Genomic DNA, 57,671 nt, shown 5'->3' with positions numbered 1-57,671 from the left:
CCCTACATTTATTCAATAAAATTTTAAAAAAGGTTTTTAAAAATAACAGAGTATATCTAAACCAAGATAATCCTAAAGACATGTATATTTATTTAGGACAACCAAAAACAAATGATTTAAATAAAAAAATAGAGATAATAACAAAGTTATTTTTGCCTATAAATATGAATGCATTTATATATTGGGATTACCATTTTGGTATTTTAGATGCTGAAAAAACTATGGTGCTTGATGAAATTGTTATGATGTAAGGCACATTTAAAAAAATAGCATTGTAACCTTAAGGAGGAAAAAATGAGTTCATATTCATATAAATTGCATAGAGACAATACGAAAGAACAAAAGTATAAAACAACATATAAAGAACAAGATCTTAAGCTTATGACAACATTTCAATTAAGAGAAATATGTATTAAAGAGAAAATAGTGAAAAGCTTAATTAATCCATTAGATAAAGAAGAGTTAGTAAGACTTATAATGAAATATCGTGGAGAAGAAGATAGCCTTCTTATAAATAAATTTAGGGACAATGGATTAGAAAGAGTAGAAAAATTTCTAAGAAGATCAGACAAGATAATAATGGATGATAAAAGTATAGAATATCCAGGAAAAATTATAATTTACCATGATTTAGATACAGAAATTTATGATGAATACATAATAGACAGCAAAAGCAATCTAGATGAAGTTAATATGCTTTTGGTTGATAATACTTTTAAAATTTGTAGCATTTTTAATTTGAAAAGAATAAAAGAAAATGGAAAAGATAAATATTTTCTTATAAACAAAGGCTGTATTCCATCAGAAGAATCAGATATTAAGCATTACAGTTTATTATATTTTGAGAAAAATGAATCTGAACTTATTTATGATATTTATGAAGGTAATAAAAATATTACAGAAGGTTCTATAAAATTTTACTCTTTACCAATTTTACAGTTTGAAGTAAAGAAATTAAAAGAGACAACAATGCCACTTGCTATAGATTTTGGAACATCAAATACTACAGCAGGTATTTATATAAATAAAGAAAAATTTTCATCAATAAATAGAAGTTTTGAGATGAATGAGGAATCTGATAAAAAAGAAATTAAGTTTGTACAAGTTGTTGATTCAACTAAAGAATACAAAAAATTAACACCATTAATTCCTAGTGTAGTGGGTGTAAGAAATATTACTGAAAACAACATAGAATATATTTTTGGATATGATGCCATTAAAGCATCTAAAAAGAGCTATATAGATGATGGATTAACTATATTTTATGATATTAAAAGATGGATAAGTGACTTTGAAAAGGTGGAAAAGGTAATTGATATTAATGAAAAAACCACCTTTATAATAAGAAAGGATATTATGAAAGCTTATTTAGAACACATAATATCTTTAGCAAATCAAAGATTTAAGTGTAAATTTAAGAACATATATATATCCTGTCCATCAAAACAAAAATATAAATTCAATATCTTGTTTAAGGAAATATTAAGTGACTATGTAGTTGAAAGTGAAAATATTCTAGATGAAAGTGCAGCAGTTCTTTATAATACCATATCTGAATTAATAGAGAGAAAAAAATACATTGAAGGGGAGAAATATAAGGCTCTAATTATAGATTGTGGAGGAGGAACTACAGATTTATCAGCTTGTAATTTTACCATATACAACAACAGAGTTTCTTATGAATTAAATATAGAAACATCTTATGAAAATGGAGATACGGACTTTGGTGGAAACAATCTTACATTTAGAATAATGCAATTTATAAAGATTTTAATGGCAAAAGAATTATGTAAAGAAGATGACTTTGTAAGTAAAAGAATAATAGAAGAGTTTGATATTGATATATTTAGGTTTATAGATAAATACGGCATAGAAAAATCATATGAATTGTTAAATGAAGAGTATGAAAAGGTAGAAAATATAATTCCTACAAAGTTTAAGCTTTATGAATATAGAAGCAAAGAGGAATATTACAAGGTTAAAAGTAATTACTATTTTTTATTTGAATTAGCAGAACAGGTAAAAAAACAGTTTTTTACTGACCCTAGTATATTAAAAATAGCTTTAACATCAAAGGATAATGAAAAACTAGATGAAGATACCATAAAATTTGATAAGTGGAAATTATCCTATATCTATAAAGATAAACTTCAAATGGTTAAAGACGCACCTAATATTTCTATAAATGCGTATGAAATAAATACACTTCTTAAGGGAGACATATACAACATAATAAAAAGGTTTTTAGAAGATCTTTATTATGAAGATGAGCTGGTTGATTATTCAATTATAAAGTTAACTGGACAATCCTGTAGAGTAGAAATTTTTAGGGATGCCTTAAAAGAATTTATACCAGGAAAGGTAATTCAATTTAAGAGAAATAAAAAAGAAGCAAAAGAGAATTTTGATTTAAAGTTAGCTTGTTTAAAAGGAGCGCTTAAATATTTACACGCTAAAAATTTTGGCTATGCTGATATAACAATAAATACTAATACTCCTGCTCTACCCTATGTTATTAGTGCTTATACCCACCAAGGGGAAGAAAAAACTTTAATTAAAGGAAGAGATAAAACTAAGGGATATATTTCTAGGTTTATGGAAAAGATTTTTTTGAAACTTTATTTGAAGGATACCCATGGAAATATAAGATACGAATATGAGTATGAGACTAAAGATGAAGAATTAAATCCTATACTACCAGAAGAAATAGAAAAATTGTATCCAAATACTATTAATCAGCATGATACAGATAATATTGTAAATAACGAAGTGAAATTCTTTGTTTGGGCTAAAGAAGAGTTATGGGGCTTTTACACAGTTGCCATACTAAGACAGGATGAGAAACTTTATATAGGGAAAGAGAAGTTTTATTCTTTTGAAAATGATCAATGGGAGAGAAATTTCTTTGATGGACTAAAATAAAGTGAAATAAAAACCAAGTAGGAGGAAAAGTTGTGTTTTCAAATACATATCCTTTATTTAAACCAGGAAGAATTTTAAAAATTCAAATGTTAGAAGCTCTTAGAGATTTTCCAAAAGAGTTTATAGATATAAATTTAGAAAAATACTCTAATGGAATACTGTCAGGGTGTGATATAGAAATAAATGATGATTATATGATAGTGACTAAAGGAGTAATAAAATACCAAAATACCATCTATGTATTAAAGGAAAATTACACAATTCCTTATGAGTCAAATAACAATACTCAAATATTAAAGATAAGATTTCTAGGAGAAACAATAAATAAGGATTTTATTAAATATGACACTGAAATATTTTTGGATGATAATTTAGACGTTAATAGGGATGAAATGGAGTTATGTAGATTTAAGCTTAAAAGAGGGGCTAGGCTAAGAGCTAATTATGTTGATTTTAGAGATATGTCAACAGAGTACGATACAGTAAATATTATTAATTGCCCATTTTCAGCACATGAAGTGAGTAGTTTATCACCTAAAATATTAAAAAACTTTGGCAAGGAAGTGTTTAAATATAATCCGACAAATCCACTTGATATATCTTTTGCAATGATATGTTTGCAAAGTAAGGATGTTATAGAGAGTGATTTATTAAAAGGTTATATAGAATCTAGACTTAAGATATCCTTCAGGGAATTTTCTAATGATTATATATATAATCAATTATTAAATATATTAGAGGAATTAATGGAGGGTAACAATGACTGCGAAAAGCAGAATAGATCACGATATAAAAGAATTTTAGTGGACTAATCAATAAATAACCAAATAAAAAAGAATTTGAATTAAAAATATATTAAATTGGAGGGAATTTAGGAATGAAAAATGTTGATGAAAAAATATTAGAAATTATAAATAAGGCAGAGAAAGAATCAGAAAAAAAAGATATTCGTGATGGAGTTATTAAAATTAATAATAAATATTATGAATTTGAAGAGCAAGAATTTTTTGATAATAAACTAAAGATATATATTCCAAAAGAATTTAAAGACATGCCTTTAAACGAAAGAAAAATAAAATATCCATCAGGAGATCGTCCAGATATAATAAAAAGCAATCTCGAGGGAGATATAGCTATAACATTAAAAAATATAGATAGTCCTTTATATGAAGAAAATGTGGAAGAACTAAAGGATGGTATGAAGGCAATTATAAAGAAAACAAATCCATCAAATGTCTTTTATGAAGATGGCGTAAAAAAAGTAGAAGAAAAAAATATTGGATATTTTGAATTCAAAGGCTCAGCAATAGATGATTTTATATATAATTTCATGTTTTTCTTTGAACTTGAAGAGAAAACTATTATGGGAACTTTCTCTTGTAGGTATAAGAGTTATAAAGAGTGGAGAGAAGTAGCTTTTCAAATTATTGAAACAATAAAAGTAATAAAAGAAAGTTAAGGGAGATGATAGATAATGAGCGAATATGCTTATACATATGGAGAAATTTCAATATCACCTTACAAATTTGAAAAAATAATAAATTTAAAAATAATACGAGAATTAAATGAACATGCGAAACTTTGTATTGAAGGAATAATATGTGAATCAGATATAGACAAATATGTTGAAATGACAGATGATAGCGAAATAGTAAATTTATCTGTAAAGAATGATGATAGTACAGAAGTTTTATTTGAGGGGATAGTTACCAATATAAGTATTGATGCTGATGCTAATGTCAGAACTATGAAATTTGAAGCATTAAGTTCTACAATTTTAATGGATATAACAAAAAACACGCAGTCGTTTCAAGATGAAGGCACAACATATAAAGGGATATTTTCAGATATTTCTGGCAAATACAATAATGCTTCTATTGTGGATGAAGTTTCTAAGGGTAATACTATACCAGGATTAATAGTTCAATATAATGAAACAGATTGGGAATTTTGCAAAAGATTAGCTTCACATTTTAATTCTTATCTCGTACCGGAATGTAGATTAGGTGATGTGAAATTTCATGTAGGAATACCTGATTCACCAAGTAGTTGTAATCTTGAGGAGTTCAATTATTCAATAAAAAAGGATTTAAAAGAATATAGAATCAAATCTAAAAATTATGGTGGAAATTTAAGCGAAGAAAATCTTATAAGTTATGAAATAACAAGTTATAAAATATTAAACTTATGTAGCAAAGTTACATTTAAGGAAAGAAAACTTTGTGTATCTAGAATAGAAACAGAGATAGTTCAAGGAGTTTTACAAAATAAATATATTTTGAAGGATATAAAAGGAATAAGCACACATAAGGTAATGAATAATGAAATAACAGGAGCATCACTTTCAGGCTCTATATTAGATATATCAAAAGATACGGTAAAAGTTAAGCTAGACATTGATAGTGGTGGATCATCTGGATCAAGATGGTTTCCATATTCCACAGTATATTCATCTCCAGATGGAAGTGGATGGTATTGTATGCCAGAGATGGGAGATGCAATACGTCTTTATTTTCCAGATAATGAAGAAAAAAATGCCTTTGTAACAAGTTCTGTAAATTTAGAATCAAGTAATTCTGGAAAACGTAGCGATCCATCAGTAAAAAGTATAGGTACAAAAGACGGAAAAGAAATTACATTTAATGATGGTGCTGTAGAAATCGCAGGTAATGGTAATATGCTTATGAGATTAACAGATGATGGCGGAATTGAAATAAAAAGTGATAAAAAAATAATACTATCAGCTACAGAAGATATAGAAATAAATGGAGGAGCTAAAGTAGTAATACAAGGGCAAGAAGGCGTGGATTTAAAACAAGCGGGTACTACACTAAAAATAGGTGATGATGTAGTTATAGGCGGATCAAAGGTGAATATAGAATGATTAATTGTTTAGAGAAGAAAGAGATTAAAGAGCAATTTTTTATAAAACATGTAGCCAAACGTTGGCAAGATGAAGTGTTTAATATAGATGAAAGATATAGCAAGAATATAGATGAAATTGATAATAGCATAGTCTTTAAATTTAATTCAGTATGTAAAAATGCTCTGTCTTTACAAAGAGACTCTTTAAAGGGAAATATTAAATATATTTATATATCATTTTTACGTACAAGTATTATGGGCAATAAAGCTTTTTATAGAATTGATTTATATGATGAAAATTGGTTTCTAGACAAAAAAGAGTGTTCTACAGAGATTGATTTAAACTTTATATTTAAATCTCTATTTGATCATATGTGTGAACTTGAAAATATAAAAAATGAATATGGAAGAACTATAACATCTATGGACATAGATAATATAAAGTTTTTAGAAGCAGGAAAATATCACGTTTTAGCTATTGAATTTTTAAGAAGCATAGTACTTAGGCTTATAGAATCTTCATATTACAAAGAAATGAGCAAGGACAAAGATATATGTATTATGGTAGGAGAATATATGGATAGAAGTGAGATTTTATACAAGGAAGAGGATATATAATTATGGATTACTTTTTATTAAAGCAAGATACAAGATATGTTAATGTTCCACAACTTATAGATGTGCATAAAAATATTAATATAAAAGATATCAATCTTTCAACATGTGACAATATTAGTGATACTGTGATTTTAAATGTAAAAGCGGATAAAGACAGTGCTTTTTTGGATATATTAGATAAACCTCTTTTTTTAATGTCAGATGATTTAAAAAATATTATAGAAAAGTATGATGCAAATATTTATTTTAAAACAATACCTTTAATTGATTTACAGCATGAAAGACAAAAAAATTATTGCCTTCCAATATTTGAAGAATTGGATGCTTTAAGTGAAGAAAGTGAATTTAATATGGATAGAAGTGTAATAAAAAAGATTGTTTTAGATAGTAAAAAGATAAAAGGTAAAAAAATATTTAAAATAAAAAATGAATTTAAAACTTTAATAGTAGTAAGACTTGATGTTGCTGAAAGTATATTAAGAAGAGGTTTTACCGGAATAAAACTTGAAAAGTTGTGTGTTTCATAAATAAAGGGAGGGATTATAAGTGGCAGAAGATGAGAAATATGTTGTAAGGGGAGCAAAAATGAAATGTAAGTTTGGAAGTCATAAAAGAAAAATAAATCTCCCAACAAGCCATGGTTCATATGTTAATGGACAACCAATGATGAATAAAGAAGATAGAGTAGAAGAAGATAATATTACTTATTTTGGGATATGCAGTGGCAATTGTCCATCAAGTGAAACAATTTTTTTAATAAAGGAAGAAGATGGGTCAACCGTAACAGGTAAAAAGTGTTGCCCTAAAATACTAGATGATTGGATAAAAACTAAGGATAAAACAAAAGTAGAGGGAAAATCTGCACTTACTACAAAGTCAGAATTGGTATGTGCCTATGGGGGATTAATAACATTTGATGATGATGGTCAAAAGGAAGAATAATGAAGCATAGGGGGTGATAAATTCATGGGAGGTTTTCATAATTTAAAGGTAGAATCACCATATAATATATTAAGTATAGAAAATATAAAGATCAAACATAAGCCAAATGAGCATGGCTATTTGTATATAAAGGGTATAGTTGATGATTCATATAATTTTGCGGCGTCAATAAGTGCTACTTCTAATGATTTTGTGGGTCTTTATGAAGAAAATGGACAAACTATATTTCAGGGATTAGTTGAAAATATTAAAACAACCAATAATAATGGAATATATTATATTGAGTTAGAATGTATATCTTCAAGTTTTTTATTGGATTTAGAAAAGAAAAGTAGATCGTTTCAGGATATAGATGCAAAATACCAAGATATCATAGAAGGAGTTATAACAAAATCCTCAGGAAGTATTTTTAGCAATAATATAGATGAAAATTATAAAACTGGTAAGACATTAGTTCAATATAATGAGACCGATTGGGAATTTATAAAAAGGATTGCAAGTGAGGTAAATTCGGTAATACTATGTGATATAATTGAGAAAAGACCTAAAATTAATTTTGGATTACCTAATGAGAACAAGTATACAATAGAGGAAAATATAAGGTATAAAGTTAATAAGAATTTACTAGCTTTCAAAAAAGCAGGTGGGGATGATGCTGGATTTCATGACACAGATTTCTTTAGTTATGAGATAGAAAGTATAAATAAATATATGATTGGTGACGAAATAACATTTAGAAATAAAAAAATGTATGTTAGCCAATTAGAAGCATATATGGATAAGGGAATATTAACATATAAATATAAGTTATGTAGAAAAAAAGGAATAAGACAACAAAAAATACATAACAATTTGTTAAAAGGTATATCTCTACAAGGTAAGGTAATAGAAACAAGTGGTGAGAAATTAAAACTTCACCTTGATATAGATAAAGAACAATCATCAAATGCAGCATGGTTTCCTTTTGCACCAGCTACAAGTAGCGCTATGTATTGTATGCCTAAGGTTGGAACTTTTGCTAGCTTATACTTTCCAAATTCAGCAGGAGAAAATCCAAGTGTCACAGGATGTGTAAGGAAAAATGGCGGAGGTTGTGATAAATTCCAAGATCCTAATAAAAGATGTTTTGGAACAGAGCATGGAAGTGAACTTGAACTTACACCATCAAGCATAAATATAAAAGGTGGATCTAAAGAACCATTAAATATAAAATTTGAGGATGGAGTAGGAGTAACATTAACAAGTCATAAAAAATTAAAATTAGATGCCAGTGAAGAAATATCTATAACAGGAAAAAACGTGCTAATAAAGGCAGAGAGTCAGTTACTTACAAAGAAAACAGGAGTAGAAAGTGGAATATCAATAGAAAATGAATACCACTTTTTATCTGACAATGTAATGGCAGAAGCAACAGACAGAACAACCTATGAGCCATTTGATGATGAACCACAAAAAGGAGAAGCACCAAAGCCTGTTGAACCAGAAAAGAAAGAAGAAAAGAAGGGATTTAGCTGGGGAAAACTACTTGTAGTGGCAGCGGCAGCAGTAGTAATAGTAGCATCAGTAGCAACTTTTGGTATAGGAGCAGCAGTACTTGCAGGGGCAGTAATAGGAGCAGCAATTGGAGTAGCAAGTACTGCAATGTCAGATAAGGCCAATAATACACAAAGTAGTCCCGGGACATATTTAGAGAATGCACTTAAAGGTGCATTAGTAGGTGCATTAGTAGGAGCAATAATGGGACCATTAGGAATTACTGGAGTAGGTGGGTCTATGCTTGAATGTGGATTGTTTGGTGGTTTAGATGAATATTTTGGTCAAGTACTTGGTGATAGACCATTTGATCCATTAGCTATAGCAAACCAATTTAGCCTAGGTGCAATAACAGCTGGAATATTCCATGGATTAGGTAAGGTTGGAGGTAAACTTGTAGGAAAAGCAAAATCATGGTTAGGTGATGGTTTCTCGAGAATTAATAATCTGATTGAGAGAGCTTCTTCTGAGGGGGCAGGAGAAGCTGGCTGGGATATGTTGAAAGGCGGAGGTTATATTAATGGACGAAGATATTCCCAACATGCTATGGAAAGAATGGCACCTGATACACCACAAGTTAGAGCAGAACTAGAGAAAATTGCAGCCGATTTAGCAAAGGGAAAGGGATTAGAACCACAAACAAAGGCATATTCAGATTTTGTAAAGAAATATGTTGACCCAAGAAATATACCCCCAAGTGTAATTGAAGATGCAATTAAGAATACTACTTCAGCACCAGGTAAGTATGCCGATACATTTATACATGAAACTGGGGATGTAACAGTTGTAGTAAATGGAGCTGGAGATGTAATAACTGTAATACCAAAATAAAGGAGTGATAACATGTATATTAAATATGATGAATTTGAATTATTAGAGTTGTTTTGTAATGAACCTGTTAGCATTGGAAAATTAGAAGCTGGTGAGCTTATTTATTCTTTAAATGATAATAAGGGATTTGAAATAGTTATGTCCATGGACGTATACAGAAAAATATGTGAAATAACAATAACCTATCAACAATTAACAGTTTTTACTTGTAAGATTGAAAATGTAGAAGGTATTAATAAAGTGAATGATGAAATGGTGATAAATAACAAAGAAAAAAGCATACTAAAGGTTAAATTTAAAAAGCAAATTGGGGTTGAGTTATTGTAGAAAAATTCAAAATAATCTCAATACAAAACATAGGAAAAACTAACTTAAAAAGTTTTTAGGTGGGTAATAACATTACAAATTGATTAAGCTCAATAACTATGTAAAACAAAAACACTGCATAATTCAAATTCTGTAGTAAGTTTGCAGATTACTATGTGAAAAATATACTCTAAAAACTGCAAACAGCCATCAAAAAGAGGTTCAAATGCCAGTTGCTGTAGAAACATAGGGCATTTAGTAAAAGCTTCTTTTGATGTCTGATTCAAGCTAATAGCAAAATTCCAATGGATGCTGTAAAGGTGTCGGTTGGAGTTTTTCTTTCTAAGGTCTAACTTGGATTGGATACAGTAGGACATAGCTTGGGCGTATTTTGGACGTAGGAAATCCAGTAAAATCAATGACTTGGTTGTATAGGTCTAAGTTTGAGGGTAATCAAGTTATAAAAAAAATACTAAATACTAGAATAAAGTTGGTTTCAACTACGCCCTTGCGACCAAGCTTAGTTGAATCAAGGGTTTACTATGACCTGAATGTAACCAATTTGTGACCTAGATACAACCTAAAAATAAAAAATCAAGACTAACATTGGATAACTATTTCCTTTGTTAGTCTTTTCTTTTGTCTAAAAATAACAATGAGAGGAAGAAAAAAGATGATAACAATAATAGAACAATTCACAATTAATTTAATTGAGGATGGTAAAAGCACTAATACAGTGCAAAGTTATGTTAGAGATATTACAGCATTTTTAAAATATCTTGGAACAATGGGAGTAGAATTTGATGGAACTTTAAAAAGATTCTATATAACCAGTTATAAAAACTATTTAGTTGATAACAGTTATGAGCCTGCTACTATCAATAAGAAAGTAAACAGTATTCAAGCTTTTAATAACTTTTTAGTAGCAAAAGGATACATGCAAGAAAATGTAATCGACTTGAAAAAAGATAGAGTAAAAATAGCTATTGGTTCAGAGCATCAATTGGAAGTATATATAGATAATCAGCTTGAAAGAATTCAATTCTATATTCAAGACTCAAAGAAAGTAAGTCTAAGAGATAAAATTATAATCCAAATTTTGATGTTTACAGGAGTAAGAGTTAGCGAACTTTGTGACATTAGGCTAAAGAATATTGATTTCCTATTGAGTCAAATTAAAATCATTGGCAAGGGAGGAAAGGTGCGAGAAGTTCCAGTAAAGTTTGAAGTAATGGACACCATACAGGAATACATTCCCGAAAGGAATAATAATCCATACAAAGATTCAGAGTACCTAATCTTAGGACAAAGGGGAGTAATTCAAAGAGATGCAGTAAACACACTTCTTGAAAAACATACATTGAAAGGCAATTTTGAAATTAAATTAAAGCCTCATACATTTAGACACACATTCTGCACAAGACTTATAACTAAAGGTATTCCTATAACAACAGTAAGTAAACTAGCAGGACATAGTAGCATTGAAACCACAGCTAAATTCTATATCAATAGTAGTAAGGAAGATAAAATGAGGGCTGTAAGCCTGCTATAAAGGAGGAATTTTCAATGATAATAATAAGCACTTTGAATGAAATTAATAATCTAAAACTTATTTCAAAACCATTGAAGGAAGAACTACTAGCATATTTTCAAGAAATTGCAGAAGGTATTGTAAGGGAAACATGGCAAGACTATAACCTTAGTGAAGTTGGTTCAATTGTAGCGATAGAAGATAAAGACACTATTGATGTTTTAGATGAATTTGGATTAATGCAAGGTAATAATATGCCTAAAGTTTTGCTAGAGTTTGCACTAAGGGTAATTGTAGGGGAAACAGAAATGTTAAAAATAATTTGGGTGTTTGGGGATTCTAATGGGCTTTCAATATATTCTTCTATAAAAATATTAATACTGATTTATTTTTCATCAATATTTTCATCAATATTTTCTAAATAATGTAATAAATTTAAAAGAATACAGTAGCAGTAAAAACTTAGAAGAAGATAAGTTTGAAAAAATAAAGAAATATAAATATGATACTAAAAATAGACTTACTCACTATATTAATGCTTCAGGAAATACAACAAGATTATTTTATGATAAAAATGATAGAATAATAAAACAAGTATTACCAGAGCAATATGATGAAAAAACTGATAATGGACTTGGTACAACTTATTCATATAACCTAAGAGGAAAAGTTGTAGAAATTAAAAATCCAATGGGACAGGTTGTAACACAAAACACTTATGATCCTAAAGGAAATATAAAAACATCCATTGATGGTGAAAATAATAAAGTAGAGTACACTCATAATCTACTAGGAAAAATTAAAGAAATTATAACTCCAAGTAGTAAAAAAGAAAATAAGGTAGCCCAAAGCTACAAATATGATGGAAGAGGAAACATTACAGGAATAATTGATGGTAATGGAAATGAAACAAGCTATGTTTTAGATGACTGGGGCAGAATAACAAAAATAGTAACACCAGAAGGTGGACAGGAAGCATATACCTATGACTATGCAGGCAATATAACAAGCACAACAGATGCTAATGGTGGAACAATAGAATATTTCTACAATAGCTTAGGACAGGTATGTGAAATAAAGGATCAAGAAGGTCATAGTGAATATTTTTATTATGATAATGAAGGAAACGTAACTAAGACAATAGATAGAAATGGTAATCAGGTTGAGAAAAGTTATAACTTAGATAGAAATATAGTTTCAACAAGAGCTTATAATAAAGATAAAGAAAATGCTATAACTGAGAGATTTACTTATAATGAAGATGGAACTTTAAAAAGTGCATATTCAAAAAATATGCAGTATGAGTATAGCTATACCAAAGAAGGAATGCTAGAAAGTAAAAGTGCATGTGGAAAGCAGCTACTTAGCTATACCTATGATAAAAACAATAATATAAGATCTATAAAAGACATTACAGGTAAAAGCAGTATATATAGCTATGATGATGAAAATAGAGTAAAAGTAATAAAAGATAACAATGAAAATACTCTTGCAACCTATGATTATTATAACAATGATAATATAAAATCAATAACTGTAGGAAATGGTTTAAAGACTGATTATACCTATGATGGGGATGGAAATGTTAAGAGTCTAGTTACAGTATCATCTAATGGTGAAGTTCTTGTAGACTACAACTATGCCTATGATTTAAATGGAAATAGACTTGAAAAATTAAGTAGTAAGCATAAAACTTATTACACCTACGATTCTATGAATAGGCTAAAAGAATCAAGTTATGATGGAAGACAAGAATCTTTCACCTATGACAAGGTTGGAAATAGATTAAGCAAAACAACAAATAATATAACAGAAAAATATGTTTATAATGTAAAGAACCAATTAAAAGAACTTCAAGGAAAAGAAAACACAACCTACTTTACATATGATAAACAAGGAAATACAATAAAAGAAGAAAGTAATCTAGGAAATAATATCTTTGAATACAACACTTTAAATCAGCAAGTAAAAGCTATAACAAAAGAAGGAAACACTTTAGTTAATAGATATGATGCTGAAGGATTAAGGTATGAGATAGAGGAAAATGAAAAATTAAGCAGATTTATTTTCAATAAAAATGGAGATATATTAGTTGAACTAGATTCTGATGACAATGTAATTTCAAGATTTAGTAGGGGTTATGAGGTTGTTGCTGCTGATATTGTGGATTCAAGTGAAGAATTTAATTCAGCAATAGAATCAAAATTTAATAGGTACTTCTATACTGTAGATGAGCAAGGTAGTACGATATTTATTACTGATAAGAATCAGCAAATAAAAAATGAATATTATTATGATGCTTTTGGAAATGTATTAGACGGCAAAGAAGAAGTCCATAATAGAATAACTTATGTAGGACAGCAATTTGATGGCATTACAGGTAAGTACTATTTAAGAGCTAGATTTTACAATCCAGTTATAGGTAGATTTACGCAGGAAGACACCTATAGAGGAGATGGATTAAACCTATATGCTTATTGTGGTAACAATCCTATTTGCTACTATGATCCGAGCGGGTATATGTCATGTGAAACTAAAACTCAATCTATAAAGAAGTCTAGATTAGAAGAGCTAAAAGAAAATTATAAAAAGAAGTATGGGGAAGAGTTTACTGCTGAAAAATTACATCAAAATATTAATGAAAGAAATGGTATTAAGTTTTTACCAAGAGCAGAAAATAGCCCTATAAAACAAGGTGGGTATAAAATTAATGATATTGATAAGTATAAAAAGAATTCTCCAGGTAAAAATCGTGCAAATGGTTATTCGCATAAATATATAGATGGACTAATAGAATCTCATCATCCAATTCAAAATGAATGGGCTGAACAATGGGCTAAGAAAAATAACATAAGTGGATACAAAAAAAGAAATGCTCCAGGAATACTTCTAAAAAGTATCTCTGGTGAGTCACATGCTAAGTTAAGTTCATCTCAAAGAGCAAGAAGGCGTAAAGACGGCTTTAATACTAGCATAGTATATGAATTTAATACAGGATATAAAGAATTAATAGAATCAGGTGTTAACTCTAAATATGCTAAAAAAGCTATTAGGGAGGCATATAGATACTTTGATAGTTTAGGAGGATTTTAAAAAATGATAGAAATAAATAATAATTCTAAATTTACATTATATGAACCAGCAACTAAAACTCAAGTAATTGAAGTCGAAGAAGAATTTGGATTTAAATTACCTAATGAATATAAGGAATGTTTATTTGCGACTAATGGATTTACAACAGACGAAAGTATATCAATTTTTGGTACAAATGAAATAATTGAAATGAATAGAACATATGAAGTAGAAGAATATACAAAAGGATATGTAGCTATTGGAAATATTGGTGGAGATGATTTTTTATTAATGCGAGCAGAGGAAAATGCAAAAAAAGTAATAAAAGTAGATTGTGGAGTTATGAATCCAATGTATTCACATCCATTTGCAGATGATCTTATAGAATGGATAAATGAAGGAGCTATAGATCCGGAGGAGTTAGAAGATGATGAGGAACCAGAATTAGGACAATTAATATTAATCGATCCACCTAAAAATGGATCAAGTGATCTAGTAATTATAGAAAAAGCATTTAATATACAATATCGTGCTTTTGATATACTAAAAGGATATAAGAATGTACCATTTGTTTTAAAAAATGATGTTGCAATAGATGAAGCATTAGAAAAGATAAAATCTCTTGGGGAATTAGGGAAATTATTAAAAGTTGAAAAATATAATGATTAATTTATATTAAGTATGTATTAGCCACTTGAGTAATTTCAAGTGGCTTTTTGTACGTTCTATTAATGTCAACATTATTTTGGTTCTTCCGTATTTATCCCATAGCCATCAAGCTAATTTATATATAAACTTACAATTGGGTTAATGGGTATTTTTATTATCAATTGGAAATAGATTTTGGTAATGATTATCTAATTAACCATACATAAACAAGTTATATTATAAAGTTGTATAACTTTAATAAAGGCTACTTCAAGGTATCCATTATATGTATATTATTCAATGTTTATACTGGATTAGATCGCCATTAATTACTATACTCAAGATGAGCAGGGAAGCACAATCTTTATTACAGATAAAGATGAAGGTATAAGAAATGAATATCACTATGATGCTTTTGGAAATGTACTAAATAGCAAAGAAGAAGTTCATAATAGAATAACATATACTGGACAACAGCTTGATAATATTACTCATCAATATTATTTAAGAGCAAGATTCTATAATCCTGTTATTGGTAGGTTTACTCAGGAGGATGTTTATAGAGGGGATGGGTTAAATCTCTATGCTTATTGTGCTAATAATCCTGTAGTTTATTATGATCCTAGTGGGTATAAGGCAAAAAGTGAATGTCTAGGCAAGGGAAAAACACAGAATACAAAAAATTGGAAGGGTGAAGATGTAAAAATACCTGAGGGACATATAATGAGCCCAAGAGATCCAGATTTTTCTCAACCGCCTATTATTGATCCTGGACCATATACCACAGAGAAATATAAACAATTTTCAAAGGGAAATTCAGCGGGAACTAAATTAGCACCACATCATAGACATCAAATACCAATTAGAGATGGTGGAGTAATGGATGAAATACCAGGACCAGGACATTCATCTGGTAATCAACATACAAAGGGGTCTCCAAATAGGCATCCAGGTAAATCAGTGTTTAATAATGAACCTAATGGAAATAAACTTAGAAAGTCTGAAATAGAAGAACATTGGAAAAATAAAGCCAAAAGATTAATTGAAATAGAACCAGGTGTATGGTACGATACTGGTGTATAGTAAGAGGAGAAACATGAAATATGTACAAAGTGAAATTAAGCAATGTTTTGTCAAGATATAAGATTATTTATTGTTTAGTAATAAACTTAGATAATAATAGCATCAAAACCTTCGGAAACAAAGATGATTTAGCATATGATGGATTATTAAAAACTCATTTTTATGATATTGATACTATATATAATTTAAATAGTTTTTTAGAAGGTCAGCAGTTACCTAAATTATTTAAACAAGGAGAAGTTTTATGTATAATATGCAAACCAAAAAGTAATATAATAGTTGGATTATTATACCATGAAAAAAGGGATTTTATACAATATTATAAAGTAGCTAAAGAAATAAACGAAGAAATTATATCAATTTGGAATTAATAAACTAAAGATAATTTTAATACTAAAGGAACAGTTGAAGTGGTTATTGAGGTAGGGTTTTAGTATGATACAATCAATAATAGAATATTACAACGAATATAAAGATATTAAGAATCCAGCACACCATTAAATGGTCACTGCTGGTTTTTTATTTCTAATACAAACTAAAGTTATAATAGGGTAACTTATACAGAACAACAGTATGATAACATAACTCAATAGTATTATTTAAGGGTAAGATTATATAATCCTGTTATAGGTAGATTTACTCAGGAGGATGTTTATAGAGGGGATGGGTTAAATCTCTATGCTTATTGTAGAAATAATCCTATCGGGTATTATGATCCTAGTGGGTATGTACGGTGTCCTCCAGGTAGTAATAAAGAGAATAATCTTGCTAATAAGGGGTTACACAAGCTGAAACAGGTTCTTATTCAGAAGTTGGAGGACATCATATACATGCAAAAGCAGCTTTTAAAGACGATACAAATTATGACCCTAAGAAGGGCTTTTCAATAAGCCAAGATTTTATGAAGAATGATGGATTAAGTCATTCTGATATGACAACTAAGCAAAGACAGCTATTTAAAGAACTTTATAAAAGTGGTAGACCCAATACAATTGAAGAGCATACAAGAATAGCAAGAGAAGCCTTGGAAGCAGGTGGCGCTAGTAAAAGTCAAATTGATGAATTAATAATAAATTCGCTTAATAACTTAAAAGAGCAAGGAGTAACTAAGCCATCAAGAATACCTTGGTATTCAAAATAAAAAATGGAGTGATATAAATGAGTGAAAATATTTTAGACTATTTCGGTAATAAATTAATGAAGGAAGTAAGAGATGAAACTATATCTAGTTTAGACATGATAATTGATGGTAAAATGAAAGGTATTACTGCACAACAAGTAAGAGAAAAAATATCAACATTTAACGAAGAACAATTAATGACAATAAAATGGTTAATACCTAAAATTACAGATTTAAGTTTACACAATTTATTAATGATGATTGAGCAAAATGATGATATAAAAGTAATGGTTAGTGATAATGATATAAAAGAAGATAGTGATGGTTTAGAAGGTGAATTATACACTGAAGATGGTTGGATTAGCAGATTTAGCAAAGAAAGGTATGAAGAAATATAATTTGAATGAAAAAAAATAAATAATAGGACTGCATAAAATTCTTTATTAATAAACTATAATAAAATCAATAAAAGTAGTATAACTACTCATAGCATAATTGTAATAATGCAGTGAAAAATGAAATGAATCAGCTGAAATTTAATTAGGCTGTTTCATCATTTTTTAGCAGTTCTACAGATATAAGTATCTGATAAAGGATGTCCTTACCAATCAATCCTAGTACCTTTAGGACATATCAAAAAGAAAAAGAAATAGAGAGAATAGAAAAAGTTGATAAATAATAAATAATTAGAATAGAGAATAATAATAAATGGTGATAAAGGATAATTAATCAAGTGATAGAATAAAAAAAACTGATTAAATAGATTTAATAACTATCATAAATTGGTGGGGTGTAAAATGACATTAGAGGAAGAAATATATAATAAAGTTGAAAAATTATGTAATGAAGCAGATAAACATGTATTAATCTGTGAATTTGATCAAGCCATTGAAAAATATAATGAGGCATTAGAACTATTTCAAGGTGATATAGAAGAATATGAAGAATCTATTATGATTTATGCAGCGATAGGAGATGCTTATTGTTTAGCAGGAGAATATAAGAGAGCAAGAAACTATTTTTATAATGCGTTAGATTGTTCAAATGGAATAGCAAATCCATATATATTATTTCGTTTAGGAGAATGCTTATATGAATGTGATGAAAAATATAAAGCACAGGAGTATTTTATTAGAACATATATGATGGATGGATTAAATTTATTTGAGAAGAATGATAAAAAATATTTAGATTTAATAAAATTAATGATAGATAAATAAGATTAGTGAGGTAAATAAATATGTGTACAAACAATGAAATTGAAAAAAAGATCTTAAATATTAGAAGAGAATGTGCTATTTTACATTCAAAAGGCGACAAGGAAGGTGCATTTAAAAAAATAAGAGAGGGATGGGATTCATTACCTTATCCTAAGGTTGCACATGATATGAGTTATCTAGTACTAGAAAGATTTTTTGAGTTATGCTTAGAATATAAAGAATTTGATTTAGCTAACAAGTGGATAAGTATTATGTTTATTGCAGCAAAGAATAGATTAGATGATGGACATAGAGAATTTATTGCAGCAAAGTTGGCATATGAACAAGATAATTTAGAGATAGCAAAGGAATTATTTGAGATTTCTAATATAAAATCTGAAGGTGTACTTTTTAGAGGAAAGGAACAAAAGAAATATAGAGATTTAATTAGGTGATTTAGTATTAAGAAAAATAAAATTAAATATATATTTATAATCAAAAAAATAGTCAATGTTTCTATAAGTAAACATTGACTATTTTTTCATAATATAATGGGAGTAAGAAAAGACGGTAAGATAGATTAAGTAGAAGTTCCAAGTAAAACAATATAATAAAATAAAAAGCGTTGTTAGAGGTGTTTTATGGAAAAAATTATGATTAAAAATTGTAAGATACGCTCTGAAAAATTAATAGATGTAATTGCTATAGGTGTATTTGGTAGCTATCATGAGAAAGCCTTTGATAAAAATAGAAGTGATATAGATATAATGATTCTTCTATCAAAGAGTTTAGAAGTTGATGAAGAGTTTGAGATTGAAGATTACTTACAGAGTATATTACCTAAATATTTTTCTCATGATAATATACATTACACATTTATAAATGGCTTTAATTATCCATTTAGTGAATTACTACTAATAAGTAATAATAAAATAATTTTAAATGAGGAAAAATATTTAGATTATGTGTTAGGATATGCAACATTTAAAAGAGATAGAGAAAATTTAGAGATAATAAGAACAGAAAATATGGAAGAGTTGAATAAGTTTGATAAACATAAAAAAGAGAGACTAGAAGAAAAATTTTCTGAAAGTAAGGTATTTTTAGTTAAGATACTAGAATGTATAAGAAGAAATCCACAAGGCAAAGATTATATAATAGATGAAGCAATGATATCTTATTTTAACTCTTTTTGTGAATTTATAATAGATATGTGTGAAACCTGCTTGGTTTCAACAGAAAATTATATTCCCAATAAATCTGCTCCAGAAATAATAGAGTTAGCAAGTAACTTTGGATTTATATCTTCAAAAGATTCAAGAAAGCTTCAAAATATAGTGAAATTGAGAAATCGATATACTCATGACTATTATCAAAGAAAATTATCTAGAGAAAGAATATTAAAGTTATGTAGAACAGAATTAACTAGCCTTGAGATGTTTTTAGAAATTTACGAAGAGAAGATAAGGCTAGTTATTGAAGAAAAGTGCAAAAAAATTAATAATAAAAGATTTAATGAATTAAATGAAATGTAATTAATAAAAGCTTCAGTGAAAATAAAGTACACTGAAGCTTTTATTCTTGAAATTCATTAAGATGAATACATTACCTTAGGCACATTCAAAAAAATAACAAGTAAGTATGCTAGTATATTTTACTTGTTATTTTCTTTCATGTGCCTTAGTTGAAAATTAGAGAATTATAAATAGTAACTATGAGATGAAAATGCAAGAATGGGTAAAAGGTACTATTTGATAAACTTATAGTATATGGAATAATTATTTATAATTTCTATAATAGTGGAAAAAATACATGGTTAGGTGTAAAATTCGTAATTGGGAAAATTGACGAAATTAGCATTTCAAAGAAGAAAAATGACAAAATGTCATAGAAAATACTCAAAATATATGCTTGGAAAATTCTGAAAATTACAATGGATGCAATTGAGAATATTTTTAAATTTATTCTATAAATATACATTCTAATAGTCCTATCTTTTTAACAAATTAAAATACCAAATAAATTATAGGGTACGTTTAAAGTTTTAGGAATCAAAAATTAATAATAAAGTAATTTTAAAATCATCTAATTATAGAGGAGGATAAATTTAATGGGGAATTTTAAAGATGGAATGACACCAAAGGAAAGAAATGAGGCTTATTTCAAGGGGGAAGAAGTAGATAGATTACCTTGTGCAGTTATGTTTGAAGAGACGGCAGCAGCATATGCAGGAATAAATGTTGAAAAATATTATTTTGATGCTGATAAAATGCTAGAAGCTGAAAAATATACGGTAAAAGAACTTGGCGCTGAAAGTGCAGGTATTAATGTAACTTTAAGAGGAATGGGTGAAGCTCTAGGAAGTAAAATGGGATATTGTGATAATAGAGCATCATTTCTAATAGATCCTATTCTAAAGGATTACAAAACATTAGAAAATATGGACATAGTAAATCCATATAAAGATGGTAGATTGCCAATAATTTTAGAGTCTTTAGGAAAAATAAAAAAAGAATTAGGCAATGAAATAAATATAGGTAGTGGTGTTTCAGGTCCTATTAGTGCTGCTTCAGCAGTTAGAGGGACAACAAATATCATGAGAGATTTGGTTAGAAATAAAGAAAATCTACATAAATTGTTGGATTTTATGACAGAGTGCAATTTAGCTTTTGTAGAAGCAGTTTACAAAGAGCATGGATTAGTTTGTGGAATAGGTGATCCCTTATCATCTGCAAACTTAATAAGTGCAAAACAGTTTGAAGAGTTTTCTGAACCATATCTTATAAGAACTATAGATGGAATTTATAAAATAACAGGTAAAAAGCCAACTCTACATATATGCGGTAAGACGAGAAAGACTTGGGACAAGCTTGGAAATATGAATATATCAGCATTTAGTGTTGATAACTGTGAAGATATAGGGGAGCTTAAAAAGGTACTAGGGGATAAAGTATGCATAATTGGTAATGTAGATCCAGTTTCAATTATAAGAAATGGAACAGTTGAGGATGTTTATAGAGAAGTAAAATCAAGCATAGAAAAAGCTGCTGATAGCAAGAATGGGTACATAGTAGGATCAGGATGTGATATTCCTGGAGGGGCTCCAATTGAAAATATAAAAGCAATAGTAGAGGCAACTAAAAAATATAGTGGTGGAATTAGAATGGGTTCATTTAGTAAAAATTAATAATAATAATATGTAAATAACTAAAGAGGAATTCTAACTATCATCTTTTTAGAAGGGTTTATTAAAGGAGAGGAATATTCAATGATAGAGATATCTAATTTACAGAAATGTTATGGAGATACCAAGGTATTAAATGACATAAATGTTGAAATAAAAAAACAAGATATATATGGTCTTTTAGGAGTAAGTGGTGCGGGTAAATCAACTCTTTTAAGATGTATAAATGGTCTTGAGTCATATGATGAAGGAAGCTTAAAGGTAAATGGTGTTGAGGTAAAGGATTTAAGTGAAAATGAATTAAGAGGTTTTAGAAAAAATGTAGGGATGATATTTCAGAACTTCTCTTTGCTTGAAAGAAAAACAGTTTATCAAAATATAGCTTTACCAATGGAATGTTGGGGATATAAAAAAAGTGAAATTGATAAGAAGGTAAAAAAATTATTGGATTTAGTAGAGTTAAGTGACAAGATAAATTCAAAGCCAAATGAATTAAGTGGAGGTCAAAAGCAGAGAGTGGCAATAGCAAGAGCTCTTACTTTAGATCCACAGATTTTATTATGTGATGAAGCTACATCAGCTTTAGATCCAAGCATAACAAATTCTATACTTAGTTTGCTTAGGAAAATAAATAAAGAATTAGGTATAACTATGGTAGTTGTTACTCACCAAATGAATGTAGTTAAACAAGTTTGTAATGAAATGGCAATTTTAAGTAAAGGTAAATTAGAAGCTAAGGGTAGAGTTGAAGATATATTCTTAGATAAACCTGATGTTTTAGATGAGCTATTGGGACATTCTCAGCATAGTTTTACTTCAGACAATGGCATAGATATAGAGATAATAGATAGAAATGGAAGTCAGAAAGGTTCTCTTTTATCTAGTTTAGCCATAGAAACTGGAGTTCAATATTCATTAGTATGGGGTGGAATGGACAAGTATAGAGATAAGGTACTTAGCAATTTTATTATAAATATAAAAGAAGAAGATAAGATTAATGTTATAAAGTTCTTAAATGATAAGAATGTAGAATGGAGGGAAGCTTAAAGGTGGATGATATTTCAGTTTTAGTAAACAAGATAATAGTTCCAAGTTTAGTGGATACATTATATATGATATTATTTTCAACGTTATTATCAGCTATACTTGGATTTGTTTTAGCAATAGTTTTAGTAGTAACAGATGATAAGGGAATTAAGCCTAATAAGGTAGTTTACAGTATATTAAGCACAGTAATTAATATATTAAGATCATTTCCATTTATCATACTTGCAGTAGCTATAATACCATTTACAAGAATGGTTGTTGGAACGTCTATAGGGGAGAAGGCGGCCATAGTACCATTAACTATAGCAGCAGCACCTTTTATAGCTAGGTTAATTGAAAGCAGTTTAAATGAAGTAAATCCAAGTTTAATAGAAGCAGCTAAATCTTTTGGAGCCTCTAATAGTCAAATAGTTTTTAAGGTAATGTTAAAAGAAGCAATACCTTCAATAATTTCAGACTTAACATTAGCAATAATATCTATATTAGGTTTGACAGCAATGGCAGGTGCTGTAGGTGCTGGGGGGCTAGGAGCAGTTGGACTTACATATGGATATCAAAGTTTTAATGACACTATAATGTACACTACTGTAATTTTATTAATAATAGTAGTTCAAATTGTACAGTTCATAGGAAATATTGCATATAAAAAATTAAAATAAATTTTATACAAACGAGAGGGGATAAAAAAATGAAAAAAATTATAGGTCTTATATCAGCAATAGCTCTTACTTTTTCAATAGTAGGGTGTGGAAGTAAATCAGGAGAAAATACTGAAAAGTCAAATGGAAAACAAGTTATAACAGTGGGTACATCAGTTATATCTAAAGATGTATTAGAAGAGGCACAAAAGGTGTTTAATAAAAGTGACAAGTATGAAATGAAATTGAAAGTTTTTGATGATGCTATAACACCAAATCTTGCAGTAGATGATGGAAGTATAGATGCAAATTTTTATCAGTATAAAGATTATCTAGAAAACTTTAATAAGGATAGAGGAACAAAATTACAACCCTATGGTAAAGAAATTTTTGCTTTCCAAATAGGTTTATATTCAGAGAAAATTAATAATTTATCTGAAATTAAAGGTGGTATGACAGTGGCTATAGCAAATGATGCTACTAATAGAACCTTAGCCTTAAATTTATTAAATAAAGAGGGAATTATAAAACTTAAAGATGGGGCTACAGTTCCAACAGTTTTAGATGTTGCAGAGAATAAGTATAATTTAAAATTTGTAGAAATGGAAAGATTGAATTTAGCAAATGCATTAAGGGATACTGATATGGCTATAGTTATGGCGGATGTTATTCTTCAAGCCGGTAAAGATTCAGAAAAGGCGTTAGCTTTTGGACAAGAAGAAGGCATAGTATTAGTAGTTAAAGAAGAAAAAGAGTGGGCCAAGGATTTAGAAAATGCTTTAGCAAGTGATGAGGTTAAAAACTTTATTTTAGAAAAGACAAAGGGAACAAAAACTCCTTTATTTTAATGATTAATATGGGATAAGAATTTATGAGAAATTATAAACAATAAAAAGACAGGTAATTTATTACCTGTCTTTTTATATTTACCATATTATGTTGAAAATTCATACCGAATATGTATTATATATTTTAGTCAACTAAAATTTTTGTTAAATCATCAGCTTTTGTTGTAAGCTTCCAAACATTGTCTTGTTTTTCGAAAACAGCTTTATTAGTTGAATCTTTAACTGGTGCATTGTTATAGCAATCTATGATTATTTTTGTAATATCTTCGGATAATGCTTCTTGAGAGTGTGCAGTTTTGCTTTTCTCTGTAACTTTACTTTCTAATTGCTTTGAGAAACTGTCTGTATCTATAGCTTTACTTGTAACTGTGAAGCTAGCAGTTTTATCTTTGATTTCATCACATTTAATTTCATATGTGATTTTTTTTGTATTAGCTATAAATGCGTTATAAATTCTATCTTTTTGGTCTTTTGTAAATGGTATACCCAAAGATTCTAAAGATTTATAAGCTTTTTGTTTGTCAATTGCCATATTTTTGTCATACTCTTCTCTAGAACCTGCTTTAGATATATCACCATAGTCATATTCATATCCAGCACTACATTGAATTGAACCATTTAGGCATTCAGTTAATTCTTTTTCAGATGGTTTACCGCAAGCAACAAATAATAAAGATAAGCACATTACGGCTAATAATGATATTTTTTTTAGTGATTTCATAATAAAATCCTCCTTGAGTTATTTATTTTTGTCGTTACATATTATATTAAATTTTAAAAATGATGTAAGTATATCTTAATAAAATATTTCAAAATAATCCCATAGTAGTATATTTGCTACTATCGGAAAAATCTCTTTTATAAGCAAAATTACATGTGTTTCTTAATTAATTTCAAGATTAAAGTTTGCTACCTACTCCATTTGCATCTAGCTTCCAACCATCAATTATAGTGTTTGTAGCCATAGATCCATTAGAATTTAAATAGTACCAAGCATAACCAGTAAATATCCAACCAGTCTTCATAGATCCATTGGAATTTAAGTAATACCAAGCATCGCCAGTATAGATCCAACCAGTTTTCATGGATCCATCAGAGTTTAAATAATACCAAGCATCACCAGTGTATAACCATCCAGTATTCATAGCACCATTAGAGCTTAAATAATACCAAGTACCATTTAAATTTAACCAGCCTGTACTCATAGCACCAGAATTATTAAGGTAATACCAAGTACCATTTTCATTTAACCAACCAGTACTCATAGTTCCATTTGAATTTAGATAGTACCAAGTATCATTAACATATATCCAATTAGTTTGCATTTTACCTTCATTATTGAAATAATACCAACTTCCACCTATTTGAGACCAACCTGTTTTTGAAGTTCCATCTTCATTATAGTAATACCAAGTATTGTTTTTTAGATTCCAACCAGGTTTAATATTTGATTTTTCATTAGTATAAAATCTTCCAGCAATAAACGAGATAGGACTTTTAGCCTTCTTACTAATGTTGTTAGGATTTTCATCAATAGTTTCAGGAAATAAAAATTCGTAATGTTTTTCTGTAAATTCCTTACTTGGTGATGATTTAGCAATATTAGATTGAGAAGGATGAAAAATTCTAATCCAAAATGAAAAATTCTTTTTATCCTTAGGAACTATAGGGTTGTCCAATTTTATAGTATGGAAACCTGCATCATCAAGATGAAAGGATTTAACCTTATTATCAGGATTTAATATATTTTCAATAGATACATCGTTGTTTGTGTAATAAAGTTCACAATCTGCATTTGAAGTAAAACTTGGTACACCAACAGCTGCAATTTCTTCATTTTCTCCGATTCCAGTACCAATACCAGAAATCATTTTAAGAGGAAATGTTTCACTTATACCGTCTTTATATGCTAATGCTCCGTTAAATATATTAGTATTGAAACAACCAGCGTAAACATCTTTATAATTATCAATTGATTCAACTTTATCAAAAGTTATAAGAGTATTGCTAGGGTCTAATAAATTTTGATCTTCGTAAGATAAGTAGAAGTAACCATTATCTCCTAGTTCTTCCCCCCAGCTGTTTCTACATATAAAAGCACCATTATGGTTAGGCTTTGTATATTGAAAATTATCTCTAGAATAATTATCATCCCATCCAACTATTAAAATCTCATGGTCTATAGGAGCATCGAAATAGTTGAATATAGTTCCATTACCATCTGCAGCTCTTGATGAAACTTGAACGGTTGAAGAACCATATTTATAAACATTATTTTTAACATTGTCTATTTTATCCTGGCCAGTTTTAGTTCTATCAACCATGATGACATCTTGAATATGATTAGTAACAGTACCACCATATTCAGATTTCACATTACTAGGAATTGCAGGATTTGGGTATGGAGCATCTTTTTCATAAACAGGTCCTTGCCAAGATGAGAAATATGAAGCTGCAATGATTCCATTACCTCCACCATTAGCTCCTAAGAAACCATTATTAGCGGCCAAATGAATTTCAGAAAAATCCTTAGATTCTCCAGTGTTCTTTTTAATAGAAGTTTCTAATGCACCCATAGTTGCAAAGGCCCAACAACAGCCTATTTCACCTTGCTTTTTAGCACCAGATATATAGTTTAGATCCCTAGAATCATATCTACTAGGTAAAGATTGAGAAGTGTTACTATTTGCTATTAAAGTAGAATCATATGTATTAGTAGTAGCATTTGCTACAGTTGGAGATACAATAGAAGCTACCATCATTGCAGATAGAATAAAACTAATAAATTTTCTCTTCAAAATGAAGTCCTCCTTTAAAAATACTTTTATAGAATGGCTAACACTGTAATATCCAGGATCCTATTAGTAGGTAGGAATAACAGGTGCTATGCCTCTAGATTAACTCATACAATATTTAAATTTTAGAAATGATACCCACCCCAATGAATATTGGTTCTATATAATATATCGACAAATGTATATAAAAATTTACATAAAAATTAAAAAATATGTATTTAAAGATAAATTTGTTAATAAAATAACCGATTTATTTGTATGTATAAATCAACAAAAACACATAAAATAAAACACGAATAAACAATATTTTATAATTAAGGTGTTAATTTCTTAATTATAACAGAAAAATAGAGGGATTATAATACTTAATTTAATTAATTTAGAAAAATAATTAAATTTTACAATAAATATATGTGGTAATTATAAGTAAAATAAAGGTTGGGATGAATTTAAAAAAAATTCATAAAAAAAGCATTTTTAAAATAAAAAATACACAAAAATGTATATTTTGTACACAAAACCAATATACTTTTTATAAAAATCATAAAAGTATGTGGGTATAAGCAACACGAACTAGCATACTGATTTGTTATTTTTTGAATGTGCTTTATATAAAAAATAAAAGACAGTGAATTTTAAATTTCACTGTCATCTTCAATATATTCAATTATATCTCCAGGCTGGCAATCAAGGATTTTGCAGATTTCATTTAAAGTAGAAAATCGTATAGCTTTTGCCTTGTTGGTTTTTAATATTGATAAATTAGCATTGGTTATACCAACTTTTTCAGAAAGCTCAGAAAGAGATATCTTTCTTTTGGCCATCATAACATCTAAGTTAACTATAATAGACATGAAAAATCTCCTTTTTAAACTGTTAAGTCATTTTCATTTTTTATTTCAACTGCTTTTTCAAATATATAGGATAAAGTTAATGCCAATACTGCTAATATGAAAAATAATATGCAGCTTGGATCTAATGAAGCTGAATCAGTTCCTAATATAATAAGTCCACTGTCTTTTGGGATATTATAGGTAAACACTCCATCTAAAATAGTAATTAATATCATACATCTATAAATAATTTTAAAATTTTTAATATTTTTTTCAATAAATGGATTAGATTTCAAACTTTTTATAACAGAATATACCTTATATAAAATAATTGAAAACAAAATACATATAGTGTCGCCATACAACATGTTGTATATATTAATATCAGAATTTTCACCTAAATTAAATAAAGATTGAAATGTAAGTATTATCGATGCAAAGGACATAATACATAAAAATATAAAAATAATAAATATTATGACCCTAAAAATATTTAGTTTTCTAGATTCAATCATAGCATAACCTCCAAATAATAAATATTTTGATATAAAAATTCATTTAACAAAGTAGATAACTTAAAGCCAAAAGTAATTAAATATGCATGTATAAACTAATTACATAAATGACACAATGTGTTATTTAATGAATTAATAGTATTATATCACACATATTTATTGAAAAACAATAAATTATTATTGAATAATAATAAATAATACTTGCAAAATGGGTTTTGAACTTTAAATAAATTAAATGTAAAAAAATAAAAAATAATCATTAATGTGGATAATAAGTTGTATAATAAATATATAATTTAACTAATAGTTGTTTAGAAGGAGAAATAAATATTATTTATATTTTGAGAGGTAAGGATTATGTTTTATAATACAGATTTTTTAAAAAATAATGAGATATACCTTAAATTGTATAAAACTGCTAATGCCAATCCAGAAAAAAACTGGGTTCCGGCTTATTATTTCAAAATATGTTTAAATACAACAGACGAAGAAATAGGCACTTGTGATTTGCGAATAGGTCATAATAAGGGCTTATACTATGGTGGGAATATAGGTTATGGTGTTGATGAACAATATAGAGGGAATCATTATGCTGCAAAGGCATGTAAATTACTGTTTCAATTAGCAAGGAAACATGAATTACAATATTTAATAATCACATGCAATCCAGATAATTATTCATCAAGAAAAACATGTGAATACTTAGGCGGAATTTTAAAGGAAATAATAGACTTACCAAAAGACAACGACATGTTCCTACAAGGTGAGCGGCAGGAATGCATATACGAGTTCATATTATGATTACTATTAAAAATTAACAATTGATAATTATGGATATTTTTCTTCACGTTGTCCAGAAAAAGTTTGTAATAAAGGAATTATATAAAGAAAAGGGAGGTATGAGTATTATCAAATTATATAGCGAACATTAATCATTCTTGTTATAAAAAAGCATCGATGATGTTAAGAATTCCAATTGTTTGAAGTGAAGCAAGTTATTGAAATTTAGATATCAACGCTTTTTTATAACTTAGTAAGAAATAAATATTTTAAAGTTGTATATATAATAACAATAAAGAATTATATAAAGAAAAGGGAGGTATGAGCATTATCAAATTATATAGCGAACATTAATCATTCTTGTTATAAAAAAGCATCGATAACGTTAAGAATTCCAATTGTTTGAACGAAGTGAGTTTTTGGAATTTGGTCATCGATGCTTTTTTACAACTTAGAATGATATGTGTAGCTAGCTAATTTGTGTTGCTCATAACTCTCTTTTCTGGTTATATGAGATTTCCTTATTTATCTTCAAAACCACTTGGATGTTTTGAATGCCAATTCCAAGCAGTTTCTATTATTGTTTCTAAAGAATTAAATTTTGGTTCCCAGCCAAGCTCTTTAATAGCATTATCAGAAGAGGCTATTAAAATAGCAGGGTCTCCAGCTCTTCTAGGAGCTATCTCAGCAGGAATTGGATGGTTAGTTACATTTCTTGCTGTTTCAACAACTTCCTTAACAGAGAAGCCTTTGCCGTTTCCTAAGTTATAAATTCTGCTTTCTCCACCTTTCATTAATCTATCTAATGCAAGTAAGTGTGCTGATGCAAGATCTGATACATGTATATAATCCCTTATGCATGTTCCATCTGGTGTATTATAATCATCACCAAACATCATGATTTTCTCTCTTTTTCCAGAAGCAACCTGAAGTATAAGGGGTATTAAATGAGTTTCAGGGCTATGCTCTTCCCCTATAGCTCCATTTAAATGAGCCCCAGCAGCATTAAAATATCTTAAAGCAGTATATTTTATGCCATAAGCTGTATCACACCATTTAAGAACTTTTTCAACGCAAAGCTTAGATTCACCATAAGCATTTGTTGGAAAAGTTTTATCACCTTCAAGTATTGGTGTATTTTCAGGTTCTCCATATGTTGCAGCTGTTGAAGAAAATACTATGTATTTAACTTCATGATCTCTCATAGCTTCAAGTAAATTGATTGTCCCATAAATATTATTATTAAAATACTTTAATGGATTAGTCATACTTTCACCAACAAGAGAATAGGCTGCAAAATCTATAACAGCATCTATTTTATTTTCAGTAAACACCTTGTCTAAAGTTTTTCTATCTCTTAAATCCCCACGGTATAATTTACCGCCCATTACAGCTTTTTCATGACCAGTTTCAAAGTTGTCAAGTATTACAACTTCAATATTATTTTCTAATAGGTGTGCAACCATATGACTTCCGATATATCCTGCACCACCACAAACTAAAATAGTCATTAAAACCACTCCTTATTTTTTGAATGTGCCTTATAATGGTATTATATAATAGAGGTTTCATTTTATCAAATTAAGGCACATGAAAGAAAATAACAAGTCAAATATACTAGCATACTGACTTGTTATTTTTTTCATGTGCCTAAAAGGAAACCTCTATTTAGTGGTATTATCTCTAAATTATCTCTAAATTATCTACAGAATCGTCTTTTTTATTAAATATTAAGAAGTTACAAACTATAAATGTTACAACAGTAGGTATAACCCAACCAAATCCTAACTGAGAGAACGGTATAAGGTTGTTTAAACCAAATAGTTTAAATACATCTATTATTGCAAATATTAAAGCTACATAAACACTATATTTAACTACTAAATTACTTTTTACAAATTTCTTACCAAGAGTTAATAATATTAATGTTATACATATTGGGTAAAGTATAGATAGTAGAGGACCAGCTAAAGATACTATTTTATCTACTCCTAAAACTCCTATAGCTCCACTTATAAAACATATTACAAACACATTAACTTTATATGGTAATTTACCTTTTGATAAATCATTAAAATAAGTTGCTGCTGAACTAACTAAACACATTGATGTTGTTAAACAAGCTAATGCCATTGCAAGACCTATTAAGATTGTTCCACCATTTCCAAGTAAGTTAGAAGATATATTTAATAAAAGTTGAGTTTTTGATATGTCAGTTGGGTAAACTGAAGAGGCAGTATGGCCAACGTAAACTAATCCGCCATATACAACTGCTAAACCGACGATAGCAACTATTCCAGATTTTATAGTTATTCTAGAAATATCTTTTTTATCATAGCCTTTACTGATTACTGAACTTATGATTATTGAGGAGAAAATAAGAGCTGCAAGAGCATCCATTGTTTGATATCCCTCAATTAAGGAAGTAAAGAAAACTGAATCTATAGTTGGATCTGTAGTTGGTCCAATTGGAGAAATAAATCCTTTAACTATTAATATTAATAATATAACTAGAAGTGCAGGAGTTAATACTTTTCCGATAGTATCAACTATTCTAGCTGGTTTCAAGATAAGCGCTATGTTTATAGCAAAGAATATAATCATTCCAACAACTGGAGTCATACTAGGAAAAAAAGGACTAAATGCTAATTCAAAAGTTGTTGCAGCAGTTCTAGGAATTGCAACTAACGGTCCTATTGTTATTATTAAAACAGTTGTACATATTACAGCAAATGTTTTACCAACTTGACCTGCCATGTTTTCAAAACTACCGTTAAATTTAGTACCAGCTAGTATGCCAAGGAAAGGGATACCTACACCAGTTAATACAAAAGCAATAGCGGATATTGGTGCACTACTACCTGCAACTAATCCTAAGTAAGTTGGAAATATTAAGTTACCTGCACCAAAGAACATTGCAAACAATGCAAATCCTATAACTAAACAGTTTTTAAAGTCGTTTTTCATAAATTAATCCCCCTTATTGAATGAATTTAATGTATCATTAGTCAATTTTCTAATAATTTCGTAAATGTATTGTTTAAATGATACCATCAAATTATTAAGAAATCAACAAAAAAAATCTTTAAAATATCCTTTAATCACAAGTGAAAAGGTTAACAATTAAGAGGTTTTTAAAAAAGCTATGGATTCCAAAGGATTTCAAGGAATTTGAATTAATAAACTTAGAAAAGAATAAAACATGTCTTGTGAATTTTTTTGGAAAGAAATACTCTTAAAAACATTTCCTAAATGTATTAATTTTGGAAAAATGGATATAATTTAGACGAAACTCATATACAATAAGGAGGCTCTTGTGATGAATAAGATTTTATTAGTGGGAAGATTAGTTAAAGATCCTGAGTTTAAAACAATAAGTGAAGAAAAAAGCATGGCAAGATTTATTCTTGCTGTAAGCAGAAATTACAAAGAAGCAGATGGAGAGAGAAAGGCTGATTTTATACCCGTAAGTGTATGGGGAAGAAGAGCAGTAGTGGTTAGAGACTATTTAAGAAAAGGTAATTTAGTAACATTAGGGGGAAGATTAAGAACTTCCTCTTATGAAGATGAAGCTGGAAATAGAAAATACAGGTATGAAGTGGTAGCAGAAGATTTTAAAATAATAGATTATGTGGGTAAAAAACAAGCATAAGGCACATGAAAAAAGCGTGTGGGTATAAGTGTTAATAAACTATCTAGCGAATGCTATTGTAGCTAGGCTAGCTTAAGTTACTTATACCCACACGCTTTTAATGTATTAATGGAATAAATGACTTTATAAATAAGAAATATAGTAATCCGGAAAGTAGTAGACATAATATAAATTTCAATTTATTGTTAACTGCACTTTTATTTAATATATATTTCTCTATTAATGTTATTGAAAAGAAGCCATACCAATGGCTTGGCGATTCAAAGGTAAATATAGGAATAAGTAAATTTAATATAAAAAACACATAAAAATAGAAGGGTGTTTTACATTTTTCTTTTGATAAGACAGCCTGATTATTTTTATCTAGTAGTTTTACTATATTATCTTCACAGAAAATCATATTATATCCACAATTGTTAAGATTTAAGTCAATATTTCTGTTACTTAAACCTAAGGAATGGTGGATAATTTTTTTGTTTAAAAATATAAGCCTAAAATCTAGTATAGGATTATATAATGCAGTAAGTTTACTATTATCTATGGACCAACTTTTTTTAATAATCATAATATCACCTTGCAAATTTTTTTGTTGTATAGAAATTTTTTACTATGAACTATTTATAAAATCTAAGGTTAAATAGATTGTTGAAATTGAGGATTGAAGATTTACAATTGAAAATGAATGATGAAATCTTCTTAGGAAGATTTCCAAAATAAAAAAATCTTTTTAAGAAAACTTGTGGTTTTCACCAATAACTTTAAACTTTTCACTCCAAATTTTCAACTTCATATTTAGAAAGTCTGTGACTTTCAACCATAATTGTGAATTCTCAATTTTTAATTGTCAATTAGAACGTGGCTTAGCCACTTTGTTCTCTAAATAATTACCTTTAAGTATTAATTGATTAATTTTTAATATATGATCTTCATTATTTTGAATATCCTCATTACTATCTCCATAAATTATTCCGTTGACATTAACATAATTTTTATCAGTATTAAATAGATTTTTTCCTAAGGTATATTGAAGAAAGTCATTATCTATACCAAGTAAGTAACTTAAAGTAGGATAGAAGTCTATTTGACCTCCAAAAGTATTATTTATTTCAGCATTAAGATTTTTGTTATATACAATTAATGGAATTTGTTCAGGTCCAAACCACCAAGGTTCAGAACAACTCATTTCTTTAATTTTATCTTTATGATATTTATGGATTCCACCATGATCACCGTATATAAATAAAACAGTATTATCTAACAAATTTAATTTATTAAGATTTTCTATGAAATCGCCAATAGCCTTATCCGTATATCTTGTTGTTTGAAAAAAATCACCCATTAAAGTGTTGTTTAGGTCAGAAGGTAGATTAAGTTCTTTATGTTCATCAGGAATTGAAAAAGGGGAATGTCCTGATACAGTCACAGCAGTAGCGAAAAAAGGTGTAGGAAGTTTAGAAACTTTTTCAGCCACTTGAGGCAAAAACTCATGATCTACAACACCCATTCCAATTTGTTCTTTTTTAACGAAGTCACTAGATTCGTTTATTTCATCGAAACCAAATTTAATTAAGTTCTCATAAGCGTTCCAAGAATAACCATTGTCACAATGATAGGAAGCGGTGTAATAACCATAACTCTTTAAGAGTTTTGGTAAAGCATTAGGATATTGATTTCTTGGAAAATCATAAAAAGTTTGACCAACTCTACTAGGGTATAATCCTGTATTTATTAGAAAATCACAGTCAGAACTTACCCCAAAATTATTGTTTGGATAAATATTGGGAAAATATATACTATTATTCATAATTTTATTCAAGTTAGGGGTTAACTCTTGTCCATTAACTTTTTGATTTAATACAAAAGGCTCAAAGGATTCAAGTTGCAAGAAAATAATATTTTTGCTTTGAAACATACCAAAATATTGATTTTTTTCTTCAATATCATTATGATGTTTCTCTTTAAAAACATCATTAATTTCTTCAGTTTCTTTGGGTTCCAAGTGATATGAATCTTTCACATATCCAAACCATTTAACTAAGTCATGGCCAATGATTCCAAGTGAGTAGTTTCTGTTAACATCAGTCCAATCGTTATAATATAGATGTTGTCCACACTTAGTATGTTCTTTAATATCAACTTTAAAATATACAAAACCTAAATAACCTGAGCAAAACATTATCATTATTAGAAATGAACAAATGCTTTTTTTACAAGTCTTATAAGCTCCGTTAAAGAAAAGAAAAAATGGACATAAAATTAAGATATCAAATAATAGTATTAAATCTTTAGCACGAAAGTAGGATAGTATGTCTTTTAAAACATTTAGGGGTAAAGTTCCATAAGATATTAATACTGAAAAATATGATGTAGACATTCTGAATTTTAAAAATCCCCATATTATAAGTAAGGATATAATAAGGTCTAATAAAATCAAATACCAGACTCTAGCTCTTTTAGAAAATAAAAAACAAATTGATGTAAGTATAATAGTGTAAGAGAGATATATAAGTATTTCAGGGTTTAGAATAAAATTTGAAAAAATATATTTCCAAGAGTAGTAGTTGCATACACATAGTTTTATGAAAACTAGTTGTTTAACTAATAATGATAAAGTTATAACCCAAAACAATATATCGTATTTTATCAAATTAAGTGAATTAGAAAGTGTATTTTTGATCTTGTCCATGGTTAAACTCCTTATGTTTAAAATTAGGCACTAATGAAAAAATATGCCAATAATTATTATATATCAAAATAGAAGTAATTTCTAATAATTATTTCAATAATAGACAATATATGAAGTTTAAAAGAAAACGTATATATTAACATATAAGAAAAAAGAGTACTATGCACTTAAGAGATGATTTCTGTATTGTATACAGGAATCATCTCTTTTAGATTCTACTGATATAGGTAGAGATTAATAGAGACTAGATTAAGTGTATTAAATCAGAAGATATTACAAACAATAAGATTAAGTTATAAAAGGGACTAAGTAAAATATTTTAATAAGGGGATGGTTATTAAAAGAATAGTATAACTTTACTTTAAGTTAAAGAAAAAAACAAAAGAAAAGGATGTGAATAAGAATATGAGCGATTTAAAAAATAAAAATGAAAAGCTTACCTTATTCCAATTAATAGGTATAAGTATAGCTTTTTATGGAAGCGTTAGAAGTGTACCAACATTAGCTATTGTTGGATGGCAGCAAATATTCTTTATGATAGGAGCAGCAGTACTTTTTGCAATACCTATTTCGCTGATTGCAGCTGAACTTGCAACAGGATGGACTAAAGAAGGTGGTTCTCAAGTTTGGGTTAAAGAGGCATTAGGAGAAAGATGGGGGTTTGTGACCGCATGGCTCTTATGGGTTCAGTTGTTCTTTGGAATGGTTATGGTAAGTTCAACAGTTGGAGTAATGATTGCCTATGCAATAGGATCTCCAAGACTTGCGCAGAATAATATCTTTATATTCATTGTAATACTAATTTCTTATTGGTCTGTAACTCTATTGAATTTTAGGTTTGATATGGGGAAAGTGGTTGGCGGTATAGGAGCAGTAGTTGGAATTTATATTCCATTTATTGCATTAGTTGTTTTAGGTATATGGTGGACATTTAAACATGGAAATGTTTATCTAGGACAGTTTAATGGGCAAACTGCAATACCGAGCTTAGCATCATTGGATAAATTATCATTTTTTTCGGGAATAATCTTTATATTTTCAGGTCTTGAAATTGCATCAGTTCATGCAAATAATATAGAAAATCCAAAGAGAAATTATCCAATATCAGTTTTTTTATCAATGGGGCTTCTTATAATATTCAATCTCATTGCAGGGCTTACAGAAGCAAATGCAATCCCTGGAGATAAGATAGAATTATCAAATATAACTCAGCCATTTCAGCTTTATTTTAATGAACTTGGGGTACCATGGCTTACAAACATTATTGCAGGAATGATAGCAATAGGAGTTCTTGCACAATTAAGTGCATGGGTACTTGGTCCTTCAAAATCTATGATAAAGGTTGCAGAAGAGGGAAATTTGCCACCTATATTTCAAAAAAGAACAAGACGTGATGTTCCTATAACTTTTGTACTTATTCAAGCTGTAGTGGTGTCATTAGTTGCTATTGTTTATGTGGTAGTACCAGATGTAAATAATAGTTTTTTTATGGTACTTATATTAACAACTATTCTTTATAGTATAGTTTATATATTTATAATACTTGCAGAAATAATTTTAAAATATAAGCAACCAGATGTACATAGAGCTTTCACTATCCCTGGAGGAAAGGTAGGAATGTGGATTACTTGTATATTAGCTTTTCTTGGAGTATTTATAACAATTGCTGTAAGCTTTATTCCACCAAGTTCGATTCCTTCATCTGGAGATACTATGTATATTGCATTTCAAGTAATTGGAACATTAGTATGTTTTATTTCACCATTAATTATATATGCATTTAAGAAGGAATCATGGAAAAAAACAAGTGAAAAGGAGATTGAAAATAATGGAAAAGGATATTGAAAAGAGCAATGATACCCTAGAAAATAATGAGGATATTAATTTAAAAGCAATGTTTTTAGGACCAAAATCAGAAAATGAAGAGTTTTTTGAAGAAAGTATTTTAAAACTATTTAATGATCATGCAGAATGGAGAAAGAATTTTCATCCAGAAGATGAAACAATAATTAAGGTTTCTGATGAACGTAAAGAAAGTTTTATAGTAAGTAAAGATAGACTTAGGGAAGTATTAATTGAATTATCTTCAAAATTAAGAGCAGGATCTGTTCCTTGGCACTCACCAAGATTTTTAGGACATATGAATTCAGAAACACTGATGCCTGCTTTATTAGGTTATTTTGCAGCAATGTTATATAATGGTAATAATGTTGCCTATGAGTCATCTCCTGCAACATCAGAAATGGAAGAAGATGTTGGAGAAGATTTTTGCAAATTAGTTAGTTATAGTAATAATGGGTGGGGGCATATTTGTGCTGATGGCTCAATAGCAAATTATGAAGGATTATGGTATGCAAGAAATATTAAATCTATACCTCTTGCAATGAAAGAAGTTACACCAGAACTAGTAGAATTAAAATCAGAGTGGGAACTTTTAAATATGAGTGTTTCTGAGATCCTTGATTTGATGGATAAAGCAGGTGAGAAACTAGATGAAATAAAAGAACATTCTGCTAGAGGTATGGGAGATAAAATAGGAATGCTAGGTAAGTGGTTAATTCCTCAAACAAAGCATTATTCATGGCTTAAGGCTGGAGATATTCTTGGACTTGGAGTAGATACTATGGTTCCAGTAAAGGTTGATAATCATTATAGAATGGATATAGATGAATTAAGAAAAACAATCGAAGAATACACAAGTAAAAACATTCCCATACTAGGGGTTGTTGGAGTTGTTGGATCAACAGAGGAAGGAGCTGTAGATCATATTGATAAGATTGTAGAAGTAAGAGACGAATTTTCAAAGAATGGAATTAATTTTTATATACATGTAGATGCTGCTTATGGTGGATATGCTAGATCTATATTCCTAGATGAGGATTACTCATTTATTCCAGAGAATCAATTAAAAGATAAGATGATAGAACATGGTGCTATTCTAGATAAGAGTACTTTATGGCCATCAAAAGATGTATACAATGCATTTAAAGCAATGGAAAAAGCAGATACTATTACAATTGATCCTCATAAAATGGGATATATACCATATTCAGCTGGAGGAATAATTGTAAAGGATAAAAGAATGAGAGATTCAATTTCATACTTTGCAACTTATGTATTTGAAAAAGGAGCTGATATACCATCACTTCTTGGAGCTTTTATGCTTGAAGGATCAAAGGCAGGAGCAACAGCAGCCTCAGTTTGGACTGCGCATAAAGTAATGCCTCTTAATATAACTGGGTATGGAAAGCTTATAGGTGCTGGTAATGAAGGAGCCTATAAACTTTATCATAAGTTAGAAATGCAAAAATCATATAAAGTTGGAGATAAAATAGTTGATGTATATCCACTTGTTGAACCAGATTTTAATATGGTTGATTTTACATTCAATGTTAGAGGTAACAAAGATTTAAAGATTATGAATGATTTAAATCATAACTTCTATGAAGAAGCGTCATATGTAAAAGAAGCGTTATATGTAAATAATTTTTTAACTTCTCATACTGATTTTACATTGGGCGATTATGGAGACTCTCCACTTAAATTTGTTGAAGGATGCGGAATTCCAAGAGAAGAATGGAATAGAGTTGAAAAGGTAACTATTTTAAGAGCTTGTGTATTATCACCATTTTTAAATTGTGATAAAGTATTCCAAGAATATATGAAGAAGATGGATGAGGCTATAGTACAAAAATTAGAAAAAATACTAGGATAGTAAAAACTATTAAATTTAGCATCTGATTATTGTTTTATAATGGATACTAGATAACTAAATTACTAAAAAAATACCTATAGGTTAAACACTTTTTTATAAGAGTTTATTCTATAGGTATTAATTTACTGAAAAATTCACTTTTTTACTCTCAAAAATAAATTTATAAAAACTAAAAAACACTTCTAAGATCTATAAATAGGTTTAATATAAGTAATCTCTTGTCATAGGTAATTCGTTGTTTAATCCTTTTGTGAATACAAATTGATGTAAATCTATTACTCCATAATTAAATGAAGCAGCGCAAGAATTTAAGTATAATCTCCACATTCTAATAAATTTATCATCAAAGCCCATTTCACTAACTTTATCTAAAGAGTTTTCAAAGTTTTTAGCCCAATGTTCTAAAGTTTTTCCGTAATGTAGGCGTAAGCTTTCTACATCTATTAAATGCAAACCATTTTCAGGCATATTATAAACTAGTTCTCTAATGGAGGGGATATATCCACCAGGGAATATATATTTTTTAATCCATTGATTTACTTCACTTTCAGTTTGGGCAGTTATACAGTGAAGTAAGGATACGCCATTTTCTTCTAATAAATTATTTACATTATTCATATAGATAGGAATATTTTTTCTACCGACATGTTCCAGCATACCCACACTTACAATTCTATGAAATTTTTCACCTGTATTTAATAAATCTCTGTAATCTACCAATCTAACTTCTACTTGATTCTCAAGGTTATTTTCCTTAATTCTCTCATTTACTTTATTAAATTGCTCTTCACTTAATGTTATTCCAAGTGCTTTAACACCATATTTTTGGGCAGCAGTTATTATAAGTTCACCCCAACCACAACCTATGTCTAATAATGTTTGTTTGGAATGCAAATTTAACTTTTTTAAAATATGCTCAACCTTGTTTGTTTGAGCTTTATATAGGGAGTCTTCAGGGGATTTAAAATAGGCACAAGAATAGATCATGGTTTCATCTAACCATAATTTATAAAAGTCATTGCCTAAATCATAGTGATAATGTATATCTTGTTTACTGTTTTTTATAGAATGAGGTGTAACTTTATATAATTTTTCAAAAAGTGAAGCTTTATTTATGAAGCTATCTTTATTCTTATAAACAGACTCTATAATTTCTCTAATATTACCTTCAAAGTCTATAACATTATTCATATATGCTTCACCAAAAGTTAAGAATGGATCTTTTAAAATATCACATTTTGATAAAGGTTCATTTATTATTATTTTAAATTTTATATCGGCATCACCGAATTTTTCAGTGGTTTTATCCCAGAACTGTACTTCAAAGGTGTCTGAGAATATACTTTTCAATAATTTTTTTAAGAATAATTTTTCCATTATTACATCTCCTTTAAGTACCTTTTATAAATGATAACCCAAATAGCTAATTATATACTTATAGTAAATATTTAGCTTAAAATGGTCAATGAACATTTGGTATATGATAATTGAGCAATTTAAAGTAAATAAAGTATAATAGTAAAAAAGCAACTGGTCAGACCACATTAAAAAGGAAAATCAGGGATAATTGAAATGAAAAAGTATTCATAAAAAATAATGTATATAATAAATGATAAATATAGTTTAAATTTTTGTGAAATGAAAAAAGGCTATGGCTAAAAATAGATTTTTAATGATTTTAGCCATAACCTTTTTTATTTAAAAATTAAATTATATCTGATTCAAGTATCTCTTCAAAAGTTTTTTGGTTTTCCATAGATATTATTATTGATGAAGATTTTGAAACATCACCAACTAATAATCCACCTACAAGAATATTATTTTTGAAGAATAGTTTTTGATATTTTCCATTACCTTTAAAGCTTAGAGTTTTAAAACCTTCTCCATCAAAATCTATTATTCCAGCACAGAACACTTCAGTGTTTAGACCAGTAAATACTACAGAAGATACAAAACCTTGGAATTCTACAGTATCATTTGCTGCATTAGAACCAGCAACTCTTCCCATTTCAGTTGCTGCAGGCCAGTTACCGAATACTATTCCGTTAAGTTCAGAAACATCACCACAAGCATATATATCTTTAATACTTGTTTCCATTTTGCTGTTTACAAGAATTCCTCTATTACAATCTATATTTGCATCTTTTGCAATATCTATATTAGATCTTATTCCAACTGAGAATAAAACAATATCTGTTTCAATTATTTCGCCAGTGCTTAATTTAATTCCACATACTTTGTTATTTTTAGTTAAAATTTCTGATGCTGAAGAGTCAAGTAAAATCTTAATCAAAGATTTATCAGTTATAGATTTAAATATATTAGATCCTTCAGTATCTAATTGTCTTGGAAGAAGTCTTTTTGAAAATTCAACAACAGTTGTATTTATGCCAAGAGAGTTTATTTCCTCAGCAGCTTCAAGTCCAAGAAGACCACCACCTATAATTACAGCTTTTTTAGAAACTTTTAAAGCCGCTTTAAGCTTAGTAACATCATCTAAATATTTTATTGTATGGACTCCAGAAACTTCAAAGTAATTATTAGAGTTTATTGTAAGATCTTTAGAAAGCCCTGTTACCTTTGTTGGTGGTATAAAATTATAACTTCCATTTGCTAATATTAGCTTATCATAAGAGATAGAATCTTTATTATCAAAGATTAATTTTTTGTTTTCTGAATCTATTTTTTCCACAGAAGCTCCAAGTATCTCACTTATATTATTATCTTTAAACCAATTATCTTGAGCTACATAGAATTTAGAAGGATCTATTTCTTCACTTATAATATCAGAAAGTTGGGGTCTATAATAGGTTTTTGCCCTCTCTTTAGAAATCATAGTTATAGAAGCCGTTTTATTTCTAAGTCTTATATTAGAAGCAGCTTTAAATCCAGCAATTCCATTACCAAGTATTACAAAATTTTCATCTGTTTCAAGTCTAAAACCTGTATCATCACTTTTAACTTCTACAAAAGATTCTTTTGTAGCACCACAAACTATACATACTTCAGGTGGTTCTGATTCTTCAAATATTTCACCACAGACTACACATTTCCAAAGCCTATTTTTAATTTGTTTTCCGTTTGAAGGGGTCTTTTTTGAAAGAAGTTTTTGAGCAAAAGCTTCACCATAGTTAAATGCTGTTTTAAAATCTTCTTCACTTGGCTTAAATTTAACTTTAACACTTGGAAGAGCCATATCCATTCTTAATTCTTTTAACCTATTTTCCATATTAGGAACAGCTTCACCACTCCAACCAAAGGAACCAAATGCACCAGCCACTTTACCACCATGCACTAGGGGATTTAGTTTTGTAAGGATGTCTCTTATAGGTTCAAGTAAATCTGAATTTATAGTTGGAGAACCAAATAATATACCTGATGACTCATTTATATCTTTTAAGATATCATCTATTTCATGGTGTATAATGTCATAAAGTTTTATATCAAAGTCACCTTGAGATTTAATACCTTTAGCAATCTCATTTGCAATTTCTTTAGTATAGCCATAAGCAGAAACATAAGAAATTGTTACCTTATCTTTTTCACTAGAAGATTCAGGAGTACTCCAATTTTTATAAATATCTACTATTTCCCAAGGATTTTCTCTTAGTACAGGGCCATGACCAGGGCATATTACATCTATCTTAAGATCTTTTATTTTATCTATTGCTTTTAAAACATAAGGTTTAAAAGGTCCCATTATACAATCAAAATAATACTTTAAAGCATCCATGTAATGTTCTCTATTTTCTATTAAATCATTAAATACATTTTTAGAACTATAGTGAGAACCAAAAGAATCACAAGTAAATAACATGTTATCTTCAGGAACATAAGTATACATAGAATCAGGCCAATGTAGTAGTGGAGCAGAAATGAATTTCAAAGTTTTGTTTCCAAGACTTAAAGTGTCTCCATCACCCACAGTTATATAACTAAAGTCTTTATTCATTATATCTTTCATAAATTCAATTGCTGTTTCAGAGCCAACAATTTTTGCTTTAGGAGATAATTCAAGAAGCTTTGACACAGAACCTGCATGATCTGGCTCAGTATGATCTACAATTATATAATCAATTTTATTGATATCTATATCAAGAGTTTTTAATCTTTCAATATACTCATCAAAAAATTCAGCTTTTACAGTTTCAAATACAGCAGTTTTTTCACTACCTTTAACAACATATGAATTATAAGTTGTACCATAAGGTGTGTACATTATAATATCAAAAATTCTTAAATTAGGATCCAATGCACCAACCCAATAAATGTCTTTTTTAATTTCTAATGATTTCATTAATAACAACCCCTTTATATAAATTTTAATTGTCGTCTTTTAAGTTATATAAATTTGCACTAAATATGATTAACATTTTTCTAAACAAATTGAAGAAAAACATTCATTACTTCCATTTTTTATTCCTAAAACTTGAAACTTGTCTCTAATATAAACTAACAGTAGTAGACGCGTATTTGGATATGTACATTAATTAAAATTTACTTTAAGCACATAAGCTATACATATTCAAATACACCCTAAAAAAGTATAGTTTTTAAAGAAACATCCATCAGGCAGAATTAATTAATAGCTTGTACCAATTGAAATTAACTTAGTTTGTTAATTAACAGACTTTATATTAATTAAATAAATACTAGCAAGTTAAATCAATTTTAGTTAATAATTATTATCTATAAATATATTATATAATATTCTGAAAAATAGTCAAGGTAGTAAAATATCATATAACATACATTTAGGCACATTCAAAAAAATAACAAGTCAGTATGCTAGTCTATTTTGTGTCATACTTCGTCAGCGATATCAGCCCATAGTCTATGCTATGAACTAATATCACTTCCTTTTCTGACACAAAATATACATGGCATCTTTGACTTGTTATTTTATTTCATGTGCCTTATAAAAAATTAATAAGGCACATGAAAAACTTCTACATATTTATGATTAAATTACGATTATAAATATTAAATAAAAAAATATTTTTTAATTAAAATGAAAACTAGAATAATTTAGAGAATTTTAATAGAAAATGATGAAAAAGGGTATAATAATTGTAAATTTACATTAAAGGACCCTTAATTAAAGTTGACAATTTAATCTTAATGTTTTACCCTTACATATGGAAAATGACTGTTTGGTCGTTAAATTTAATGTGCATATTAATTAAAAAATGTCAATATACAAATAATTCTAACTATTGATTAATAAAAGAAGGGTATTAAGATTAAACCCTTTTAAAAAGAAGAGGTATAAGAAATGAATGTTAATAAAGCCGATAATATGGGTTCAAAAAAAGAAATATGCTTAAGGATTTTTTATGTTCTTTTGGGAAGTTTTATATGTTCTATAGCAATTAATACATTTGTAGTACCACATAAATTATTAAGTGGGGGAGTTTCAGGTATAGCTCTTATAATTCAGTATTTGACAGGTATAAACTCAGGTATAATAGTATTGCTTATTAATGTACCAATATTTATGGTAGGATGCAAAAAAGTAGACAAAGAGTTTATATTGTTCAGTTTCTTAGGTATGATGGCTCTTTCAATATTCTTAATGTTAACTAAAAACGTGAGCCAAATTTTCTATTTAGATGATGTTTTACTTTGTACTTTAGTTGGTGGCGTATTATATGGTGCTGGAGTTGGGTTAGTTTTTAAAAACAGAGCATCCCAAGGAGGTACAGATATAATATCTGTAGTTCTTAAAAAATCTAGTGGAATAGATATAGCTAAAATAGATTTAATTATAAACATAATTGTTGTTGTTATAGGTACATTTGTTAATGATATAAAGTTAGCTTTATACACACTTGTTTTAATGTATGTTAGATCTGTTGTAATGCAGAAGGTTATAGTTGGTGTCGATAAAAAGAAAGCAATATTTATTGTAACAGATAGGCATAATGAAATTGCAGAAGCAATTATGATGAAAATAGGTAGAGGGGTAACCATTTTCCACGGGGAAGGTGCTTATACAAGAGATGAAAAGAAAATTCTTTATTGTGTTGTTTCTATAAGAGAGATTGTTAGAACAAAAGCTTTAATAGAGAAGATAGATAGTAAAGTCCTTATGTCTATAATGGATGTTTCAGAGGTTGAGGGAAATGGCTTTAGAACTAAATCATTATAAATAAAGATGAGTTCTATATATGAATAATTTAAGTGGATTAGTAAAATCAAAAAAAGTTAATGTATCAATTTTTTAAAATTGGACATATAAATATATAGTGAGTAATTATTAATAGATATTTGGAAAATATATTTTTGGTTATAAAATATGAAAGACAGTCATATAAATAAAAAGGAGTAAGTTAAAAAGACAAAAATACATTTATATGGTAAAAATAGGAAAATAAAAAGAGCTTGAGGTTTATTTTCCTGTTTTGTTTGATATAATATAAGAGTAAAGTGCAAAAAATAAAAGATAGGGTGCTACTAACACCCTATCATATACAATAATTCTAGTTGCTTAGGCAGCTGGTGCATCACTATAATTATATAGTTAATAAAAATAGTAGCTTCCATTTGCAGTCGGGGCTACTATTTTTTTGACATTTTATCTATAAGCAGCACTATAAAAGTTAGTAGTGCTAGTAAAAACATGCCAGCTTGAAATAATATCATTAAACTATTGTCACTCACTTGTGTCACCTCCCTTAATAAAAGGTAAGAGACACCAGTAGCCCACAAGCAACTATATTAAATTGTATTTACAAATTATACCATAAAATAAATATTAATACTACAATAATGAGAACTCATCAAGTTGTTCTTAGAAGAACTTATTCATGGTTGTGATGGCTCTTATTCTCAAGTTTAAAATTGGAGTATTAGAGCCTTGGAGCTGATATCATCGGATAAAACATGCTTGGAGTATATATAAGCATGAATAAGTGGAGTTCTTCCTTTAAATATATATATTCTTTGCACAATGAGTTTTATGCCCAATAAAAATAAAATTCATAATAAGTACATAAATAATAATATTGTTGTTGAAAATAACGCATTGTCACATGAAATAAAGAATCATAATTAAGAAGGAACTGTTTGGAATAGTATTAAAATACTTATTTAGAACAAGAAAAATTTTAAGATAAATTTGAAGTCAAAATTTATCTTAAATGTGATGAAAGTAATACCTAATAAATTACAAAGTAAACATTTAAAGATTAACATAAATGACATATATATAATAGGAAGGAATTTTTAGAAGATATAAACTTTAATCCATTTTTGATATATAACTAATCTTCATTTTTAATTTCATTGAAAAGTTTTTATATTAGAATATGTAATAGTTTTCTAAAGGAAGTTGTGGATAATTTATGAAAGTAAGAGGTAAAGAGTTCTAAAAGTATAATCGATACTGATATGGACTAGTAAAATGTTGTTTATAGAGTTTGTTACCTATGGGGGAAATACTAATGAGTAATAATAAAAATATACTAATAATAACTAATAAAAAATTGGATGACGAAGAATTTTTTATTAAAAAAATCAGGAAAAATGAATATAGGATTTTTAATTTTATAGATAATAATTTAAAAAATATTGAAATAGCGGATATAAATCTTATACTTTTATATCATAAATTTAAAGAAGATGAAGGCATAGATATATTAAAAAAGTTAAAAAGTAATACACTTATAGGTGAAATACCAGTTATAGTAGTTTTAGAAAGTAGCTTTGAAAAATTAATTGATAAATATATTGAATTTGGAGCATATGATTTTATAACTAAACAATGTAGCTGTAAGCAAATAGAGGTACGTATAAAAAATGCAATTAAATTTTACAATACAACTCAGAAGTTAAATGAGGAAATAACTTTGTTTGACACTCTTCTAAATAATATTCCATTTATGTCGTGGTTAAAGGATAAAGACAGTAATTATATACAGGTCAATAATGCCTTTATGGAGCATAGTGGTAAAACTATGGATGAAATAAGAGGTAGAGGAGATTATTATGTTTGGGATGGAAAGATAGGTGAAAGATGTAGAGAGTTTGATCTTGTCGTAATGAATAAGAAAAAACAAATAATGTTTGATGAAATTATAGAAGGAAAAAAAGGATATAGACAATTTAATATTTATAAAGCTCCTGTTACAAATAATGAAGGAGAAGTTGTAGGAACAATAGGAGTAGCACGTGATATTACAGAACTTAAAAATAAAGATGCAAAGGTGCAAATTTTATTAGAAAATATGCCTTTTGAGGCATGGCTAAAGGATAGAAATAATATATATGTTAACGCTAACTCTAAATTTGCAGATTGTAGGAATATGAGTGTTGAAGAATTGATTGGAAAACATTTTAAAGAGGTGTGGAATAAAGAGCAAATAAAGGAGTTTGAAAGAGAAGATGTTGAGGTAATAGAAAAAAGAGGACAATTAACATTTGAAAAACCTATAGTCAATTTAAATGGTGAGGAAAGGATTCTGGAAATAACTAAAACCCCTGTGGTTGATATTTCAGATAAAGTAATGGGCATAGTGGGTGTAGCTAGAGATATTACAGAAGTTAGAAAAAAACAAAATCTAATAAAAAGATATGGGTACACAGACTACCTTACAGGATTAGACAATAGAAGAAGTCTTTATGAATATATGAACAATAAATTGAAGAATAACAAGTCTAGTATAGCTTTAATTCTTATAGATATAGATGGATTTAAAAAAATTAATGATTCTTGTGGACATCATTTTGGTGACAAAGCTTTAGTAGCTGTAGCTGAACAGCTTAGAAAAGGATCTAATGATGCGTTTGTAGCTAGGTTTGCAGGGGATGAATTCATTGTTGTATTTGAAAACATTAAGGATTACAGTGATATTTTAAACAGGGTAGAAAGGCTTAAGAATTTTCTTAACACCTATATTGAGAGTGAAGGGTGTAAATGTTATGTATCAGGGAGTATGGGCATAGGAATAGCAACTAAAAATGATAGGGATTTAGAGGGATTGCTTAGAAAAGCTGATATGGCAATGTATAAAGCTAAAATGAAAGGGAAAAGAACATATGCATTCTATGAAGATGGAATGGAATTAGAGAGGTTAAGATATATAGATATTGAAAAAGATTTACATGGTGCGATTAATAATAAAGAGATATCTGTTCATTATCAGCCTCAGTATGGTAAAGAAGAAAAATTAGTTGGATTCGAGGCATTGTTCAGATGGAAAAATGAAAAATATAAAAAAGTTCCTGTTATAGATATTATAAATATAATGGAAAAAAGTGATCTTATTAATACAATAGGGGACTGTATAATGAGAGAGGCATTCTTATTTGCAAAACAAATAAATTATAAGAGAAAAGAAAAATTAATAATATCAGTAAATATATCACCTAAACAAATAATGAGTGAAGACTTTGTTGAAAGGATCAAGGATATTATGAAGGATATTGGCGTTGATGCAAATTGTTTAGCTGTTGAAATAACTGAAATGCTATTATTAAATAATATGGAAGAAAGCATAAAAAAGATTTTGGAAATAAGAAGTTTAGGCATAAAGGTGTATCTAGACGATTTTGGAACAGGATATTCTTCCTTTAGTTATTTGTTAAAATTACCATTATCTCTTATAAAAATAGATAGAAGCTTTATAAAAGGCATTGATGAAAGAGATGATTATGTAAAACTTATAAAGTTAATAAGTGATTCAGCAAATTCTTTAAATCTTCCCATTATTGCTGAAGGTGTTGAAACTAAGAAACAAAAGGATATACTTAATGGAATGGGAATTGACTGTATGCAGGGATATTTGCTTTCAAGACCACTACCAGAAATAGATGCTAAATTATTAGTTGAAAGAATTGATAAGGTATTAAAAGACTAGATATTCATTTATAACTTAAGGAACATTCAAAAAATACATGACATCTTTGACTTGTTATTTTCTTTCATATATCTAATATTAATTAATAGGGTTGTCTTAAAAATGAGACAACCCATTTGGATTTTTTGATAGATATTTATACTATTAATAAGTTAAAAATCACAAGTTGGAGTTTATAGAGTGAAAAATATAATTTAGAGTAAGGTACATTAAAAAATAACAAGTCAGTAGCAATGAGTAATGGCAATATAGGTTTTAAAGGAGAAAATTGTGCAAAATAGACTGAATATTTAGTGAAATAACAAAGTAATTCATTAAAAAAGTCTTACTTTGGGTGTAATCTAAGGTAATTCAATGATATAATTACTATGGTATTATTTGTACATATGAATATGGGAAATTTGTTTTATATTGATTGGAAAATGGAGTTGATTTTATACTTAAATTTCGAAGTTAATTTTTGTAATATTTTAAATATAAAGGTGTGAGAATGTATACAGTATTAATAGTGTAAAAAATTAGAGTGTGAAGAATTTATAAATAAATGAAAAATTATATTTATAAATGGCTATTATTTTGATATTATAGTTAAATGAGGTTTGTACTAACCGGTCAGTAAAGAAACAATAACTTGGTTTTGTAATTTTGAACTTAATATAAGGAGGAGACAACCAATGAAAAATGCTTTAAGAGTATTTAAGAGGGACATGAAAAGTATAATAAAGAATCCTGTAGCTATGATAATAGTTGTTGGAATATGTGTTATCCCCTCTCTTTATGCATGGGTAAATATAAAGGCGTGTTGGGATCCCTATGAAAATACAGGCACTATTCCAATAGCAGTGGCCAATAATGATAAAGGAACAACTTTTAATGATGAGGAATTAAACATAGGTAATGATGTTATAGAGGAATTAAAAAATAATGACAAAGTTGGGTGGAAATTTGTTGATTCTAAAGAAGCGGAATTAGGAGTTGTTGATGGAACATATTATGCTATGATAGAGATTCCAGAGGATTTCTCAGAAGATTTAACAAGTTTAGTAACGGACAACCCTAAAAAGCCAGAAATAACATATAAAGTAGATACTAAGGCTAATCCAGTAGCGGCTAAAATTGCAGGGGCAGCTAAAACTACTTTGGTTGATGAGATAACGGCTAATTTTATTTCAACAGTTAATGAAACTGTATTTGATTCTTTTAATGAGATGGGAGAAGATTTACAAGATAAAGAAAAGAAGATAATAAGCCTTAAGGATTCCATAATAAAAGTAGATCAAAATATGGATCTTATACTTGCTGTATTAAGAAATGTTAATAGTAATTCAGCTAATTTATCTAAGTATTTATCTGAACTTAAGACTACTATGCCAGATGTAATTAATGGTATTAATACAATAGGTGGAAATAAACAAAATACAAAAAGCTTTTTAACGAATACACAAAGTACTTTAAGCAGTGCTTTTGACGATGCGGATTTTAATTTGAAACAAGCTCAAGGTTCTACAGAACGTATACAAGCTTTATTAAAACAATTATCTATAGCAGGTAGTGAAAATACTACTGTAGATACAAATGCTATATTATCTAAGATAAGTACTGAGATTGATGCAGTTAATAGTCGTATTAGTACATTAATAGTGTTTTTAGGAGATGTTAATGATTTTCATCCTAATGCAACTGTATCTCAAATGATAGTTAGTTTAAAGGATATAAGAGGAAATTTAACTGAACAAAAAAATAACTTAGATAAATTACAAAAACAAGTGGGAAATACTAATCAAGTTAATCAGGAATTAGTAAATACAATTAGTAATAATATGAGTAAGATTCATAATGATATAACAACTGAAATAAATGATTATAATTCACAAGCTAGACCACAGTTAAATGACATAGCTAATAGTCTCATAAAAGCAACAGATGATGCTTCAACACTTGTTGATTTATCACAAGGCTTAGCTGGCCAAATAGATACACTATTAGGTTCAGGGGCAGAAGGAACTGAGTTAGCAGCAGATATATCTCAAAAGTTATATGACAGATTAACTGAATATGAAGATATAGTAAGTAAAATGAGTGATGAATTAAAGACTGTAGATAATAAGGATTTAGTAAAAATAATATCAATACTTCAAAGTAATCCTGAGTTTATGGGAGATTTTATATCAGATCCATTTAATCTAAAAGAACAACCTATATTTTCAATACCTAATTATGGTTCAGCAATGACACCAGTTTATACTGTACTTGCTCTTTGGGTTGGTGGATTAATGTTAACTGCTGTTTTGAGAACAGATGTTGTAGATTTTGAAGGTAGCGAAGATATAACAATAAGGCAAAAATATTTTGGTAAGATGATTACATTTGTTACATTGGCATTAGTACAAGGACTTGTGGTTTCTATAGGAAACAAGGCTCTTTTAGGTGTGTATACAGTAAATACTTTGCTAATGATATTATTTGCTTTAATGACCTCATTTACTTTCTCAATAATAATATACACATGTGTAGCATTGCTTGGTAATGTAGGTAAAGCTATAGCTATTGTATTAATGATTATACAACTTGCAGGAAGTGGTGGAACTTATCCTATACAAGTCGATCCTATGTTCTTTAGAGTGCTTCAACCATTCTTTCCATTCACTTATGCGGTTGGAGGATTTAGAGAAGCCATAGCGGGACCGCTTGTATCAAGCGTAGCATTAGATTTTATAGTATTGGGTTTGGTGGCAGGTATCTTTATAGTAATAGGATACTTCCTAAAATCTCCATTACATCATAAAGTAAGTAAATTTGAAGCTAAGTTTAAAGAATCAGGAATTTCAGAATAATGTTACTAGATGAGGAGGCAATGGCATGAGAAAAGTTTTTAAGGTTTTTCGAAATGATTTAAGAAATATAGCAAAAAGTCCAGTAGCATTATTCATAGTTACAGGATTATGCATTCTTCCTTCACTGTATGCATGGATTAACATAAAAGCATGTTGGGATCCGTATTCAAATACTGGTAACTTACCAGTTGCAGTAGTTAATAATGATGAAGGTGCAATGTTTAATGGAAATTTCATTAATGTTGGAGATGAAGTAGTAGATTCGCTTAAGGACAATGATAAGATGGGCTGGGTATTTGAAGATGAATGGCAGGCCAATAATGGATTAAATGAAGGTAAATATTATGCCATGATAGAAATACCAGCAGGCTTTACAAGAGGATTAACAAGTTTGGCAGGTACAGATCCACAAAAGCCAAACATAATATATAAAGTAAATGAAAAGGCTAATGCAATAGCTACAAAAATTACAAATGCAGCTAAAGAAAGTGTAGCAAGAGAAATAAAAGCTAACTTTGTAGAGACTGTAAATGAGAAAGCCTTTGAAAAACTAAATACAGTAGGTGGAGAAATACAAACTCATAAACCACAGGTATTACAGTTAAATGATATTTTAACAGGCTCCATTGATGAGTTAGAAAAGGTTAAAAACCATATAAATGATGCAAATGGTAATTCGGCAAGTTTACAGGATTATTTGAGAAAAGTACAAAATGACTTGCCTGTTTTAACAGATCAAATAAATACTCTTCAAAAAGCAACCAATACAAGTAAGAACCTTATTATGTCAACACAACAAACGGTGAATTCTTTATCAGGAAATTTGAATAATGACATAATGCAGATTCAAACAACAAACAAAAAGGTTCAAGCTTTAATAACAGAGTTAAAAGAATTAAACAATGTAGCTGGGGATTCAGCACAAATAATAAAGGATGCCAACACTATAGATAAACTACTTGGCACAATGGATGATATAATAGATACAAGTATGAAGGTATTAGAAGGTCTTAATGATTTAAAAGCTAGTGGAAGTATTTCCGAATTTGTAGATACATTAAGACATCTAAAAGAAACTATAGAAAGTGGAAGAACTAATGCAGGAAATATAAGTTCTTCAGTAGAAAATGGAACGGCAACTAAGGAACATATAAATGAGATGTTGGATATATTATCTAAGACAAGTAATGAAATCTCAACACAGGTTGTTAGTGCTTCAAATGCTTTTTATTCAGGGGTTATACCTACACTTAATAGTGTTGGTAATGGACTTACTACAGGATTAACTAATGCAGATGGAGTTCTAGATAGTATAAAGGTTATAGTACCTCAGCTTAATGCTTTATCTAAGTTTGGAGTGGCAACTAGTACAGTGGCTATTGATGAAGGTAATAGATTAAATGAGAAACTTACAACATTCCAAGAAGATTTGGACAAGTTAACAGATAAGACAAAAGATTTAACAGAAGAAAACTTAAATGACATACTAGATATAATGGAAAAAGATCCAGAGGAAATGGCTTCATTTATATCTTCTCCTATTCAGTTAATTGAAGAAGAGGTTTATGATGCAGGAATATTTGGAGTTGGGTTAACACCATTCTATACAGTACTTGCAATTTGGGTTGGTGCATTGTTATCTTGTGCGCTATTAGCAGTAGAATGTGAAGAAGAGTTTAAGGAAAAAGAGAAAATAAATTTATGGCAAGAACACTTTGGTAAAATGTTATTGTTCTTAACGATAGTAATAATACAAGGTACCATTGTTACTTTAGGAGATGTATATATATTAGGGGTAAATGCTGCAGACTTGCCACTTATGTTAGGATTCACGGTGGTTACAGCAATTACTTTTACAATTATGATATACACTTTAGTTGCTATGTTTGGTAATGTAGGAAAAGCAATAGCAGTAATAATAATGGTTTTCCAAATAGCCGGAGCAGGTGGTATATATCCAATACAAACTAACCCAGAGATTTTTGGAAAAATGCAATTTTTATGGCCGTTTACTTATGCAATAAATGGATTCAGAGAAGCAATAGCAGGCCCTATATGGGAAAGTGTTAATGATAATTTATATGCATTAGGTATTTTTGCAGTGGGATTTTTAGTTCTAGTTGTTTTAAAGAGACCAATTCATAAGTTATCACATGCTATGGATCATAAGTTTAGGGAATCAGGACTTTAAACTAATTGAAAGCTTTAATTAGTGACAAGTTACAAGTTTGGTAAGTTTAATGAGAGGCAGATATGATCAGAGATGATTATGTCTGTTTTTTATTTTTTGAGTAAATTATTGACAAATTGTCTACTCGGTACTACAATGTAGATAGCTACTATGTGGCACAGGGTAGGTGAGGATATGTTTGATAAGTCACAACTTATGAGGGGAACGTTAGAGGGCTGTATTTTAAAAATAATTAGTTTAGAAGTAACCTATGGCTATGAAATCATGGAAAAACTTGCGGTTTATGGTTTTGAAGATGTTAGAGAAGGAACAATTTATCCCTTACTAGTTAGACTCGAAAAGAAAAATTTAATTTATTCAGAGTTTAGACCTTCTCCATTAGGTCCTAGTAGAAAATACTATTTTATAACAGATGAAGGGGTAGAAACATTAAATTCATTTGAAATGTATTGGAATAGTGTTTCTAAATCAGTAAATAAAATTTTAAGGTTGGGGGAAATATAGATGGCTAATAAGTTGAAAGTTTTAAAAAAAGAAAATAATATTATGGAAAAACAACTAAATGATTATAATAAAATTGTTTTAACTGATATGATACTTTATTTATATTCATCAAACTTAAAGGAATATGATATTGAGGTTATACAAAGAGATTTAATTAGTATGGCTTTAGAATATCAGCTGCGTGGAGAAGACTTTAAGAATGCTATAGGTTGTGGTTATAAAGAGTTTTGCAATGAACTTATTAAAAATGCAAGAGAAAAAACTTTATATGAAAAAATTTTAGAAAAAGCATATATTATTATTGGGGGAATTGGAATATTGTATTTATATGAAATTTTCTTTTCATCAACAATTATTAATATATTTAAATCAGGATCATTTACTATGCCAATAACCTTGGGGTTCATTGGAGCAACTTCTATTGCAACGGTAGCTGCGTTCTATATTTACTGGTATACAACAAAAAAGTCTTTTGAATTAACAAAACCTAAAATGAGTAAAGATAAGATTTTCATATTGATTTCAGGTATTTTTATATGGGTCCTTGCTGTAATTATGAGAATTAAATTTGATAAAACTATTTTGTTTTCAATAAATTGCTTGTACCCATTAGCTTTTTTTGCAACGGCTTTTGGCGTGGTGTGGTTTCTTAATAATAAAAATATAGATAAGGTAGCAAGTAAAGGCTTAGATTAGTTACAAGTAACAAATTAAAAAAATTTCTATCCTTTAAATCGCCAATGTAGTTGTAAATAAAGTATTACTTGCTAAGTAATATGCCCTTATAGGGCTAAAGCAAGCCACCTGTTTTACAGGTGGCCTTGACTCAACAGGAGTTCTAACATTAAAATTATATCATTCAAGTAAGTTATGTGTTCTCAACCTAGTAGAGCTACAAGATTATAATGTTCGAGTATTATCTCCACTCAACAATATCATTAAACTTTTTTCTAGGTCTAGGGTGCGGGCTTTCATCAGCATATCCCAATGATATAGCCGCTATTAATTGTTGTTTTTCTCCCAGCCATTGACAGATTTCACGATATGCAAAAAATATATCACAAATCCACAAGCTTCCTATACCTAAATCAGTTGCTGTTAATAACATATTTTCTATAGATGCACCAATAGATTGGATATTAGCTGTATTAAAAAATTTACTTTCAATGCTCTGTTCATCCCATAAATAATTTTCTTGTGTATTAAATATCAATATGGTGATTGGAGCTTGTTTCATTATTTTCATAGTATATTCTGCACCAGAAATGAATCTTAAACTATTTGGCAAAAGTCCTTCAAGTTTTTTTTCATTTTCAATACCTGTTTGCATTGCCTCTATCATAGAAGATTTATCTTTATTTGTAATAACAATAAATTTCCATGGCTGTCTATTCTTTGGAGATGGAGCTTTAATTGCCGAATCCAATATTTTCTCCACTATTTCTATTGGAATTTCCTTATCAATAAATTTTCTTATACTTCTTCTTTTAGTAATAGCATCAATAGTTTCCATATATAAATCTCCTTTACTTAATATAAATTTTCTATTATAAACATGTATGTTAATATCTTATCATGTTAGTCTTCTTTATTCTAATAAATTTTTTGAAACACTGATATCTATGAAATGAAAAAAGTATTGAGTTGTTGTTCTCTTTTGAAATCATTGCATTCATAATACTTTCTAAATGATTTAATTGTGGTTTAGTTAATGTGTTTATTATCATATATATTCTTTACAATACTAATAATGGCTAGAATTATGAAAACACCAATGCTTAGAACATTGAGGATTAATCCCATATTGTTGTCTACTGGTGCTGAGGTTTCTTTGTTTTCGAAAAAGTGTGCAATGATTGTTACAACAGACATGCTTAATAGCATAATTACAATATCTTTACCCAAGTTTAATGGTATATTTTGTTTTGGTGCAATAAGTGAAAAAGTCTCATTACCAATTTTATTTCTCATTTGTTCTTGCATTTCATCATAATTATTTCTCATTATTTAAATCATCCTCCCAAAATATTTCATCAAGAGTTTTACCTAAAACCCTACAAATTGATATACATAGTTTTATTGTTGGATTATAATCTCCATTTTCTATGGCGTTAATCGTTTGTCTTGTTACACCAATAGCTTCAGCTATATCCTTTTGAGACATATCTAAAGCAGCTCTAGCAGATTTAAGTCTAAGATTTTTTCCCATTACATCACTCCCTGTGATTAATTACCAATATAGGTATAGTATCATTAACGTTACCTTATGTCAAATATATATGACAAAAGGTATAAAATAAATTATATATACTATTAATGATAATTATAGAACGAGTTTTCATTTAGATGGTAGTTATGAGATGAAAAATAAATTTAAGTATTGAAAATACATTTAAATTAATTACATTTATGGTATAATAATTCCAAATAATATAATTGAATAATGAACTTGTTTTTGATAATTTGAGTAATTTTAAAAAAACTTTTAAAATTTTACATAAAAGAATCATTAATAGTACAAAAAAAATTTTTATGAACGATATATAAGGTATGTAGATAAAACATATGTTAATTAAATATCTTGAATGTGAACTGAATCTGTTAAGCTGATATGAAAAAATAGCTTAATATTTCATAGAATTGCTCGTTCTTTGAAAATTATATAAGTTTGGATAGTTTATTGTATGGTAAACAAACCTGCAATAAACGTAATTTTTGCAGGTTAATCAAAGATATTAATTTTATATTAAGCCGCTGAAAACCAAGAGTTTTTATCTGAGCTATCGCTAGCGAAGCCAGCAACTTCTGCTGGAGTACAGTTATTTAATGAACCATGTGGTCTAATAAAGTTATAGTGAAATACAAATAAGTATATTAAATTATTTGCTTTTTCAAAAGAATTAAAGCCTTTTTTAGCTT

At 28.5% G+C, this 57,671-nt stretch carries 51 protein-coding genes and 1 pseudogene (1 of these 52 running past the window's edge); 37 read left to right on the top strand and 15 right to left on the bottom strand.

Annotated elements, in window-relative coordinates; translation table 11 throughout:
* The 27 genes and pseudogenes from BM119_RS02385 to BM119_RS02255 all read left to right on the top strand — a co-directional run.
* Positions 1–251 carry the end of a hypothetical protein gene (locus BM119_RS02385; RefSeq protein ID WP_090038566.1) on the top strand. 445 nt of this gene lie to the left of the window's left edge, so only the last 251 of its 696 coding nucleotides appear in the window; the start codon falls outside the window, past its left edge; it ends in the stop codon at positions 249–251.
* Between the two features lie 43 nt (positions 252–294).
* A complete protein-coding gene (locus tag BM119_RS02380; RefSeq protein WP_090038563.1) occupies positions 295–2,922 on the top strand; it encodes an Hsp70 family protein in 2,628 nt (875 codons plus the stop codon).
* A gap of 32 nt (positions 2,923–2,954) precedes the next feature.
* The gene (locus tag BM119_RS02375; protein WP_090038561.1) at positions 2,955–3,734 is read left to right on the top strand and encodes a hypothetical protein; all 780 of its coding nucleotides are present in this window, start codon (positions 2,955–2,957) and stop codon (positions 3,732–3,734) included.
* Positions 3,735–3,799: 65 nt separating this feature from the next.
* Positions 3,800–4,381 carry a hypothetical protein gene (locus BM119_RS02370; RefSeq protein ID WP_090038559.1) on the top strand — a complete coding sequence of 194 codons (582 nt, stop codon included), beginning with the start codon at positions 3,800–3,802 and terminating at the stop codon, positions 4,379–4,381.
* A 15-nt stretch (positions 4,382–4,396) separates the two neighbouring features.
* The gene (locus BM119_RS02365; RefSeq protein ID WP_090038558.1) at positions 4,397–5,806 is read left to right on the top strand and encodes a contractile injection system protein, VgrG/Pvc8 family; all 1,410 of its coding nucleotides are present in this window, start codon (positions 4,397–4,399) and stop codon (positions 5,804–5,806) included.
* Positions 5,803–6,405: a hypothetical protein gene (locus BM119_RS02360; RefSeq protein ID WP_090038557.1), complete on the top strand. Its 603-nt coding sequence runs from the start codon at positions 5,803–5,805 to the stop codon at positions 6,403–6,405. The genes BM119_RS02365 and BM119_RS02360 overlap by 4 nt, the downstream gene beginning before the upstream one ends.
* A gap of 2 nt (positions 6,406–6,407) precedes the next feature.
* Positions 6,408–6,932 carry an imm11 family protein gene (locus BM119_RS02355; RefSeq protein ID WP_090038556.1) on the top strand — a complete coding sequence of 175 codons (525 nt, stop codon included), beginning with the start codon at positions 6,408–6,410 and terminating at the stop codon, positions 6,930–6,932.
* A 19-nt stretch (positions 6,933–6,951) separates the two neighbouring features.
* On the top strand, positions 6,952–7,347 hold the full coding sequence (locus tag BM119_RS02350) for a DUF4280 domain-containing protein (RefSeq protein WP_090038555.1): 396 nt from the start codon (positions 6,952–6,954) through the stop codon (positions 7,345–7,347).
* A gap of 24 nt (positions 7,348–7,371) precedes the next feature.
* A complete protein-coding gene (locus BM119_RS02345) occupies positions 7,372–9,711 on the top strand; it encodes a contractile injection system protein, VgrG/Pvc8 family (protein ID WP_090038553.1) in 2,340 nt (779 codons plus the stop codon).
* A 12-nt stretch (positions 9,712–9,723) separates the two neighbouring features.
* A complete protein-coding gene (locus tag BM119_RS02340) occupies positions 9,724–10,038 on the top strand; it encodes a hypothetical protein (RefSeq protein ID WP_090038551.1) in 315 nt (104 codons plus the stop codon).
* 634 nt (positions 10,039–10,672) lie between these two features.
* Positions 10,673–11,569 carry a tyrosine-type recombinase/integrase gene (locus tag BM119_RS02335; RefSeq protein ID WP_242948278.1) on the top strand — a complete coding sequence of 299 codons (897 nt, stop codon included), beginning with the start codon at positions 10,673–10,675 and terminating at the stop codon, positions 11,567–11,569.
* A gap of 14 nt (positions 11,570–11,583) precedes the next feature.
* Positions 11,584–11,973, top strand: coding sequence for a hypothetical protein (locus tag BM119_RS02330; protein WP_090038548.1), 390 nt, complete (start codon positions 11,584–11,586; stop codon positions 11,971–11,973).
* Positions 11,974–12,238: 265 nt separating this feature from the next.
* Positions 12,239–14,641 carry an RHS repeat-associated core domain-containing protein gene (locus tag BM119_RS02325; RefSeq protein ID WP_090038546.1) on the top strand — a complete coding sequence of 801 codons (2,403 nt, stop codon included), beginning with the start codon at positions 12,239–12,241 and terminating at the stop codon, positions 14,639–14,641.
* Between the two features lie 3 nt (positions 14,642–14,644).
* Positions 14,645–15,289, top strand: coding sequence for an SMI1/KNR4 family protein (locus BM119_RS02320; protein WP_090038545.1), 645 nt, complete (start codon positions 14,645–14,647; stop codon positions 15,287–15,289).
* Between the two features lie 297 nt (positions 15,290–15,586).
* Positions 15,587–15,838 (top strand): annotated as a pseudogene (locus tag BM119_RS20355) (RHS repeat-associated core domain-containing protein); the annotation flags it as partial.
* Positions 15,839–15,991: 153 nt separating this feature from the next.
* Positions 15,992–16,351 carry a hypothetical protein gene (locus BM119_RS02310; RefSeq protein ID WP_090038543.1) on the top strand — a complete coding sequence of 120 codons (360 nt, stop codon included), beginning with the start codon at positions 15,992–15,994 and terminating at the stop codon, positions 16,349–16,351.
* A gap of 20 nt (positions 16,352–16,371) precedes the next feature.
* The gene (locus BM119_RS02305) at positions 16,372–16,722 is read left to right on the top strand and encodes a hypothetical protein (RefSeq protein ID WP_090038542.1); all 351 of its coding nucleotides are present in this window, start codon (positions 16,372–16,374) and stop codon (positions 16,720–16,722) included.
* Between the two features lie 255 nt (positions 16,723–16,977).
* Positions 16,978–17,241 (top strand): RHS repeat-associated core domain-containing protein, encoded by a 264-nt coding sequence (locus BM119_RS20640; protein ID WP_242948285.1) that lies wholly within the window; start codon positions 16,978–16,980, stop codon positions 17,239–17,241.
* Between the two features lie 11 nt (positions 17,242–17,252).
* A complete protein-coding gene (locus tag BM119_RS02295) occupies positions 17,253–17,492 on the top strand; it encodes a hypothetical protein (RefSeq protein ID WP_207647658.1) in 240 nt (79 codons plus the stop codon).
* Positions 17,493–17,509: 17 nt separating this feature from the next.
* Positions 17,510–17,869: a hypothetical protein gene (locus BM119_RS02290; RefSeq protein WP_090038539.1), complete on the top strand. Its 360-nt coding sequence runs from the start codon at positions 17,510–17,512 to the stop codon at positions 17,867–17,869.
* Positions 17,870–18,268: 399 nt separating this feature from the next.
* Positions 18,269–18,691 carry a tetratricopeptide repeat protein gene (locus tag BM119_RS02285; RefSeq protein WP_207647657.1) on the top strand — a complete coding sequence of 141 codons (423 nt, stop codon included), beginning with the start codon at positions 18,269–18,271 and terminating at the stop codon, positions 18,689–18,691.
* A gap of 20 nt (positions 18,692–18,711) precedes the next feature.
* A complete protein-coding gene (locus BM119_RS02280) occupies positions 18,712–19,125 on the top strand; it encodes a hypothetical protein (RefSeq protein ID WP_090038538.1) in 414 nt (137 codons plus the stop codon).
* Between the two features lie 186 nt (positions 19,126–19,311).
* A complete protein-coding gene (locus BM119_RS20155; RefSeq protein WP_242948276.1) occupies positions 19,312–20,205 on the top strand; it encodes a HepT-like ribonuclease domain-containing protein in 894 nt (297 codons plus the stop codon).
* Positions 20,206–20,780: 575 nt separating this feature from the next.
* Positions 20,781–21,857, top strand: coding sequence for a uroporphyrinogen decarboxylase family protein (locus BM119_RS02270; protein WP_090038536.1), 1,077 nt, complete (start codon positions 20,781–20,783; stop codon positions 21,855–21,857).
* Positions 21,858–21,938: 81 nt separating this feature from the next.
* On the top strand, positions 21,939–22,901 hold the full coding sequence (locus tag BM119_RS02265) for a methionine ABC transporter ATP-binding protein (protein WP_090038535.1): 963 nt from the start codon (positions 21,939–21,941) through the stop codon (positions 22,899–22,901).
* The gene (locus BM119_RS02260; RefSeq protein WP_423230993.1) at positions 22,886–23,560 is read left to right on the top strand and encodes a methionine ABC transporter permease; all 675 of its coding nucleotides are present in this window, start codon (positions 22,886–22,888) and stop codon (positions 23,558–23,560) included. Before BM119_RS02265 ends, BM119_RS02260 begins: the two co-directional genes overlap by 16 nt.
* Before the next feature lie 29 nt (positions 23,561–23,589).
* Entirely contained in the window at positions 23,590–24,387 is a 798-nt protein-coding gene (locus BM119_RS02255; protein WP_090038531.1) for a MetQ/NlpA family ABC transporter substrate-binding protein, read from the top strand.
* 124 nt (positions 24,388–24,511) lie between these two features.
* Here BM119_RS02255 and BM119_RS02250 read toward each other — a convergent pair whose 3' ends face one another.
* The 4 genes from BM119_RS02250 to BM119_RS02235 form a co-directional block, all read right to left on the bottom strand.
* The gene (locus BM119_RS02250) at positions 24,512–25,108 is read right to left on the bottom strand and encodes a hypothetical protein (RefSeq protein WP_090038527.1); all 597 of its coding nucleotides are present in this window, start codon (positions 25,106–25,108) and stop codon (positions 24,512–24,514) included.
* Between the two features lie 178 nt (positions 25,109–25,286).
* The gene (locus BM119_RS02245) at positions 25,287–27,185 is read right to left on the bottom strand and encodes a C1 family peptidase (protein ID WP_090038525.1); all 1,899 of its coding nucleotides are present in this window, start codon (positions 27,183–27,185) and stop codon (positions 25,287–25,289) included.
* A gap of 632 nt (positions 27,186–27,817) precedes the next feature.
* Entirely contained in the window at positions 27,818–28,036 is a 219-nt protein-coding gene (locus BM119_RS02240) for a helix-turn-helix domain-containing protein (RefSeq protein WP_090038523.1), read from the bottom strand.
* Positions 28,037–28,050: 14 nt separating this feature from the next.
* On the bottom strand, positions 28,051–28,530 hold the full coding sequence (locus tag BM119_RS02235; protein WP_090038521.1) for a DUF2975 domain-containing protein: 480 nt from the start codon (positions 28,528–28,530) through the stop codon (positions 28,051–28,053).
* A gap of 357 nt (positions 28,531–28,887) precedes the next feature.
* Between BM119_RS02235 and BM119_RS02230 the strand changes: the two genes are divergently transcribed.
* Positions 28,888–29,331 carry a GNAT family N-acetyltransferase gene (locus BM119_RS02230; protein ID WP_242948274.1) on the top strand — a complete coding sequence of 148 codons (444 nt, stop codon included), beginning with the start codon at positions 28,888–28,890 and terminating at the stop codon, positions 29,329–29,331.
* Between the two features lie 500 nt (positions 29,332–29,831).
* Here the strand turns inward: BM119_RS02230 and galE are convergent, their stop codons facing one another.
* Entirely contained in the window at positions 29,832–30,821 is a 990-nt protein-coding gene (gene galE / locus BM119_RS02225) for a UDP-glucose 4-epimerase GalE (RefSeq protein ID WP_090038517.1), read from the bottom strand.
* Positions 30,822–30,993: 172 nt separating this feature from the next.
* On the bottom strand, positions 30,994–32,277 hold the full coding sequence (gene brnQ / locus BM119_RS02220) for a branched-chain amino acid transport system II carrier protein (RefSeq protein ID WP_090038516.1): 1,284 nt from the start codon (positions 32,275–32,277) through the stop codon (positions 30,994–30,996).
* Between the two features lie 352 nt (positions 32,278–32,629).
* Here brnQ and BM119_RS02215 point away from each other — a divergent pair, with 352 nt between their 5' ends.
* Positions 32,630–32,962 (top strand): single-stranded DNA-binding protein, encoded by a 333-nt coding sequence (locus BM119_RS02215; RefSeq protein ID WP_090038514.1) that lies wholly within the window; start codon positions 32,630–32,632, stop codon positions 32,960–32,962.
* A gap of 97 nt (positions 32,963–33,059) precedes the next feature.
* On the opposite strand, the gene BM119_RS02210 is transcribed toward BM119_RS02215, so the two are convergent.
* Positions 33,060–33,527, bottom strand: a complete 468-nt coding sequence (locus tag BM119_RS02210; RefSeq protein WP_090038512.1) for a hypothetical protein — start codon at positions 33,525–33,527, stop codon at positions 33,060–33,062.
* Between the two features lie 279 nt (positions 33,528–33,806).
* Positions 33,807–35,396 (bottom strand): LTA synthase family protein, encoded by a 1,590-nt coding sequence (locus tag BM119_RS02205; RefSeq protein ID WP_177199289.1) that lies wholly within the window; start codon positions 35,394–35,396, stop codon positions 33,807–33,809.
* 657 nt (positions 35,397–36,053) lie between these two features.
* Here BM119_RS02205 and tyrP point away from each other — a divergent pair.
* Together tyrP and tdc are read left to right on the top strand one after the other, a co-directional pair.
* Positions 36,054–37,493 carry a tyrosine-tyramine antiporter gene (tyrP, locus tag BM119_RS02200; protein ID WP_090038509.1) on the top strand — a complete coding sequence of 480 codons (1,440 nt, stop codon included), beginning with the start codon at positions 36,054–36,056 and terminating at the stop codon, positions 37,491–37,493.
* Complete coding sequence (gene tdc / locus BM119_RS02195; RefSeq protein ID WP_090038508.1) at positions 37,477–39,363, top strand: tyrosine decarboxylase; 1,887 nt, start codon at positions 37,477–37,479, stop codon at positions 39,361–39,363. The genes tyrP and tdc overlap by 17 nt, the downstream gene beginning before the upstream one ends.
* A 201-nt stretch (positions 39,364–39,564) precedes the next feature.
* Here tdc and BM119_RS02190 read toward each other — a convergent pair whose 3' ends face one another.
* Positions 39,565–40,740, bottom strand: coding sequence for an SAM-dependent methyltransferase (locus BM119_RS02190; RefSeq protein WP_090038506.1), 1,176 nt, complete (start codon positions 40,738–40,740; stop codon positions 39,565–39,567).
* A 328-nt stretch (positions 40,741–41,068) separates the two neighbouring features.
* A complete protein-coding gene (locus tag BM119_RS02185; RefSeq protein WP_090038504.1) occupies positions 41,069–43,660 on the bottom strand; it encodes an FAD-dependent oxidoreductase in 2,592 nt (863 codons plus the stop codon).
* 978 nt (positions 43,661–44,638) lie between these two features.
* Between BM119_RS02185 and BM119_RS02180 the strand changes: the two genes are divergently transcribed.
* Positions 44,639–45,514: a YitT family protein gene (locus BM119_RS02180; protein WP_242948272.1), complete on the top strand. Its 876-nt coding sequence runs from the start codon at positions 44,639–44,641 to the stop codon at positions 45,512–45,514.
* A gap of 410 nt (positions 45,515–45,924) precedes the next feature.
* Here the strand turns inward: BM119_RS02180 and BM119_RS02175 are convergent, their stop codons facing one another.
* On the bottom strand, positions 45,925–46,026 hold the full coding sequence (locus BM119_RS02175; RefSeq protein WP_090038502.1) for a putative holin-like toxin: 102 nt from the start codon (positions 46,024–46,026) through the stop codon (positions 45,925–45,927).
* A gap of 782 nt (positions 46,027–46,808) precedes the next feature.
* Here BM119_RS02175 and BM119_RS02170 point away from each other — a divergent pair.
* The 5 genes from BM119_RS02170 (at position 46,809) to BM119_RS02150 (ending at position 55,448) form a co-directional block, all read left to right on the top strand.
* Positions 46,809–49,223, top strand: a complete 2,415-nt coding sequence (locus BM119_RS02170) for an EAL domain-containing protein (RefSeq protein ID WP_177199288.1) — start codon at positions 46,809–46,811, stop codon at positions 49,221–49,223.
* Positions 49,224–49,897: 674 nt separating this feature from the next.
* Positions 49,898–52,057 (top strand): YhgE/Pip domain-containing protein, encoded by a 2,160-nt coding sequence (locus BM119_RS02165; protein ID WP_090038499.1) that lies wholly within the window; start codon positions 49,898–49,900, stop codon positions 52,055–52,057.
* 25 nt (positions 52,058–52,082) lie between these two features.
* Positions 52,083–54,248, top strand: a complete 2,166-nt coding sequence (locus BM119_RS02160; protein ID WP_090038498.1) for a YhgE/Pip domain-containing protein — start codon at positions 52,083–52,085, stop codon at positions 54,246–54,248.
* Positions 54,249–54,422: 174 nt separating this feature from the next.
* The gene (locus tag BM119_RS02155) at positions 54,423–54,752 is read left to right on the top strand and encodes a PadR family transcriptional regulator (protein WP_090038497.1); all 330 of its coding nucleotides are present in this window, start codon (positions 54,423–54,425) and stop codon (positions 54,750–54,752) included.
* Positions 54,753–55,448, top strand: coding sequence for a hypothetical protein (locus BM119_RS02150; protein WP_090038495.1), 696 nt, complete (start codon positions 54,753–54,755; stop codon positions 55,446–55,448).
* Positions 55,449–55,668: 220 nt separating this feature from the next.
* Here BM119_RS02150 and BM119_RS02145 read toward each other — a convergent pair whose 3' ends face one another.
* The 4 genes from BM119_RS02145 to BM119_RS02130 all read right to left on the bottom strand — a co-directional run.
* The gene (locus BM119_RS02145; RefSeq protein WP_090038493.1) at positions 55,669–56,265 is read right to left on the bottom strand and encodes a nitroreductase family protein; all 597 of its coding nucleotides are present in this window, start codon (positions 56,263–56,265) and stop codon (positions 55,669–55,671) included.
* A gap of 191 nt (positions 56,266–56,456) precedes the next feature.
* Complete coding sequence (locus tag BM119_RS02140; protein ID WP_090038491.1) at positions 56,457–56,756, bottom strand: hypothetical protein; 300 nt, start codon at positions 56,754–56,756, stop codon at positions 56,457–56,459.
* Positions 56,746–56,961 carry a helix-turn-helix transcriptional regulator gene (locus tag BM119_RS02135; RefSeq protein ID WP_090038490.1) on the bottom strand — a complete coding sequence of 72 codons (216 nt, stop codon included), beginning with the start codon at positions 56,959–56,961 and terminating at the stop codon, positions 56,746–56,748. Before BM119_RS02135 ends, BM119_RS02140 begins: the two co-directional genes overlap by 11 nt.
* Before the next feature lie 537 nt (positions 56,962–57,498).
* Positions 57,499–57,671, bottom strand: a 173-nt coding sequence (locus tag BM119_RS02130; RefSeq protein WP_143087283.1) for an integrase core domain-containing protein, incomplete at its 5' end; no start/stop codon positions are given.

The organism is Clostridium frigidicarnis, from assembly GCF_900111985.1.
In the GTDB taxonomy this organism is placed as follows: Bacteria; Bacillota; Clostridia; order Clostridiales; family Clostridiaceae; genus Clostridium_Z; species Clostridium_Z frigidicarnis.
Note: the sequence above shows the minus strand (reverse complement) of the source record. Positions and strands in the feature narration are given on the sequence as shown.

What these genes read in the sequence shown, in the direction of transcription:
- BM119_RS02380 (WP_090038563.1), top strand. Translation starts at nt 295, where the DNA reads ATGAGTTCATATTCATATAAATTGCATAGAGACAATACGAAAGAACAA.
- BM119_RS02370 (WP_090038559.1), top strand. Translation starts at nt 3,800, where the DNA reads ATGAAAAATGTTGATGAAAAAATATTAGAAATTATAAATAAGGCAGAG.
- BM119_RS02365 (WP_090038558.1), top strand. Translation starts at nt 4,397, where the DNA reads ATGAGCGAATATGCTTATACATATGGAGAAATTTCAATATCACCTTAC.
- BM119_RS02360 (WP_090038557.1), top strand. Translation starts at nt 5,803, where the DNA reads ATGATTAATTGTTTAGAGAAGAAAGAGATTAAAGAGCAATTTTTTATA.
- BM119_RS02355 (WP_090038556.1), top strand. Translation starts at nt 6,408, where the DNA reads ATGGATTACTTTTTATTAAAGCAAGATACAAGATATGTTAATGTTCCA.
- BM119_RS02345 (WP_090038553.1), top strand. Translation starts at nt 7,372, where the DNA reads ATGGGAGGTTTTCATAATTTAAAGGTAGAATCACCATATAATATATTA.
- BM119_RS02340 (WP_090038551.1), top strand. Translation starts at nt 9,724, where the DNA reads ATGTATATTAAATATGATGAATTTGAATTATTAGAGTTGTTTTGTAAT.
- BM119_RS02335 (WP_242948278.1), top strand. Translation starts at nt 10,673, where the DNA reads ATGAGAGGAAGAAAAAAGATGATAACAATAATAGAACAATTCACAATT.
- BM119_RS02330 (WP_090038548.1), top strand. Translation starts at nt 11,584, where the DNA reads ATGATAATAATAAGCACTTTGAATGAAATTAATAATCTAAAACTTATT.
- BM119_RS02325 (WP_090038546.1), top strand. Translation starts at nt 12,239, where the DNA reads ATGGGACAGGTTGTAACACAAAACACTTATGATCCTAAAGGAAATATA.
- BM119_RS02320 (WP_090038545.1), top strand. Translation starts at nt 14,645, where the DNA reads ATGATAGAAATAAATAATAATTCTAAATTTACATTATATGAACCAGCA.
- BM119_RS02310 (WP_090038543.1), top strand. Translation starts at nt 15,992, where the DNA reads ATGAGCCCAAGAGATCCAGATTTTTCTCAACCGCCTATTATTGATCCT.
- BM119_RS02305 (WP_090038542.1), top strand. Translation starts at nt 16,372, where the DNA reads ATGTACAAAGTGAAATTAAGCAATGTTTTGTCAAGATATAAGATTATT.
- BM119_RS02295 (WP_207647658.1), top strand. Translation starts at nt 17,253, where the DNA reads ATGAAGAATGATGGATTAAGTCATTCTGATATGACAACTAAGCAAAGA.
- BM119_RS02290 (WP_090038539.1), top strand. Translation starts at nt 17,510, where the DNA reads ATGAGTGAAAATATTTTAGACTATTTCGGTAATAAATTAATGAAGGAA.
- BM119_RS02285 (WP_207647657.1), top strand. Translation starts at nt 18,269, where the DNA reads ATGACATTAGAGGAAGAAATATATAATAAAGTTGAAAAATTATGTAAT.
- BM119_RS02280 (WP_090038538.1), top strand. Translation starts at nt 18,712, where the DNA reads ATGTGTACAAACAATGAAATTGAAAAAAAGATCTTAAATATTAGAAGA.
- BM119_RS20155 (WP_242948276.1), top strand. Translation starts at nt 19,312, where the DNA reads ATGGAAAAAATTATGATTAAAAATTGTAAGATACGCTCTGAAAAATTA.
- BM119_RS02270 (WP_090038536.1), top strand. Translation starts at nt 20,781, where the DNA reads ATGGGGAATTTTAAAGATGGAATGACACCAAAGGAAAGAAATGAGGCT.
- BM119_RS02265 (WP_090038535.1), top strand. Translation starts at nt 21,939, where the DNA reads ATGATAGAGATATCTAATTTACAGAAATGTTATGGAGATACCAAGGTA.
- BM119_RS02260 (WP_423230993.1), top strand. Translation starts at nt 22,886, where the DNA reads ATGGAGGGAAGCTTAAAGGTGGATGATATTTCAGTTTTAGTAAACAAG.
- BM119_RS02255 (WP_090038531.1), top strand. Translation starts at nt 23,590, where the DNA reads ATGAAAAAAATTATAGGTCTTATATCAGCAATAGCTCTTACTTTTTCA.
- BM119_RS02250 (WP_090038527.1), bottom strand. Translation starts at nt 25,108, where the DNA reads ATGAAATCACTAAAAAAAATATCATTATTAGCCGTAATGTGCTTATCT.
- BM119_RS02240 (WP_090038523.1), bottom strand. Translation starts at nt 28,036, where the DNA reads ATGTCTATTATAGTTAACTTAGATGTTATGATGGCCAAAAGAAAGATA.
- BM119_RS02235 (WP_090038521.1), bottom strand. Translation starts at nt 28,530, where the DNA reads ATGATTGAATCTAGAAAACTAAATATTTTTAGGGTCATAATATTTATT.
- BM119_RS02230 (WP_242948274.1), top strand. Translation starts at nt 28,888, where the DNA reads ATGTTTTATAATACAGATTTTTTAAAAAATAATGAGATATACCTTAAA.
- galE (WP_090038517.1), bottom strand. Translation starts at nt 30,821, where the DNA reads ATGACTATTTTAGTTTGTGGTGGTGCAGGATATATCGGAAGTCATATG.
- brnQ (WP_090038516.1), bottom strand. Translation starts at nt 32,277, where the DNA reads ATGAAAAACGACTTTAAAAACTGTTTAGTTATAGGATTTGCATTGTTT.
- BM119_RS02215 (WP_090038514.1), top strand. Translation starts at nt 32,630, where the DNA reads ATGAATAAGATTTTATTAGTGGGAAGATTAGTTAAAGATCCTGAGTTT.
- BM119_RS02210 (WP_090038512.1), bottom strand. Translation starts at nt 33,527, where the DNA reads ATGATTATTAAAAAAAGTTGGTCCATAGATAATAGTAAACTTACTGCA.
- tyrP (WP_090038509.1), top strand. Translation starts at nt 36,054, where the DNA reads ATGAGCGATTTAAAAAATAAAAATGAAAAGCTTACCTTATTCCAATTA.
- tdc (WP_090038508.1), top strand. Translation starts at nt 37,477, where the DNA reads ATGGAAAAGGATATTGAAAAGAGCAATGATACCCTAGAAAATAATGAG.
- BM119_RS02190 (WP_090038506.1), bottom strand. Translation starts at nt 40,740, where the DNA reads ATGGAAAAATTATTCTTAAAAAAATTATTGAAAAGTATATTCTCAGAC.
- BM119_RS02185 (WP_090038504.1), bottom strand. Translation starts at nt 43,660, where the DNA reads ATGAAATCATTAGAAATTAAAAAAGACATTTATTGGGTTGGTGCATTG.
- BM119_RS02180 (WP_242948272.1), top strand. Translation starts at nt 44,639, where the DNA reads ATGAATGTTAATAAAGCCGATAATATGGGTTCAAAAAAAGAAATATGC.
- BM119_RS02170 (WP_177199288.1), top strand. Translation starts at nt 46,809, where the DNA reads ATGAGTAATAATAAAAATATACTAATAATAACTAATAAAAAATTGGAT.
- BM119_RS02165 (WP_090038499.1), top strand. Translation starts at nt 49,898, where the DNA reads ATGAAAAATGCTTTAAGAGTATTTAAGAGGGACATGAAAAGTATAATA.
- BM119_RS02160 (WP_090038498.1), top strand. Translation starts at nt 52,083, where the DNA reads ATGAGAAAAGTTTTTAAGGTTTTTCGAAATGATTTAAGAAATATAGCA.
- BM119_RS02155 (WP_090038497.1), top strand. Translation starts at nt 54,423, where the DNA reads ATGTTTGATAAGTCACAACTTATGAGGGGAACGTTAGAGGGCTGTATT.
- BM119_RS02150 (WP_090038495.1), top strand. Translation starts at nt 54,753, where the DNA reads ATGGCTAATAAGTTGAAAGTTTTAAAAAAAGAAAATAATATTATGGAA.
- BM119_RS02145 (WP_090038493.1), bottom strand. Translation starts at nt 56,265, where the DNA reads ATGGAAACTATTGATGCTATTACTAAAAGAAGAAGTATAAGAAAATTT.
- BM119_RS02140 (WP_090038491.1), bottom strand. Translation starts at nt 56,756, where the DNA reads ATGAGAAATAATTATGATGAAATGCAAGAACAAATGAGAAATAAAATT.
- BM119_RS02135 (WP_090038490.1), bottom strand. Translation starts at nt 56,961, where the DNA reads ATGGGAAAAAATCTTAGACTTAAATCTGCTAGAGCTGCTTTAGATATG.